This is a genomic window from Pedobacter nyackensis (genome assembly GCF_032678475.1).
GTDB classification, from domain to species: Bacteria; Bacteroidota; Bacteroidia; order Sphingobacteriales; family Sphingobacteriaceae; genus Pedobacter; species Pedobacter nyackensis_A.
In genome coordinates, this window is the sequence record NZ_JAVTSF010000003.1 from 461,372 (window position 1) to 519,042 (window position 57,671).

Sequence of the window (57,671 nt, forward strand, 5' to 3'; positions counted from 1 at the left end):
ATGATGAAATTACCCATGCCCAGGTGCGAACTCTCGAAATTATTTATTTCTAATCCGTCATTATCCACAATTACGCCGGTAATATTTTCCCCTAGTCCGGCAACATTCACGGCTTTTATAGCAATACGGTTTGGTAATGATTCAACAAAATTGCCTCCTTCCGCAAAAAACTGTACATCGATGTCGTTTGATGTGGCAGTTAAAGGAATGTTTTTGGTTATTTTTTCTTTATTGGCAAGCATTAACGTAGCGATGATATGACCAGATTTTGGTTGCCCCTGCTGATTATTTACAAAGCTGATGTTTATTTCACCTTCGGCATCTGTAGTTGCTTTGCCTTTGCTGATGTTCTTGGTATTTACCTGTACTTCATAAACAACCTCGCTATTTGGATAAGGTTTTCCGTCTTTATCGGTAAACTGGATTTTTGCAGTAACTTTTTCTCCGTTGTTTTCTTTGCTGTAGTTATAACTCGTTTTGGTAAACACTTTATTGGACCATGAATTTCCGATTTTTATGGTCTTATCAAAGAAGTACTCAGGACCTGCATTTCTCATCCATTGGGTATAGGCCCTTATGCGGTAGTTGCCTTCAGTTAGTGTATCCGGTAATTTAAAATCCCCCCAGGTAATACCCGATTGCATGGGTAGTTTTATTTGGGTTTTTATGGCGTTTTTTTCGTTGATCAGCTCAACATATAATGCATTGCTGATGTTGGAAGGTTCGTTGGTGTGGGTATTGATTACGTATGCTTTGAACCAGATGTCGTCGCCTACAGCATAATAGGGTTTATCCAGATGCAGGTGTACTTTTTCCTGTTCGTATTTTTTAGCGTATTCCTGCCAATGCTTAATCAGATCTGAGAAGGGGTCATCGGCCAGCTTATTAGCAAATGAAAAACAGATTCCAAGTAACAATAACACAGGAATAGCAAATTTAATTTTCATAGTGTGAGCATAAATAACAAAGCCTCAATATACAAATATTGAGGCTAATTATGAATTAAAAACTTACACTGTTCCTTTTAGAACTTATTCTTCCACATCATACTTTCAACCGGTTTGGTTGTTTTATTGTTGTATTTGGCGTTGCTTTTTGAATTGTACATGGTTTCTATATTACCTTCTACTACAAAGTAGATCAGTTGTCCGATTGGCATACCTGCGTAAACGCGAACTGGTTGTGCACAGGATATTTCTAGCGTCCAGGTATTGCAGAAACCAACATCACCTTTTCCGGCAGTTGCATGAATGTCGATGCCAAGACGGCCTGTGCTCGATTTTCCTTCCAGGAATGGAACGTGAGCATGAGTTTCGGTATATTCCAATGTTACCCCCAGGTATAAAGTGCCGGGTTGTAATACATAGCCTTCTTTTGGGATTTCGAAATGTTCGATTTTATTGTGTGCTTTCGCATCAAGTACCCTGTCTTTATAAGTGGCTAAATATTTACCCAGGTGTACATCGTAAGAGTTCGTGCCAAGGCTTTCGGGTTTAAAAGGCTCAATTATTATTGTGCCCTTTTCTATTTCTTCCAGAATTCGTTTATCAGACAGGATCATTTTCGCTAATCAGTATGGTTATTTAAAGACAATGGGGCCTGCAAAAATTGCTTATTGCTTATTTAAAAACAGGAAGATTTTACAGGTTTCTAGTATTTGGACGAAATTATGATTAATTTAAGATACTTTTGCATTGTTTTCTAAAATAGAGATGCCTGTAGTTTTTAATAAAAATATTGACGACGAGACCATATTAGCCGTATGGAAAATCGAAGAAACCGAAGCTGAACTGCTTTCTGGCTTGCAGTTGAAACAGCACGAACTTGATGTAATTTCGTCTTTAAATAATGGCAAACGCCTGCTGCATTGGTTGAGTACGCGAGTATTGTTAAGAACCATGCTGAATACCTCGGAATATATTGATTGCAGGATGGATGAGCATGGAAAGCCTTATCTTCCTGATCTGGATTATCATATTTCTTTAAGCCATTCGTATGATTACGCTTCGGTTATTATTGGTAAGACCAAAAAGGTTGGCGTTGATATTGAATTGATTAAACACAAGATTAAAAGTATAAAACATAAGTTCCTGACGGATATTGAACTGGCGCAAAAGCAGGTAGGTGACAATATCGATGGCTTGTATGTTTGCTGGTGTGCAAAGGAGGCTATCTATAAGTGGAACGGCAGGAGAGGGTTGGAATTTAAACAGGATATTCATATTAAGCCTTTTAAATTAAGAAATGAAGGACAGTTGAATGCCCTGGTGAATTTGCCTGAGGGGACCCGCGAACTGACCGTTCAGTATTTTAAAACTCAGGATGGTTACATGCTGGGTTATGTAGTAGCCTAATTTTTGCAACATGAACAAGAAAGTTGAATTTATAGATTGGGGGCTTACTGATTACCAGGAGGCATGGAGCAAACAAGAGGTTATTTTTGATCAAACGGTTGCTTTAAAGATCCAGAACAGAACTAATAATACAGCACTGGAGACCCCGAATTATCTTATTTTTTGTGAACATCCACATGTTTATACGCTCGGTAAAAGTGGTAAGCCAGAGAATCTGCTGTTAGATGAGCAGGGGTTAGTGGAGAAAGAAGCTACTTATTATAAGATAAACAGGGGCGGTGATATTACTTACCATGGTCCGGGACAAATTGTAGGTTATCCGATATTGGATCTGGATAATTTCTTCACAGATATCCATTTGTATTTAAGAACATTGGAAGAAGCGGTTATTTTAACACTGGCGGATTATGGTATCGAAGCAGGCAGATACGAAGGGTTTACCGGGGTATGGCTGGATGCTGATAATGAAAAAGCCCGTAAAATCTGCGCGATGGGCGTGAGGTGTAGCCGCTGGGTAACCATGCATGGTTTTGCTTTTAATGTAAATGTAGCGCTCGACTATTTTAAAAACATTGTTCCTTGTGGTATTGATGATAAGGATGTTACCTCTATGCAGCGTGAACTGGGTTATGCACTGGATATGGAAGAGGTGAAGGGTAGACTGAAAAATCATATTGCCCGTCTTTTTGAAATGGAGCTGAGCTAAACCATTAAAAATATTAACATAGTTTTGATTATTTAGAACAAATCTTATCTTTACTAGATAACTACTTAAAACAACAAACTATGGATTACAACTCAGAGTACTCAGCAGCCGGAGCGGGCATTGGCGCTGGAATGATCATTTTCTGCCTCGCAATCGTCGTGCTGATCTATGCCGGATTATGGAAAATTTTTGTAAAAGCAGGCAAGCCAGGATGGGCAGCGATAGTCCCTATTTATAACATGATTGTCTTGATCGAAATTGTAGGGAAACCAATGATTTGGATACTATGGTTAATAATTCCATGTGTGAATATTGTATTTAGTGTTTGGCTTTATAACCTGCTGAGCAAAAGTTTTGGAAAAACGGAAGGCTATACTGTCGGTATGCTTTTGCTACCCATGATATTTGTTCCACTGCTTGGTTTTGGAGATGCAAAATATTTAGGCCCATCAGCTGCTGAAGCTCAAAATGGATTTAACAATCCGAATAATCCTTTTGGTGGAAACAATCCATTCGGTGCGAAGGATCCGTTTAATCAACCTCCAACAACCCCTAACGCTTAATTTCTGGTGTTAAACATAAACATATTATCCGTCTGGTCTTATTTATTAGGTCAGGCGGATAATTTTTTTCTACCCTGTCCATTTAAGGTTCTAACCGGATTGGATTGTCCTGGGTGTGGTTTCCAGCGTTCCTTTGTAGCCTTGCTGAAAGGTCAATGGCAGGAAAGTTTTCATTTATATCCAGCAACAGTGCCATTGTTACTCACTTTCATAATTGTTTTGCCAGCAAATTATTTTACCAGAAAAGATCTTTCATTGCTGATAAAAGTATTGTATTTAATTACGGGAACCATTATTTTAACGAGTTATCTGTATAAGATGTTCTACGGGGATATTCACTAAAACCACTTCCACGTCGTACCGACCCATGCCGGTATCTCTCATTGTAATGGATAGCTCGTGTGGGTTACTGGCCTGCGCCCTATGACGATGGTAAAAAAACTGTTTGTGTTTTTATTGCGTAGGTGCAATTATGAGAATCTCTACTATAATTCTTTCAATAGTTGTAATATTGGGCTGCGAAAAAAATAGTTTAACTGTTATGAACGACCCTAAGACTCCTCCAGCAATTAATCCCGGCCATAAAATCACTTATCTTGCTTTAGGCGACTCTTATACGATAGGAGAATCTTTGCCGGTGGAAAATAATTTTCCTAGTTTGCTAACTGCCAGTTTAAGGACTGAGGGTTTAGATGTGGCCGCGCCGAATATCATTGCAACAACAGGCTGGACAACCAGTGAATTACAGGCAGCTATAAAAAAAGAAGCATTGACACAGAAGTTTGGTCTGGTAACTTTATTGATTGGGGTAAATAATCAATACAGGGGAGAGTCCCTTATTACTTACCGGAAGGAATTTAAAGAATTGTTACAGACAGCTCTTGATTTCGCTGATGGAAATAAGAATCATGTTTTTGTTTTGTCCATTCCTGATTGGGGTGTTACACCTTATGGTGCCGGAAGTGGAAGGGATCAACAAAATATCTCCAATGAGATCAATGCTTTCAATTTAATTAATAAAGAAGAAACGCTTGCATTGGGGTTAAGTTATACGGATATAACCCCTGGATCACGTAAAGTAGCATCAGGCCTTGATCTCGTGGCTTCAGATGGATTACATTACTCTGCCAAAATGCATGCTGAATGGGTAGCGAGTTTAAAGCCAGCAGTAATGAAGGTTCTGAAGTAATTACTGCGCAATTGCCGTTTGGTAGTTGTAATCTTTAATCACCGTTTTTAAAAACTCCATTTCATTCATGCCCTCAGGTACGGTTATAACTAATAGCTTGGAAACCTTTTCTGACATAGTATAGATCAGTTCCGTATTGTGCGTTTTATAATAGGTAGAAATAACTTCATGTATCAGTTCTATATCTCTGTCGTTAAGTATAGTGACATTGTTAAATACAGGAACGTATTCTTCTTCAACAGGGTGAAAAGCTATATGGCCAAATTCGGTGTTTGGAACTGTTTTTATTACCGTAGTACCAGCAACAATGTCACCAATTCTTTGCTTCTTTTCAGATATGGCAACGCAGATTAATCCTCCAACCTGGGCGGTTAAGGCAAAATCAACCAGACGGAAAAGCCAGCGTATAAAATATTGACCTATGGTTGGCTGACTGCCGTCAAGACTGATTACTTTTATTTTCATTAGGCGTTTACCAACGCATTGTCCATTCATGAATATCTCGCAAACCAGGTTGTAGAAAATATAACCTGCAGCATAAATTCCAATTATTATCGGAATCAGGTATGTGGAGCCATCCACTAAGCCTGAAAGTCCCGCTGCAGCAACAAAAAGGATAAAAATCACATACAAAGCCAGGAATATACCAAGGTCGATAAGTCGGGCTGAAATACGCTCGCCCAAGCCCGCAACAGGATAATCAATGTCTACATGTTGACTGGTATTTACCTTTATTGTTTCCATAGATATTCAAATATAATATTGATGTTGAATTAATTGTTGTAAAATGTTTTTTTGTGGTTATTTTAACAGAAAATTACATTCTTATCCATATCTATGAGAGAGGCATTGTTTGTTAAACAAAATTCAGGGAAATGGAAGTCCTATGAAAAGTTGCAGACGAACAATCCTGATGAGATTGCAGAACGTTTTATTGATATTACCAATGATCTGGCTTATGCCAAGACATTTTACCCTAAGTCGAAAACTACTGCCTATCTAAACGGACTGGCATCCATACTTCACCAGTCTATTTATAAGAATAAAAAAGAGGATGCCAATCGATTCATTGCCTTCTGGAAATACGAATTGCCGGTATTGTTTTATACTTATCGCAGACAATTGCTGTATTCATTTATCTTTTTTGTATTGTCGGCGGCCATAGGGGTGCTTTCAGCAAAATATGACGATGCTTTTGTAAGGTTGATCATGGGCGATAGTTATGTGAACATGACCAATGAGAACATAGCTAAAGGCGATCCTTTCGGTGTGTATAAGCAGCAAGGGCCTGTTATGATGTTCATTCAAATCGCTGCTAACAACATTTATGTTTCTTTGTTGATGTTTACCAGTGGCATATTCGTCTGTATTGGGCCTGTATTTATGTTATTAAGGAATGGCATTATGCTCGGCTCATTTCAGTATTACTTTTTTAGCAAAGGCCTGGGGGCTGCCTCTGTATTGGTGATCTGGATTCATGGTACTTTAGAAATCGCTTCCATTATTATTGCGGGGGCTGCAGGACTTGTTCTCGGTCATGGTTTACTTTTCCCAAAAACTTACACCCGTTTGCAGGCTTTTAGGAATAGTGCAAAGGATGGGACTAAGATTGCACTCGGTATTGTCCCGATTTTTATTGTAGCCGCTTTTTTTGAAGGCTTTGTTACCCGTTATACCAATATGCCCCTGTGGTTAAGCATAAGTATTTTAGGTGGGTCACTGCTGTTTATCGTTTGGTATGTAGTGATTTATCCTTCACAATTAAATAAACGTAATCAAAATAATTAGTATGTCCAGAGAAATTGAATTTAAAAAGGTTAGAGATTTTGGGGAAATCATAAATGATACTTTCCTTTTTATAAGGCAGAATGTTAAACCACTATTAAGCGTTTTCTTTTATTTATGTGGTTTTTTTATCCTGGCAGGAACAGTCGCCTCTATAATGCATGAGATGTCCATGCAAAATGCTCCTGAATTGCAAAGTGGCCCCTTTTCATCCAGAAATTTTTCAGATATTCTAAATTGGAATTATTTTGTGGTGGTCTTTATTTCATTGGGAAGTTATGCGGCAATTACGGTTTCAGTATTAAGTTTTATTGCCTTATATATTCAAAAAGGTAAAGTAGCCCCAAGCGTGGAAGAAGTATGGGCATATTTTAAATATTATTATTTCAGGACATTTTTTAGTAGCATCGCAGTTGGCATATTTATTTGTATAGCCTTTGTGTGCTGTATCTTCCCAGGATTTTATGTTTGGCCTGCCATGTGTTTATTCTATCCAATTATGATTCTGGAGAATGCCAATTTTGATTATTCATTTAGCCGTTCGTTTAAACTGCTAAAAGATCGATGGTGGACTACAGCCGCAGTTATACTTGTTATCTATGTCATTACCTATTCCTGCATGATGATTCCAGTTATTCCCGGATTGCTCTTTACCATGATGGGCACTTTTTTTCCAGAGGCTAAAGAATGGAATATTCTGGGGATTGTTATTGGTGCTATCCTTGCCAACTTTACATACGTATTTATGATAATTCCGGTGGTGGGAATTACATTGTGTTATTTTAACCTGGTTGAAGTGCAGGAAAGTGCAGGTCTGATGGACCGGATTAATCAGTTTGGTGAAGAAAAAAACGAAAAGACCGGCTTAGAAGAGTATTAGCATGCAAAAAGCGCTCCTTAAAAATGATAGCTCAGCAGTTGTGCCGAGGAATTTTGATCTGCAAAAAATAGAGGGCTATAGTACGCAAAAAGAGTTTCAGTATGAGGAGCAACAGCTGATAGATACAAGTTGGTGGGACCGGTTCTGGAGATGGATATGGGATTTGATTAATACAGCCTTCGAAAACAGGTATTCAGGTAATTTTATAAAATACCTGGTCATCGCAATTGTAGTGGCGTTGGTTATTTTTGCTGTAATTAAGATACTCGGCCTAGATCTGAAAATCTTCGCAGGTAAATCTAAGGCTGTTGACGTTCCTTACGATGAATCCCTGGAGAATATTCATGAAATTAACTTTAATGAAGAAATTGACAAGGCTGTCGGTAACGGTAATTACCGTCTTGCGGTTCGTTTGCTTTATTTGCGCTCGTTGAAGTTGCTGAGCGATAGAGAGCTGATCCACTGGCAACCTGAAAAAACTAACCAGGCGTATGTAGATGAGCTTGCTGACCAGGATGGAAAAGAGCAGTTTAAGGTGCTCACCTTACAATTTGAATACATCTGGTATGGGGATTTCGCGATAGATAAGGACGGGTTTAAAGGTATAAAAGGGAATTTCGAACGGTTTAATGTGAAGACGCTATGAGAGGGTTAAGATTATATCTGATCGGAAGTGCTGTGGTTATGCTGTTGTATTTAATAGCGCAGTATTATAAGCCAAAACCGACCAACTGGAACGCAACTTATTTAAAGGAAGATAAGATTCCTTTCGGCACTTATATTTTATACCAGGAATTGGCAAGTTTGTTCCCTAAGGCTTTGATTACGCCATCAAGATTGCCTGTTTACAATACGCTAAAGGATAAAGGGTTTAAGCGTAGCAATTATCTGTTGATTGCAGGTGAGGTTAGGATGGACGAGTATGATTATAAGGAGCTGGTTAAGTATATGGAAGCGGGGAATAATGTTTTTATTGCTGCCTATCAATTGAGTGCGCTTTTGAGTGATACCTTGAACCTGACGATGAACTCTGTGTTTAAGAAAGAGAAAGGTACCCGCATTAATTTTGTAAATCCGGCCGTAAGGGACAAAAAAGGATATCTTTTTAATAAGGGCTTAGGTGACCAGTATTTTAGTAAGGTGGATACTTTACGTGCCAGGGCTTTAGGAAGAAATGATGATGGGGAAGTTAATTATGTAAAATATAATTATGGAAAAGGTGCTTTGTACATTTTGCCAAGTCCGCAATTATTGAGCAACTATAACCTGTTGAATGCTGCTGGCGCTAAATATATTGCGACAGTACTTTCATTTTTACCTCCTGCTGAAAAAATCATCTGGGATGAGAACAATACGAAGGGGAATGCCGACGAGGAATCAATTCTTCGGGTATTACTTAAGCATGATCAGTTGCGCTGGGCTTATTACCTTGCGCTGGTTGGGTTGCTGATTTTCGTGTTTTTTGAAATGAAGCGCCGGCAACGTATTATTCCCGTTATTGAGCCCTTAAAGAATACATCGGTTGATTTTGTTAAGGTCGTAGGCAAGGTTTATTATCAGCAGCGCGATAACCGCGACATTGTACAAAAGAAGATCATTTATTTTTTAGCACATGTACGGACTGATTATCAATTGAAAACAACAAAGCTGGATGAAGATTTTGTCGTAGATCTTATCCATAAATCTGGTGTGAATGAGGATGTTGTCAGGGAGCTAATAGGCACGATAAACAGGTTTAATGGCACCGATATGGTTACCGATGGGGAGTTGATTAACCTGAATAAAATAATAGAGAAATTTTATAAACAAGCCCAATAAATTATGGAAGAGGAAATGTTTGACCAAAGAACCGACCTTACACAGCTAAATACTTCCGTTGCGCAGATCAGGCAGACGTTGGGCAATATTATTGTTGGTCAGAAGGATACCATTGATTTTTTAATTGCCGGTTTACTGGCCGATGGACATCTGCTGCTGGAAGGTGTGCCTGGTGTTGCCAAGACTTTAAGTGCTAAACTGGTTGCAAAAAGTATTCATGCTACTTTTTCGCGCATTCAGTTTACACCAGATCTGATGCCTTCGGATGTGATCGGAACATCTGTCTTTGACCCTCGTTCTGCTACTTTTGAATACCGTAAAGGGCCGATATTTGGTCATATCGTATTGGTTGATGAGATTAACCGTGCACCTGCAAAGACGCAATCGGCTCTATTCGAAGTAATGGAGGAACGTCAGATTACTGTCGATGGCCACACATATCTTATGGATGAGCCTTTTATGGTGCTGGCTACGCAAAACCCAATTGAGCAGGAGGGAACCTACAGACTGCCGGAAGCCCAGTTAGACAGGTTTTTGTTTAAGATAGAAGTTAAATACCCTACGCTTGAGGAGGAGACAGCTATTTTGATGAATCAGCATCAGCGTAAACTTGACGATGAATTGAAAGCGGTTAAGGCCATTTTGACCATTGATCAGATTAAGGCTTGCAGGGGAATTATCAAAGGTTTGCATGTAGAGCCTAAGCTGGTTGAGTATGTGGCGAAGATCACTCACGAAACGCGTAATAATAAATCACTTTATCTGGGGGCATCACCACGTGCTTCGCTGGCTATGATAAATGGAGCCAAAGCTTTTGCCGCGATGCAGGGGCGTGATTTTGTAACACCGGAAGATATTATAAAGGTAGCTCCACCGGTGTTGTCGCACAGAATTATGCTTACACCGGATAAGGAAATGGAGGGGTTGACAGCTGGTGATATTGTTGCACAGATTATTCAGAAAATAGAAGTTCCGAGATAAAAGACAGAAATATTGAAAGCATTCTTTATCAAATACTACAAAGACCTGTTTCTGGGCAAAAGATTTTTTGCCGGGATGGGGCTATGTGTAAGTTTATTTCTTTTTTCTTTCTTTTTACCCTGGCTGGGTGATTTACCCTATGTCGTATTTTGGGTTTTTGTATTGCTGGTATTGATTGATGGTGTTTTGTTGTATCGCGCAAAGCGAGATGTTTTTTTGCGCAGAGATGTGCCTGAACGCTTAAGCAATGGAGACGAAAATGAACTGAAGATTTATGTAGAGAATTTTTATGCTTTTGGCATTCATATAGGCATTATTGATGAAATTCCTTTTCAGTTTCAAAAGCGGGATCTTTGGTTTAAAAGCAACTTGAAAGCAGGGGAGCGTAAGACCATAACTTATACCTTGAGGCCGACTAAAAGAGGTGAGTATGTTTTCGGGAAGATCCGTTTATACGTGCAGTCGCCATTAAGACTGATTACCCGAAGGTTTAATTTTGCTGATGAGGTTACGGTTCCGGTTTATCCTTCTTTTTTACAGCTGCGTAAGTATGAACTGATGGCCATATCAAACAGATTGAGTGAGTTTGGTATTAAAAAAATCAGGCGTATCGGGCATAGTATGGAATTTGACCAGGTAAAAAGCTATGTGCAGGGGGATGATTACCGTACTGTAAACTGGAAGGCAACCGCTCGCAAAAGTGAGCTGATGGTAAACTCTTTTACAGATGAAAAGTCGCAGCATGTGTATTGCATCATTGATAAGTCGAGGTCAATGAAAATGCCTTTTGAAGGTTTGAGTTTATTGGATTATGCGATTAATGCCAGTCTGGTTCTTTCCAACGTGGCACTGGTAAAACAGGATAAAGCTGGTTTGATGACTATAGCGGAGCAGATTGGGACAATTGTGCCTGCAGACCGGAGGCCTACACAGCTGGGCAGGATAATGGAAGTGTTATACAAGGAAAAGACGCGTTATCTGGAGCTGAATATGGAGGCCTTGTATACCAATGTTCGCGGAACATTAAGACAGCGCAGCCTTGTGGTATTGTTTACCAATTTTGAAAGTATGTCGGCCTTGAACAGGCAGTTGCCATTTTTAAAGCGTATGGCCAAGTTCCATTTATTGCTGGTCGTATTTTTTGAGAATACGGAGCTTAAGGCTATTACTGAAAAACCGGTTCAGGACGTTGAAGATATTTACATTCAAACGATTGCCACTAAGTTTGCTTACGAGAAGAAATTGATGGTTAGGGAGCTGGCAAAGCATGGTATTCTGAGCATACTTACCCCTCCCGATAAATTAACTATAAATGTGGTGAACAGGTACCTGGCACTTAAAGCACAACAAAAAATCTAATTCTTCATATCTTAGATTAGTTATCAGTTGTGGGTTCAGTTGTTATGGCTACTATGCTGGAATTAACATTCTGGCAAGCTGATCGGTATATTGGTTGCTAAACCGCCATCAGATGTTTCTTTGTATTTAGAGTTCATGTCGAGTGCAGTTTCCCACATGGTATTTACTACAGCATCCAGACTTACTTTTGCTTTATCAGGATTACTTTGCAGGGCGAGCTGACTTGCGGTTATCGCCTTGATAGCTCCCATGGTATTCCTTTCGATGCATGGTATTTGAACCAGGCCGCCTATCGGGTCGCAGGTTAAACCCAAATGGTGTTCCATGGCAATTTCTGCAGCCATCAATACTTGTCGCTGTGAGCCGCCTAAACACTCTGTTAAAGCTGCTGCGGCCATTGCTGAGGAAACACCGATTTCTGCCTGACATCCACCCATTGCGGCCGATATCGTGGCCCCTTTTTTAAAGATGCTTCCTATTTCTGATGCACATGCGATGAACTGGGTAATCTTTTCATCTGTATAGCCGTCACAGAAGGTAATATAATATTGTAAAACTGCAGGTATAACACCTGCGGCACCATTGGTAGGAGCGGTGACCACTCGTCCGAACGAGGCGTTCTCTTCATTTACGGCAAGTGCAAAGCAGCTTACCCAATCTAATATATAGTTAAAACCATTCCCGCCACTTCTGATGGCCATGATCCAGCTGTTGTAATCTGTATAGACATTGCTGCCGATTAACCTTTTATTTAAGGCTGCAGCTCTTCTACCCACATTTAATCCGCCTGGTAAATATCCGGAGGTATGACAACCTCTGTAGGTGCAGTCTTTCATGACTGTGAAATGTTGCATGATCCCTTTCCTGGTTTCTGTTTCTGTACGCCAGGATAGCTCATTTTCCATTACGATTTCTGAGACTTTAAGTCCGGTCGACAAGCACCAGTGTAGCAGTTCACTCGCTTTTTCTACAGGGAAGGGGAGATCTACCTGTTCTTTCTCGTTTCCAGTTTCTCCTTCTTTTACCACAAAGCCTCCACCTATAGAATAGTAGGTTTCAGAAAAGGCTTTTCCATTGTTTAGGAAGGCCTGAAAGGTAACTGCATTGGGGTGAAATGGCAGGCTTTCGAAGAAAAGGAAAACCATGTCATCGCTGTAATTGAACGATAACAATTGTTCGCCTGCCAGGGTTAGCAGTTGATCTTGTTTAATTGTAGCAATGGTACTATCAATTGCATTCACATCAAATGTAACAGGATCGGCACCGGTAAGACCTAAAAGAATGGCAACGTCAGTTCCGTGACCGACACCGGTTTTGGCTAGTGAACCATACAACAAAACCTTTATTTGTTCAACCTGGTTCAGTAATCCCTGCTGTTTAAGCGATGCTGTAAATTGTTGCGCTGCTCTCCATGGCCCTAATGTGTGTGAGCTTGATGGGCCAATACCTATCTTAAAAATGTCGAATACCGAGATCTGTTCCCTTTGCATAATAATACAAAGCTACTATAGTTTGATGAGATTGTTAATACGTTATAGTAATGATACGGTTAAAAATCGAAGGCAATGATGTTTTTATCCTGAAGCATCCTGTCTACAAATGTTTTATGATTTTTAGGGCTCCCGATGGCAATCCATGTTCCACTAATGATACCATTAGCCAGTTCCTGTTTACCTCTGGATAGCTTCAATTTTGAGGTTTTTATGTCTTGTTCATATTTTTCGAGGCTTTCCCCTTCATAGCGTTTTACGATGCGGTATATTCTTTTGGTAAAACGGCGTTCTGCCATTTCTTCCAGAAAAGGAAAGACGAGGAGGGCCAGTAATACAACAACAGTTACACCTATGGCTTGTTCAAAGTAACCTGAGCCAATGGCCATACCTATGGCTGCTACAATCCAGATTACACAGGCTGTGGTGAGGCCTTTAACCTGGTTGTCTTCTTTGAAAATTACACCTGCTCCGAGGAATCCAATTCCGGTAACAATGTTGGAAGCAATGCGGTCGTGACTGCTGACGCCTATTTTAACAGAAAGGATGGTGAAAAGGGTAGAACCAAGACCAATCATAATCATGGTTTTTAATCCCGCCTGTTTACTCCTGAACTCCCTTTCGGCACCAATTAAGCCGCAAAGTAAAGTTGCCATTAAAAACTTGTTCACCTCACTCTGTGTAAGGAAGTGATTGTTGTCGAGAATGTGTTCCATATCTGTTTAAATGATCTAATATAAGGAAGATTTTCTTCGTATTGTTATAACATCATTAATAGAAATCGTAACACCTTAAGCCATTGAACTTGTTGTATCCGGAGCTGTTGGGAAAGTATTTCTCATAACCGATGCTACCTTCGGTTGTGCCGCTGGTATTCGTATAGTTGATTTTTGAAGTGGTTGCATCATGACTGATCCCAAGCCTGAGTTTTTCGCCATTTCTATTTCCTTTTAACAAATCAAATATCAATGAAACGACAATAGCATCAGGACCATTTTGATTGCCGGTCCGGTACCATAAGCCTGCGTTTAACCCTTTAAATTTAAATTGTGCTCCAGCACTTAGAGAGGTAGAGCTGGCTTGTTTGTAATAAACTACGGATGGGATAAGAAAAGGACTTTCGTCCTGATTGGAGTAATAACCGTAGCTTAAAGGTATTCTGAAACTTGCATTTGCAGTGATGCGCATAGGCAATTTTGCTACTGTACCACTAAATGATTCGTCGGGTTTGTTGATATGGTGTACAGCGACTCCGGCCATTAAATTCCTGAATACGATGTTTGTTCCTGCTGCAGCATCAAAAAAGATTTTGCTGTCTACATCTGGTGGTTGCGCCGAGGATACACTTCCGGGGATATATCCGAGACGCATATCAATCTGATCAGAGAATACCAGTTTGCTCCAGTCTATTTGCCTGTTTGTAAAGCCGGCCTGTATACCAAATGAGGCGACAAAATCATCGCCACCAACGCTGTAGGCATAAGTTGCTGCTGCGTTATTTTTTACGAGGAAGGCGGTTCCTTCGCTGCTGCGGTTAAACATTAGTCCAACGCCCCCTGCAAATTTCGAAATATTTAAATCAGCGGACGCGGTGATGTATGATAGGTCTCCGCTAAGTCCCGACCATTGGTTTCTGTAGATGACGTTCATTCTGATGTCACCTTCAAATTGTCCGGTTAAGGAGGGGTTAAGGTAAATGGGCGCATTAAAAAACTGAGAATAAATATGATCCTGTGCAATGGCCTGCAGGCTTGTTGCAAACATGAATAGTGCTATTGTATATTTTAATCTCCCGCTCATCCTTTATCTGATTAAATGTATTGCACCTGTTCGTTTAGGTGCAGATTTGTCGTAAGTCATACCTTTCCATTCGGATCCATTGACCATCTGTACATCGATTTTCCAGTAGTAAACACCTTGTGGGAGAGCTTGGCCTTTAAAAGTCCCATCCCATCCTTCTGTTGGCCTGCCTTCCGTCAGGTTAGTTGTTTCCCATAATATTTGTCCCCATTTATTGAATACACTGAAGCGCCAGGTTTGAATGCCCGATCCTTTGGCTCTGAATTCCCTGAGTTCTGGTTGTGTACTTCCCGGAACAAATGAGTTGGGTACAAATAGGTATCCCGGCACGCCTTTAATGGTTACCTTTTTAGAGGTTGTGGTAAAACAACCTTGCTGGTTTTCGACTCTCAAGGTTACATTGTACGTCCCTGTGTCAAGATAGGTGTGGCTTGGATTTTTTAATTCAGAGGTTATACCATCTCCAAAATCCCAATGCCAAATGGTAGGATTGTTAGTGCTTTCATCCTTGAAGTTAAATGTATAATCAGGGATGCTGATTAAGGTTGAGGGGTTGACATGGAAGGCTACTTGTGGTGGTGGTACTACGTGAATTATTAATGTTTGCGTCTTTGGGCAGCCTAATGTATTCGTTGCGGTTAGTGATACGGTGTAGTATTCTTTATCTCCGGAGAAAATATGTATAGGGGGTTCAAATCCGAGGAAGGTACTGCCATCTCCGAAATCCCATAGATAGCTGGTAATATCGTTGCCTTGAGTTGTATTTTTAAATGTAACAGGTAGGTTGGGGCAACCTAAGGTAACATCGGCTTCAAACATAGGTTTTGGCTGTGCATGCACTATGATTTTTTCATAAGTGGTGTCTGCTGAACAGTCATTTTTTGCAATTAACATTACATCATAAACGCCACCTTCCTTAAACTCATATTGAAATGTTTTTGGAGATGCAGCAAGTGATCTGAGACCAAAACCATCTTTAAAGTCGATCATATATTGAGTAGCACCTGTAGAATTGTTATCGAAATCTACTTTAAATGGAGCACAACCCATTTTTTGGGTTCCTGAAACTACAAGTTCTGCACTTACCGTCTTTGGTGAAACTACAATGTCATATATTCTACTTACATCAGTTCCACATTCACCTTTTGCGGTCATTTTTACGTGATAGGTTTCTATTTTTGTAGTAGCAAGATAAGTATGATTGATATCGTTTCTGTTGCTTACCCAGCCACTGTTCGTACCGTCACCATAGTCATAGAAATACTCTACCCCAGACTGATTTGGAGAATTATTGGTAAATACAACTGGCAAGGGGGAGCAACCGACAGTTTTACCTGGTGAAAATATAGCTCTTGGTTTAGCTTTTACTAATACATTAGCTTTAGCGGAATCACTGCCGCAGATTGTTTCAGAATAAAGCGTAACGGTGTAGGTTGTGTCCTTTCCTGTAGGATCCGGCTGGAAGGTATGAGCTGGAGGATTTGCATTTGTTGAAATCTGGGTATTACCAACTTTCCATTTGAATGTTGCTCCGGCTCCTTGTGGCGACGTGTTATTGAATGCAACTAGTTTTGGGCCACAAATCGTAGTCTCACTAAGGGTAAATGAGGCAGGGACAGCCTGATTTGTACTAAATGTCCAGGTGAACTCTGCAGGATTACATCCAATCTTAGGTGTGACAACTAGCTTGATAATGACCTGCTCATTGCTATTTGTAATAGTATAACCGGGGAAAGTAACTCCAGTTCCAATTGTAGTTGTTTCGGTATTAGTTAAAGCATACCAAGAATAGGTTGCATTTTCATTAGGATGATCTTCTGCTATCACGTTTGATGCAGTGATCTCGAATGGAGCACAGCCCTTGTCTTTAGTAAAAGTGAATTTTGCGATCGCATCAGGTTTTAAAGTGATGATGATTATATTACTTGTGCTTTTTTGAGCTCCATTACAAGTTGTGGTACTTACTACACGTCTATATTGAGTTGTTCTGGTTAATGCCCTAGGTTGGAAATCGGACTGAAATGTATTGGTGCTGCTCCAGGTTGTGCCTCCATCAACGCTTAGCTCCCATTCATAATTAAAGCTACCGCCTCCTCCTTGTGGAGGTGTTCCTGTTAATGCTATAGGAATTTCATTGGTACAGACAGCTTGATTGGCTGATATAATGTTATTTCCTATTGGAGGTAACGCATCAACGTTAAATGCAGGGCTGGTATGTGAACATGATCCACTTGTTACTGTTCTTCTAAATAAGGTGGGAACGGTTATTGTGAAGTCTAGATTAGGAGTGTCTCCTCCCTCGGTTGTCCAGGTAGCCCCAGCATCTATGCTTGTTTCCCATAGATAGTGATAAGTTCCATCACCACCAATTGGGGTACTTCCTGTAAGCTGAATTTGTTGACCTGAGCAAACCAACGTGCTAGTGCTACTGATGGTATTTTTATCAATTACAGGAAGTAGTTTAATATCAACATTGGAACTGCTAGGTCCGCATGCTGAAGATCCGGTTATAGTCCAGGTAAACCTATAAGTTTGTCCGGCCACTAAATTTTGTACCTCAGTTTTAGGATCTGTAGCATCGACAAAATTAGCTGTGGGGTACCCCGGTGCCACTGTCCATAAGCCAGTTTCCTGATTGTTTGGCTTAACTATATTACCATCCAGCTTTACAGTAGTTCCACCGCATATAGTTTGAGGTAATCCCGCATTTGCTTGGGTATCCGCAGGAGTAACGGTGATTACGGTGATGTTTGTGGTTTTCTCCTCACAACCCGGATTTTGTACAACGGCGCGGTAACTGGTTGTTGTTGTAAGCCCATTGTAATTTAATGCAGTTGTTGTATTTGCTATAGGCTGCCATACTGCTCCTCCGTCTATCGATTTTTCCCAGCGAATTACATTACCTATGTTGCCCGTTAAGTTTATGGTTCCGCTGTTACTAACCGCACATACTGTAGTTGCTCCGTCTATTGTTCCTGCTATAGTAGGAGGAAAGACTGTTATGGTGACAGATGATGTGGTTGCCTCACATGCTCCTGGCGCTGAAATGGTCCATCTGAATGTATAAGCTTGTCCAGCAACTAATCCAATAGCTACTGCATCGGGAAGATGATTGTCTGAAAATGATACTCCAGTTTGTCCTGACGTAAGTTCCCAGGTTCCCGTCTCATTTGATTTTGGTGGATTTCCGTTTAAAGTGTAGGTTGTCGCATTGCATATGCCCAGATCAGTGCCGGTAGTTGCTTGGGTAACCTCTGGATCAACATTTATAGTGACGTTAACAGGTTCTCCGGGACAACCCGTTGAAGAATATGGTGTAATGACATAAGTGACAGTGCCTTGTGATGTACCTGTATTGGTTAATATATCATTTATGGCTGAAGCTGGTGCCAGAATAGAATTTTGACTATTTCCCGAAACCCCATTTGTTGTTGAACTTGTCCATGTATATCTTGTTGTAGCTGGAGTATTTGTGGTTGAAAGCGTAATTGCCGAAGATTTTCCGCTACAAATGGTTGAAGCCGTAGGTGTAGCAGTTAATATAGGTTTAGGTGTAACCGTGACGATTAGCGTAAAACTAACTCCTGGGCATCCATCATTGTTAGGTGTTATTACATAGGTAACTGTTGCATTATTAATGGGATCACTGTTTGATAGTTGATCCGCAATAAATACACCTGGTATTGATGAATCTGCATAACCACTTGCAGATGCTGAACCTGTCGCAGTCCAGGTGTAAGATGTATTCGCAATATTGGATGTTGGCGCATAGTTTACCTTGTCATTTGTACAGATACTTTTTAGCGGACTACTTGTAATTAGAATCTCTTCTTTTATGGTAATTCTGATCTGATCTGAAACGGTAGAACAAGGATCTTCCAGATCTGTATCCGCTGTAAAATTTAGTAAAACTAGTCCATCATTCCTTTCTGTAGCAGTTGGAATATAAGTAGCATTTGGATTGGTCCGGTCTGAAAATGTACCTAATCCACCTACCCATCTTTGATTACGTATTATCCCGGTATTTGTTGCATTTAACTGCACTGAATTTTGTGTATAGCAAATACTTATGTCACTTCCGGCGTTGATCTGTGGGGCCGCAAAAAATTCGAGTATTTGACTGTCTGTTACTCCCAAAGGTGTACAGGTGTTTTTATGGGTGAGGGTGATTTTATAAAGAATATTTCTTAAAAAATTAATAGCAGGATATTTACTATTCGGTCCTGTGTTATCTACAAAGATATAGTCGGAAGCTGATAATGGAACGTCATTAATATCCGTAACTGTCCAGGTATATGTATCCGAAAGAGTTACCTGGGTTCCAGAAATGATCGTTGTAGTGGGGGTGTTTGGTGTGTCATCAAATTTGTAAACCCCTAGATTACATAGCTTTTTGTCACTTGATAGAGTCGCAACAGCGGGGCCATTTATAATAATTATTGGATCAGGTGAAACAGTTCTGAATATTCCACATGACCCAGAATTAATCTCAAGAGCAATTGTATACACACCTGGTTCTGTAAGGTTAAATGTAGGGTTAGGAACTCCATTTATAAAGTTTGTAAACCGAACTCCATTTGCGTTTGTTACAACCCAGTTATAGGTGTGGTTAGTCGGCGGTGTGCAGCTGGGATCAATAATTGATTTATCCTGAACTTTTACTATAAATGGTGCGCATCCTGTCGTCGCCCCAATAATATCAAAGGCTGGTTGAGGAGGTTCTTGTATACAGATAGTAGCCGTGGCTTCACTTGGTAAACAAACGCCTACCCCATTAGATGCTACTAGTTTTACAGTGTGCGGACCTTTAGTTGTAAAAATGTAATCTAATGGATCTGTATTGGATGTTTCTTTAACTTTAACGCCGTCTACATACCATGTATAGTCCATTATTGGGGAGCAATTGGCTCTAGTACCACCGATTGAAGCATTCGTAAATCTTATGACTGTATTGATACAACCAATAGATATTCCCGGAGTTATTCGTGCAATTGGATTTGTAAATACCTGAGCGTATGCCGTTGCTGGTCTGCTGAAATTACAAATTTGACTAATTGCGTTTATCGTCGCTTTGAAAGAATTTAATATGGGTGGATTTCCGGGAATATCGGGTTCACCACAAGAACTTCTGTTGTATTCATGAGATATCCTTGATGAATTATTGACTATTTCATAGAGTGTAGATTCACTCGTTGTTCCATCTCCCCAATCAACTCTGTAGATTGTTCCAGGGTAGTTGTTGTCAATTCCGCCAGTTAAGCCTAATTCAAATGAAACTCTTGCTGTTTGTCCAGGCCCATTAATACATCCCATATTTTGTCCGCTATCTTGAATATTGACAAGTAAAGGGGAGTTATGTAAGAAATATGATCTGACAGATTTGATGTTTACCCCACCAATATTAGTTGTTGAAGTAACCGTTACTAAATATGAGCCGAGATTTATGCCTGTAAGATCGACCCCCGTTCCTATAAGTTCATTAAAATTGATAGACGTACCGGTTTTAAGGTTTTTTAAATTGATAACAACTGTACTTGGGTTTGTCGCATTACTTTTTACCATCATGCTTTGACCATTGACGGCTTCTGCAGGACACCATCCGAGATTGTCTATTCCTAGATTTCTACTTTGAAGACTTGGAGTAATAGTTATTGGATTTGCTGTTACATTGCGGATGTCGAGTGTACCTGGTACGTCTATAGTTTGATTGGGATTACTTGCGACAATCCTTAATTTGTAGCCAGTACCTGGAGCTAATCCAGCTAAACTGCCATTTATAAATGGCGTGTAAAAACCAGTATAGGTGCCAATTTGCGTTCCATTGCCGGAAAAATTTCCTGCAGCATCAGAAATATATAATGTGAATACATTTCCTATGTTAAATTCTGATTGATTGTTAGGGAAGTTTATTGGGACTGTAATTGTACTTCCGCTCCCATAAGGCCCAGCGTCAACTGTACCGATGGTAATCTGAGAAAAAGCCTCAGAAACCTGAAAAAAAAAGAGAGCAAGTGTAAAAAAGAGTAAACGTTTTACCATATATACAGGATGCTGTATAAAAGTAATTATTTTTTTGTTTCAATTAACATTTTTGGACTGAAATGAGATTAAATAAAAAAAACCACAGGAATTTTCCTGTGGCTTTTCGTTATATTCAATGAAGGGATATGGATTACATCATGCCACCCATGCCGCCGCCACCCATTGGAGGCATACCGCCACCAGCAGGAGCTTCTTCAGGATCGTCAGCCAATACAACTTCTGTTGTTAACAACATAGCTGCAATTGAAGCTGCGTTCTCTAATGCTACACGACCAACTTTAGTTGGATCGATAACACCAGCTGCAATTAAATTCTCATAAACATCAGTACGGGCATTGTAACCGAAGTCAGCTTTACCTTCTTTAACTTTTTGAACCACGATAGATCCTTCGATACCAGCATTCTGGCAGATCTGACGTAGAGGCTCTTCGATAGCGCGACGGATAATCTGGATACCAGTAGTCTCGTCATCGTTAGATCCTTTCATACCTTCTAATGCTTCGATAGCACGGATGAAAGCAACACCACCACCTGCAACGATACCTTCTTCAACAGCTGCACGAGTTGCATGTAAAGCATCATCAACACGGTCTTTTTTCTCTTTCATCTCTACTTCAGAAGCAGCACCAACGTAAAGAACTGCAACACCGCCAGCTAATTTAGCTAAACGCTCTTGTAATTTTTCTTTATCGTAATCAGATGTAGTAGTCTCAATTTGAGCTTTGATCTGGTTAACGCGTGCTTTGATGTCTTCAGACTGACCAGCACCATTGATGATAGTAGTATTGTCTTTATCAACAACAACTTTCTCAGCAGTACCTAAATAAGTAAGGTCAGCATTCTCTAATTTATAACCTCTTTCTTCAGAAATTACAGTACCACCAGTTAAGATAGCGATGTCTTCTAACATTGCTTTACGACGGTCACCAAAACCTGGAGCTTTAACAGCAACAACTTTCAGTGAGCCACGGATTTTGTTAACTACTAAAGTAGCTAATGCTTCACCGTCTAAATCTTCAGCAATGATCAATAAAGGCTTACCAGTTTGAACTTGTTTTTCCAAAACAGGTAATAATTCTTTCATGTTGCTGATCTTTTTGTCATAGATCAAAATGTAAGGGTTTTCTAATTCCGCTTCCATTTTATCAGCATTGGTTACAAAGTATGGAGATAAGTAACCACGGTCAAATTGCATACCTTCAACTGTTTTAACTTCAGTTTCAGTACCTTTTGCTTCTTCAACAGTAATTACACCATCTTTACCAACTTTACCCATTGCTTCTGCAATTAAAGCACCAATAACCTCGTCATTGTTAGCTGAAATAGAAGCTACCTGTTTGATTTTGTTATTGTCTTCACCTACAGTTTGTGATTGAGCTCTTAAGTTTTCAACGATTGCAGTAACAGCTTTGTCGATACCGCGTTTCAAATCCATTGGATTTGCACCAGCAGCAACGTTTTTAATACCAGCAGTAACAATTGCCTGAGCCAATACAGTTGCAGTTGTAGTTCCGTCTCCTGCGATATCTGCAGTTTTAGAAGCTACTTCTTTAACCATTTGAGCACCCATGTTCTCAATTGGGTCTTTCAACTCAATTTCTTTAGCTACAGTTACACCATCTTTAGTAATTGCTGGTGAACCAAATTTCTTGTCGATAATTACGTTACGTCCTTTTGGACCTAAAGTTACTTTTACTGCATTAGCCAAAGTATCAACACCTCTTTTCAGGGCGTCACGGGCTTCTACATTATATTTTACTTGTTTTGCCATTGTTTTTTAATAGTAAGTATCTGTTGATATACGTCAGAAACTGAAGGCATATCTTACCGATACTGTGGTTTACTGATTAATTTATTTTGTTTTTTTAGCTGAATGACCCGATAGGATCACGTCAATCATTTAATATCTGTGTACTAAGAAAGTACAGCGTAGATATCGCTTTCGCGCATGATCAAATAGTCTTTACCATCAATAGGAAGCTCTGTGCCACCATATTTACCATAAAGAACAACATCGCCTACTTTAACTGTTGGTTTTTTACCTTCTGAATCTTCGTCTGAAACGGATACAACAGTTCCTTTGGATGGTTTTTCTTTTGCAGTGTCAGGAATATAGATTCCAGATGCCGTCTTTTCTTCTGCCGCAGCAGGCTCAACAATAACTCTGTTTGCAGAACCTGAAATGGGTTTAAGGTTTAAAGCCATAACTTGATATTAATTTATTTTTTTAGTTAAAATTTAAAATCGTATTTATCTACGCGTACTTTTTATATCAGTTTTTATGCCAATGCTTGTATGCTTGACAAATTTGCACAGGCTTGTCAGCTATACGTTTTTAAGAAGTGTTTTCGTGTCAGAGTGGCAGAAACAAAAAAGCCTGATATGATTTCATACCAGGCTTTATAAATTGAACTTGCGTCCTTATTTCTTTGTTGTGTCCGTTGCTGCTGGAGCTGGAGCAGCCGGAGCTGTGTTACCACCAATTGGAGACGGAGTAGGAGTTTTGTCTAAATGCTCCTGAATTTTTGAAGCCTCACCAGCAGAAGAACCACCAGATTTAGCAATGGTTGTGATAGATAAAGTAAGCACTACTACCAGTGTTAACAATACCCAGGTGCCTTTTTCAAGAACATCGCCTGTGCGTTGAACGCCGAACATATTGCTGCCAGAACCACCAGTAGCTAAACCACCACCTTTAGGGTTTTGTATCAAAACAAACAGGCCTAAAGCAACGCAAACAATGATCAATAAAATAATTAAAAAAAGCATAGTATGTTATATTATTAAATTTTCTTTTCTATAGATTGGATAAGGTCGGCAAAGTAACGGCTTTTTTCTGGAAACTTCAAACTTAATTTTTCATAAGTCTCTATAGCCTTGTCGTAAAGCATTTGCTCGATGTAAATTTTAGCTAAGGTTTCAGAGACAAGATCATTGTGATCTTCCGCACTCTTCTTCGCCTTATTCTCGTTGTCTATCTGCTCAGGCTTTGGCGGACTGATCTGTGGATCTTTCTTAATGAAGTTCTCTATGATCTCGTCGCCCTTAGTCGGGTTTCTGAAGCTTTCTGTAGTATACCCTTCTTCCTCATCACCATTAAAAGGACTCTGTAAGTGGAATATATGCTCTACATACTGATGCTGTAACTCGCCAGGCCGCTGTGTAACATTAGTTTTAGGGGCTTCTTGCTGAGCAGTTCTTTTTGGCGCAGCATAAGGCTGGAATATTTGTTGATGTTCTTTCCTTGTCTTAGCCAGCCACCATAAAAAAGTATAAGGAAGCTGGTCGTCATCATATTTACTGATAACAATGGGCTCTTCCTGTTTTTTTGGCGGTTCCGGGGCGGGAGAGGGGATAAAATCAGGCTGTTCCTGATCTGGAATCACCGTCTCTGCAATAAAGCTATCCTGGAAGGCAAAGAAATCGGCAGATACGATGCTCTCTCTAACCATTTCATCAACCTCTTCATCTGGAGATAAAGTTTCAGGATCGTTAATGCGCTCCTCAGACCTGTAACTATTGATATCAACTTCCGCAATTTCTTCGAAAACCTCCTGTTCATCATTGTCGGCCAGTTTTTCTGACAATGGCTCAGCCGGAACTTCATCTATTGTTGCTACTTCAATAGGATCTGGCTGATGGTTGGTTTGTACAGCTGAAAGGTGAATAACGTTAAATTCTGTTTTAACCTGGTCATCTTCCTGATGCAGAAAATGATGAAGCAGTTGCCCATTGGTATGTAATGCAGCAGTTGCCAGGTTGTTATTTTGCTCGGGCGACTCTAGCGTTGCTTTGGCAATTAAAAGGTGTAATGGCTGAAAATAAGGATAAAGCAAAGCTAAATCTTTTAACACAGGAGCATTTTCCTTGGTTACACTTTCAGGCTTTGAAAGCCATCCCGCCAGTTGTTGTTTTATGTCTAGTTCCTGCTCCACGGTGCTAAGTTAATAATTGATCTCTACTTTAGCCTACCATTGTGCAAAAGCTCTGTTAAAAATATCTTCTGTAAGCTGTGCAGTAACATCTTTAATCAACCCTTGCTCCATCGCTTGTACACTACCAGTTAGCTTAAACACTTTATAACGTGAAAAGGATTCTTCAAAATCCTGCTTTGGGTTCAGGGTGTTCGTATATTTTACTCTGATAGAAATGGTCAGTCTGTTGGCTCCGGCAATAGGATTCCTGTTGTCCTCTATGGCTTCAGGGGTAATGCTGTAACCGGTAATATTTCCAGAAAAAACACCTTGAGGGTCATTTTGCGTAATCGCAAGGCTCGTCTGGTTTCTGATCCTTGTCTTTAGCTCTTCTGTAAATTGGGAACTTAAGTAAGGTACTACCAGGGGTGCATTGTTTTCAAAGACCTGTACATTCACGGTCTTCATCTCAGGAGGGATAGAAGCACCATTTAAGGCGATTTTACACCCGCTCAGCGTAAAAAACAAAACACACAGTATAGATAGCTTTTTCATTTTTAATTTAAGTTCAGTTCTTTAATCTTTCTGTAAAGGGTCCTTTCCGAAATGCCCAATTCCTGAGCCGCAAATTTACGTTTGCCTTTGTGCTTTTTTAAAGCTTTTTTAATCAGGTCAGACTCTTTATCCACCAGTGAAAGTGATTCTTCAATTTCCTCCGCATCCTGCGTGTAATTGTAATCAACAGGTGAATTTTGAGACGGATTTTTAATGGTCAGTGTAGCGTCGTTTCCCATTGGCAGATCTACATCCTGATAAAGTTGGTTGATATAATGCGGATTATCTGCCATAATATGAGCGGTGTTGCCCCCACTCTGAATAATTTCAGCAACCAGTTTTTTTAACTCCATCATGTCCTTTTTCATATCAAAAAGAACTTTATAGAGGATATCACGTTCCGTAAAATCTTCTTTATTGGAACCATTAATCGCCATAGGCAAATTGCTGGCACTTTCGTTCGGAATATAATTCAGTAATGCCGTGGCACTAACATTTCTTTCTTTTTCCAGCACACATATCTGCTCAGCAATATTTTTTAACTGCCTCACATTTCCAGGCCAGCTGTAATTGCTCAGGATCTGTATCGCATCAGGTTCTAATTGTATACCCGGACTTCTGTATTTATCGCTAAAGTCGGCAGAGAATTTTCTGAACAACAGGTAAATATCTTCTTTGCGCTCATGAAGTGCCGGGATGCGCAAAGGCACAGTGTTTAATCTGTAGTAAAGGTCTTCACGGAATTTGCCCGATTTTACCCTGTTGTATACGTCAACATTGGTTGCCGCAATAATCCTTACATCTGTTTTCTGAACTTTTGAAGATCCTACGCGCAGGTATTCACCACTTTCCAGTATCCTTAGTAAGCGGGCCTGTGTACCTAAAGGTAGTTCAGCTACTTCATCTAAAAATATAGTACCCCCATTTGCTACTTCAAAATAACCTTTACGGGCTTCATGTGCACCTGTAAACGAGCCTTTCTCATGTCCGAATAATTCTGAATCAATTGTGCCTTCCGGAATTGCACCACAGTTTACCGCAATAAATGCACCATGTTTGCGGGTACTCATTTGATGAATAATGTGTGAGAAAACTTCTTTACCACTACCACTTTCACCGGTAATTAATACGGACATATCGGTTGGTGCAACCTGTCTGGCTATATCTATCGCACGGTTTAGTAGCGGAGAGCCTCCTATAATTCCAAAGCGGTTTTTAATATCTTGTATATCCATTTATGTCTCTTCGTCTAGAATTTTAATTCTGCATCGTTGACTACCTTTCCAATTAAAGTGGCCGATGTACAATTTTCTATATAAACATACGCGTAGTCTCCTGGTTTTACATGATCTGTAACGGGGAAAACTACCATTGCATTTTCATCGTTCCGGCCTCGGTATTCTTTGTCGGATTTTTTAGAATAACCTTCAATTAATACTTTAACGGTTTTTCCTACAAATTCTTCTAAGCAAGCTAAAGAATCTTCCTGCTGTTTTTTGAATATTTCAGCCAGGCGACGTGCTTTGACATCTTCTGGTACGTCATCTTTATATTTACGGGCTGCCAGTGTACCTGGACGTTCGGAATAAGAGAATGTGTAAGCAAAATTGTATCTCGCATAATCCATAATACTCAAAGTGTCCTGGTGCTCTTCTTCAGTTTCTGTACAGAAGCCAGCGATGATATCAGCAGAGATGGCACAGCCGGGAATGATCCGTCGAACAGCATCAATCCTTTCCATATACCACTCACGTGTATAGGTACGGTTCATTAACGCAAGAATCCTTGAATTGCCTGATTGTACAGGCAGGTGGATGTAATTGCAAATGTTATCGTATTTCTTTATCGTATACAATACCTCATCTGTGATGTCTTTCGGATGTGATGTAGAAAAGCGTATCCTTAATTCCGGGCTGATTTCAGCCACCATCGATAAGAGTTTTGAAAAGTTTACGTCTGCATTTCCCAACCCGGCTTTTAAACGATGCGCAGGCAATTCGCTTTCTTTGCTTAAAGCATCCAGTAACGCGTCACCTGTAAGGGTATTCATGTCATCGGTCAGGTCATTATTTTTTGGACTGTCGCCTTTTGAATGACTCCATTGATAAGAATCAACATTTTGGCCCAGCAAGGTTACTTCTCTGTAGCCTCTGTCAAACAGATCTTTTGCTTCAGCAAGTATAGAGAACGGGTCGCGGCTTCTTTCACGGCCCCTTGTAAAAGGTACTACGCAGAAAGAGCACATGTTGTCGCAGCCCCTCATGATAGAAATGAAAGCTGTAATACCGTTTCCATTTAATCGGACCGGACTAATATCTGCGTAAGTTTCTTCGCGCGACAACAATACATTGATAGCTTTTTGTCCACTTTCTACTTCGCTTATCAATTGCGGAAGTTCACGGTAAGCATCTGGTCCTACAACTACATCAACCAATTTCTCTTCTTCAAGGAATTTTGATTTCAGACGTTCAGCCATGCAGCCAAGAACCCCTACAATTAATTTAGGGTTTCTGCGTTTTTCTACACCAAATTGTGATAATCTGTTTCTTACTCGCTGTTCCGCATTTTCACGGATAGAGCAGGTGTTTATAAATACCACATCAGCTTCTTTGTAATCGCCGGTAGTTTCAAAACCCTGGTCAAGTAAAATAGAAGCAACAATTTCGCTATCTGCGAAGTTCATCTGGCAACCATAGCTTTCAATATACAGTTTCCGTCCATTACGCACTAAAGGTGCATCAATAACCAAAGCCTCTCCCTGGCGCTCTTCATCGTGTGTTTTATCTGTCAGCTGTAAATCAATCATAAATGGTTAACATTATTATGGGCACCAAAAATACGGAATTTAATTTACAAATGACAGATTGGCAGAAAACGAAATGAAGTTCTTGTGACAATATTCAAATGTGGCGTTGAAATTGTTAGGGATATTGATATGCAGATGTTTGTTTACAAGAATGAATCAGGCAAGTATAGGCTCAGAAAATGGGTGATTGCTCTTTTAATGCTCTTAATTATTGGTATTACAGGTGTTTTGGTGCTTATGGCAAGATGGAAGCCCATAATCTCCAAAAAACTGAAAGATGGGGTATATAATCGCTCTTTCCAATTATATAAACTTGATTTTAGCGATATGAGCGTTAATCTTTTAACAGGAAGTATCGCCCTGCATGAGGTGTCTTTAATTCCAGACACTGCGGTTTACAATAATCTAAAAACCTTAAGAGTTGCACCCGCAAATATCTTCGGAGTAAAATTAAAGAAACTAGAACTAAATAGGGTTGCGTTACTGAGGGCTTATTTTAAAAGAGAAATAGAAGCCAAGTCGATCATTTTAGATAATCCATCGATCAATATGACCCATTACACGGTTAAGAAACTTCCGAAGGAAATGATGGAAGACAAAACTTTGTACCAACTGATTTCTAATCGGATCGGGTCTATTGATATTAAAACCATTAAAATTATTGATGCTGATTTTGATTATATCAACGGGGATAATTCAAGAAAACTACATGCAATAAAGCATTTGAGTATCAATGTGAACGATTTTCTGATGGATTCAGTTTCGCAATTCGATACTACAAGATATTATTATGCCAGGGATATAGGGTTTGAATTGACCGGTTATAAGTCCGTTAGTAAGGATAAAATGTATACCATGAAAGTGGATACGATAAAAGGTTCGGCCCTGGGTAAATCGATAGACATTACCGGGCTACAAATGATTCCGATGTATCCTGATCTGGAATTTTCTCGTAAGCATACTTACGGAAAGGACCGGTACGACCTTAAATTTAACCGTATTAGTTTGTCTGGTGTAGATTTTGCCTTGTTTGATGCAAAAGGGGAATTGTATGCTAATGCCTTAACATTAGGCCCGGCAAAAGTAAATATCTTTGTAAACAGGGAACTTCCACCTCCACCTAATTTCGATAAAGTAAGGAATTTTCCGCATGTTGCTTTAAAGCGGCTGGAGATACCCGCTATAGTTGATACCGTGAAATTAAATAATATTGATGTGGCCTATACGGAGTATAATCCGATTAGCCAGAAAAGAGGTACAGTTTATTTTCAAAACTTAAGTGGAAACATCCTTAATGTAACTAATGATTCCACACAACTTGCAAAAAATAACCATGCTGTAGCTAACCTTTCGGCGTTGGTGATGAAAACCAGTCGTATCAATGTGCAAATAGATTTTAACCTTACGGATAAAAACGCCGCTTTCAGTTATAATGGAAATGTAGCACCAATGAACATGCAGGTTTTAAATCCTATGGCCAAAAATATGGGACTTGTGGAAATTGAAAGTGGTCAAATGCAGAAAGCAACGTTCAATATCAACGCTAACGCCAAAGGTTCGCAGGGCTCTGTTCATTTTTACTATACTGATCTTAAAATCAAATTACTGAAGGAAGGGGAAGAGGGCATGGCACCCAAAAAGAAAGGGTTTTTGTCTTTCCTAGCAAATAAGCTGTTAATTGAGGATGCCAATCCAACGAAAGGGAAACCTGCCAGATCTGCAAATGTGACTTTTGAAAGGACACCGGCGGCATCATTCTTTAGCCTGATGTGGAAGAGCGTGTTTATTGGTATGCGCGAAACTGTGGGACTTGGTGCTGTGCCAGTGAAAACTCCGGAAGAGGCCATGGAAAAAGTAAAGAGTAAGAAAGAAGAACGGCAACAGAAACGCGAGGACAGGAAGAAAGAACAGGAAAAGGAACAAGGATAATCCTTGCTCCTTATTCCATTATGTGTATATTAGGCTAAACTACATTATAGCCTATGGCGGTGGAAGCTGGGAAAAAATACATGATTTTAAAATGGTTTGGAGCAGGCTTGTTGTTTGTAGCACTACTATTGACCGGATTAACCTTGTACCTGGGCACTAAGCTTAAACCCATTGTTAGAAAAGAACTACAGGAGTTTGTTTTAAAAACCACAGATAGTCTGTATCATATAGAATTCTCTTCAGTTAGCGTCAATGTACTTACCGGTATCTCTTCTTTAAGTGATGTTAGCATTGTCCCGGATACGATGGTCTATAACCGAATGATTGTCACTAAACATGCGCCTAATAACCTGTATCATATTAAGCTTAAAAAATTGGCTATCCGGCATTTTCATCCCTGGCGTTTATGGCGCCATAAACGGTTAAATGTTGAGCTCCTGTTATTTGATAACCCTTGTGTTGTAATGACTAACAGACAGTTTGATTTTAACGATGTGCAGCAACCTAATCCTAAAAAATCTCCCTATGATTACATTTCAAAATTCCTTAAAGAACTACGTATTCACACGATAGATTTTAAAAATGTCAGCTTTAAATATATCAACAACAATAATCCTGGAAAGCCGGATATTGACTCTATTGCTAATTTAAATATAACACTTAAAGATTGGCTCATTGATTCGCAATCGGACACTGATAGCAGCAGGATTTATCTGTTAAAGGATGTGGTGATTAACCTCAATAATTATAATTACGCAACTTCAGATAGCTTATATAACATCAGGCTTAATCAACTTGATTTCGCAGCGTCGTCTGGAAAATTAAATATCAAAAGCTTTAACGTGGAGCCACGGTATAGCGAGCGTGAGTTTGGTAATATTTTGGGCTATGCTAAAGACAGATATAGCATACAAATGAGTGATATTGACCTTACAGGTATCAATTTGCGATTGTATATCTTAAAAAAGGAGCTGTTTGCCAAAGAAATGAATATTGCTAACGGATCCTTAGCCGTTGTAAACAACAATACCCTTCCTAAAAAGATCGAAAACAAAACCGGGCAATATCCTCATCAACAGCTTCAAAATGCAAAAAATAAACTGAGTATAGAAAAGCTCAATTTAAAAAATATTGACATTAGTTATGCCGAATTTGATAAGGAAGGGAAGCATAAGGGGATCATTACATTTGAACGCACTTTTGGAACAATTTCTAATGTGACCAATGTGGAGAAGGCTAAGGCCAAGAATCATTTTATGGAGGCTGATCTAACCTCTTATGTAATGGGCTCCGGTAAGCTGGATGTGGACTTTAAATTTGATCTTAGGGCTAAGGATGGTGCTTTTTCTTATTCCGGTGCATTGGTTGATATGGAAGGAAGAGCATTGAATCGCATTACGAAGCCTTTGGGGATGGTAAAAGTGAACAGTGGACATTTTGATAAGCTGGCATTTGATATTCAGGCTAATGATCGTCTGGCTACTGGTAAAGTGAGTTTTGCATATAGGGATCTTTCGGTGGCGCTGATGAAAAAAATGAAAGGTGAAGATCGTCTGGTAAAGCAAGGCTTGATTTCCTTTTTAGCTAATGCATTGATTATTAATTCCGATAATCCAAATGCCCAGGGTGTATTTATTACTGCACCTGTCGCGCGTAAACGCGTAGAAACTGCCTCGTTTTTTAATTTTATATGGAAAACGCTATTTGATGGGGTAAAATACAGCGTAGGATTAACTCCTCAGAAAGAAAGGGAGATAAAAGCAAAGATTGCTAAGTTTGAAAGGTTAAAGGCAGACCGGCAGGAACGGATTAAACGAAGAGAAAAACGCTCTATGAGCAGACATTAAAGAGCAAGGATAAGGGAGTAAAGACCAGACGCCTAATGTCTTTACTCCCTTATCCTTGCTCTTTAATCCTTACTGTTATTTATTTACCTTTAACAAGGCTCCGGCGATATCTTCCCAACGATAAAGCTGAAAGGTTTTATCGTCACTCATAGCCACAAAAATACCATGTTTGAAATCACCGTTAAGGGCTTTTGAATGGATGTCAGAACCATCACTGTTGTTTGTAGAAACAGGGATACTGGTGATTAGCTTGTGTTGGTGTGGGTTTTGGTTAGTGCCTTCGCGACTAAATACCTGGAACTGATTGGCTGACTGATCTGAGACCAGTATATAGCCTGTGCTATCAGATGTTTTGTAGATGCTGATTCCTTCATTATCTTCTTTAAACCCTGGGGTTTCAAACAAAGCCAGTTCCTGATTTCCCTTTGCCGGATCGGCATAATACTTCCTTACACCAAACTGTTCGTCAGAATAATAAATATAACCCAGTTCATTATCTACCGCTATGGCCTCGATTTCTTTTTTACCACTGTACTTGCCAAACTTTCTTACCAAAGTAGCTTTAAGTTTTCCAGTACCATCATCTTCCAGTAAGTATTGCCATAAATAACTACCGTCTGTAGGCCCTGTCTTACGACCGGCAATGGCATAGATCTGGCCTTGTGGGGCTGTATATAAGGCTACGCCCATCAGGTCCCTGTACATTTCTCCGCGCTCTCCTTCAAAAACCGGCAAACCTCCATTGTCAATGGGCTGCATGTCTGGTATGGAGAATACCCTAAGCTTGTGCGTCATCCGTTCGGTAGCTACAGCAATATCAACCTTTTGGCCACCAAGTTTAAGACCATAAGCAATGTCTACATTGTTTGGACGTTTTAGTCCTTTAACTGTTTTTTCTTTGATGATTTTTCCCTGTAAGTCAAAAACGTATAGTCCACCGTTTTCATCTTTGTCGGTTCCGATGATTAATGATTTAGAGCTATCGGCAGGATTTACCCAGATGGCAGGATCATCAGAGTCAAATTGTACAGGTTCGGAAACATAAAGCGGTTTAACCGGGGCTGTATTTGTAGTTTGTTTTTGGCTGCAAGCCGCGACTAAGAATAATATAGACGACGCAAGGTAAAACGTTGAGATGGTTTTATTCATTGATATTGATTTTGTGGGTTGCTGATCAACCTGTTGTTGAAGCAACCTGATAATTGATTTTTGTTTAGTTGCCAGTGCCGAAAGCGCCGATATAGCTTGATGGATCTGGTGATTTATAAGTAATTCCGTTAAGGACCAGTCCCGCAGTATGTAGTGGTTTAATGTCCGTTTTACCCTTTCCAATTGCAGGAGAACCGGATTGCAAATGGAAATCCCAGGTTGTGTTGAATATGGCGTTGTTGACGTCTGTATTGGTCGGGTAGTTTACGAACTTAGGCTCATTCTCGCCTGCAGTCTTGCCGATGATATCGTTTGTGCCGGCTATCACTTCTGCAGTTGGCTGAAACTGGTTTACAGTAGTTTGATTATATCCATAATAGTAATTGTTGCTGAATATAGATCTGGCATCTTCCTTGGCTTTGGTATCACGCTTGATGCCAAATCGGGTGTTGACGAACATATTGTTAAATATGCTGACTCTCACTGTGGCTTCAACCCATATCGATCCTCCTTTTGCAGTTGGCCTGCGCCATCCGGTGTTGACAAATGTATTATTATAGGCTATAATGTAGGCTTGAGGATCTCTGTCACCACTATTAGATAGTTTTAATGCATTGGTATTTGTGCTGTATACTAAATTATTGGCTACATCGGCAAGACATCCTGACTTGAAGTTAATGGCTTCGCCACCGGTTAAACCTGTAGTATAAAACTGGTTATTGGAGAAGATAATCTTTCCACCTTCAATATAGGTACAGTCTTCCTGTAAGTTCCTGAAAATGCTGTTCGTTACAACCAGCTTCCCTTTTACGTTGGCAAACCATAATGCGGGGAGGTTTTCGCCTGCTTTTCCTTTGTACAATTTTTGTTTTACAGATGTCGAGGCATCGGAAGTTGTTGCTCCGGCATACTCAATAATGGTATGGTTAAGCAACAGTTCATTACAGCTTGGGGCAGCTAAAATCCCGCCCCATAAACGTCCGAATTTGTTTTCCTCAGTTCTTAGGCTTTCGTCAACGGTGAATTTGATAGGGAATGCAGGGCTTCCTTCGGCATAAAGGTTTCCTTTTACAACAATTTCTGGTTTAGCTACCGCATCCATAATCACGGTTACGCCTTCTTCAATGGTCAGCGATTGTCCTTCAGGAATGATGATGTCTCCATTAATGTGCTGCACACTTCCTCTTTTCCATATTCCTGAAACTTCGCCTATAGCAGATCCGTTGCCTGTATCTGGATCGACATCTATATTTGCCTTTTCACAGCTGATAAGAACAGCCATGAATAGGACAAGGCAGGTAAACATTTGTTTTGCTTTCATTTTTTGTCTTTTATGATGAATGATCAAAATGGTTTATAGTTTATAGCGTACGCCTAATAAATAGGTTTGTTTATAGTAGTCGTTGCGGACCAGGGTTTTGTTATCAAATTGTGTCGCATTGGCATCATTAGGATTCGTTCCTTTGATGAACAGCTTTAATGGCGTGTTCAGGAGGTTTCCTCCTTTAATAAAAATGCTGAGGTTATTTTTGAACCTCTTTTCTGCGGATACATCCATCTGAACGAACCCCTGCTGCCATAAATCGTTGTCCAGGAACTGGGATATGGTATTGATACGAGGCCCTGTGTAAGCTGCGGCGAGTTGGGCATCAAAGCCTTTTTTCCCACCTTCTTTGTAAAGTATTGAGATGTTTCCAATATGTTCAGATTGTCCATATAGTGGTCTGCTTTGCTCAACAGACATGGGTTTTAAATCTCCGTTGCTATCTCTGTACCTTGAGCTTTTTGTTGTGGTGATCCTGGAGTGTGTATAGGTGTAGTTGGCTTTAATTCCAAACTTGTGTATGAACTTGATGTAATCAATTTCCAATCCGTAGTTGCGTGCATTTCCGAAGTTACCTGGTAAGTAGTAAGTATCCTGCGGACGTGTTGGATCGGCCTGAATACTGTATTCGATAGGGTTCTTTATTTTTTTATAAAAAGCACCTGCAAGTAGCTGATCATTTCCATCAGGAAATAGTTCATAGCGCAGGTCAAAGTTGTCGGCCGTGGCACGTTTTAAATCCGGGTTCCCTTTTTCCTTGTAGTCATCCTGGATTAAGCCTGTTCCTGGAATGATTTCGTAAAAACCCGGACGGTTTAGGGAGCGGTAGTAAGACGCGCGTAATTGTTGCTTATCTGCCAGTTTATACTTCAGGTTTAAGCTGGGCAGGTAGTCTGTGTAAACCTGAGATCCTACAGGGCGCAGTTCTGCTGCAGGGAAAAGCATTTTGTAACGCTGGTCAGTATGTTCTATACGAAGACCTCCCACCACCTGGAAGTTTTCTGCATTTAAAGTCACCATGCCATATCCGGCAGCCATTTTCTCTGATGCATCGTAGGTTAAAGCATTGTCAACTGATCCGGTAGGGTTTTTTATGGTCCAGTTAATTTCTGTATACTTGTTGAAATCCCTGCCATATAATGCCTCTGGATTGCTGGAAGTCAGTACATATTGGTTGTAAAAGCTGCTGCGTTGCTTATCGCGGTATAAACCACCTGCATTAAATTCAACTTTTGCACCTGAAATCATCGTATTGTAGCTAAGGTCTACATAGCCGGCTTTGTCTTCCTCTGTATTGCGCTCCCAGCGGCGTGTGTAGGCATCTCCGATGGCTGGGGCATATGTACGACGATCCATGAAGTTTTCGCGCACGCCCAGAATATTGATATTGTTCTGGTCAGGTACGTCGTTTTTTGCTGAGGAGTAAACCGCTGACCATTGAAGTTTTAATTTTTCAGGAATTAACTGGTGATTTCCCTGCAAGGTGCTGTTGTAGATCTGTTGTTCTGTTAAACGTGTGCGGGTGGCATAATTGAGTTTGGCATTCCCTTGTTCAGGCTCGTACTCGCTTGTGAAATCAACTAATTTTGAATCACGGAGTTGCAGACTGTTTAAATCGACGTATACATTATATAAACTCAGCTTGTGATTTTTATTAAATACGTAGTCTAATTTCGCATGGGCACCGTAGCGTTTTAGCTGCTCAGAATATTGTCTTTCATCCTCCTTTATTACCGAACTAACTTTATCTGTTGATACAACCTGAGTGGTGTAAAAAGTACTGTTACTTCCTCTGTAGTTGTTCTGGTAGCTTCCGGCAATCAGAACTCCTAATTTATCATTGAAATAACGGTTGCCTATTGAGATTCCACCTACTAGGTTTGGTGCCGGATGTTTTGTCGTATAATCTACCGTTCCTTTAGTGAAATCTGAGGTGGTCGCATTGTAATTCTTACCATTGATTTCATAAGGAGATTTGTGATTGATACCGGAGGCATCAAAACTCATGAAATCCCTATCTATAAATAGCTGACTGTAACCGGCTGCCAGGTTTGCATTAATCTGCAACTTTTCAGGGGCATCTTTCATCACCATATTCACTACTCCGCCAATTGCGTCACCTTCCATGTTTGGTGTTAGCGTTTTGTAGACTTCCAGTCTTTCTAACAATTCGGAAGGGAAGATATCCAATGGAACATAGCGGTATTTGTTGTCTGGACTTGGTATTTTTACCCCGTTAACCAATGTGTAGTTGTACCTTTTATCCATTCCCCGCATAATTGCATATTGCCCGTCGCCACTGCTGCTTCTTTCTATAGATATGCCCGAAACACGTTGGATAACGTTTGCAACAGTTAAGTCGGGAGATACTTCAATCGCACGGCCCGATACTACATTGACCAGCTGTAAAGACTTTTGTTCAATCCGCCGGGCTGCTTTTTCTGTAGATCCATCACCTTTGCTGGAGATGATGACTTCGCTGAGGTCTTTATCTTTGCTTTCCGATAAATAGACTTTTAAGGTAGGATTGTCTTCTTTTGAGATGATGATTTGTTGGGATAGCGCTTTGTACATTAAATAGGTGACTTTTAAGGTAAAAGATCCTGCAGGTGGATGCTTAATCTCAAAAGACCCATCCAACCCTGTTAATACAGCTTTGTCGGTTTGTTCCAAACGTACAGATGCGCCTGGAATGGCTTCACCTGTTTTCTGGTCGTAAACATAGCCCTTCAAGCTTGTTGCGCTTGCAGTGGTAATGCTTATTAATAGGCATAAAAGAACTTGTAAAGTTGACTTCATTTTGCGAATAATTTTGTTTGTGTTTTTAAACTATGCTGCAAATGTGTAAAGCTCAACATAGACCTCTAAATTTTGTCCGTGTACAAAATGTATACAGCGTTACAAAGGCTATATACAGAACGTATACAGCGTATACGGTTGTTGGCTATTCTATTGTTTTTTAGTGATTTATATGTAACTGAAATCGCCATTATCATTAGGTTAGCGTAATATTAACAATCTGTTAAGCATATGAAATCTGTACTTTTGGGCTTATAGAGTCTGGATGAATGTGCTAAGGTTTTCACCTTGTGGGATGTCTAATTTCTTTCTTAGCCGGTACCGTGCAACTCGTAAACTGTCCTGAGAAATGCCAAAAAGAGTAGCCATATCCTTTGAGTTTAAATTCATCTTAATAAGGGCAACCAGGCGCAGGTCGCTGGCCGTTAAATCCTCACTGTATTTTTTTAAGTTGTCAAAAAATGTATGATGGATCTGCTCAAATAAACTGCTAAATTCTTTCCAGTGTTTATCACGTCCGGTACTTTGGTTAATCTTAGTAACAAGTTGCTGTAGTTTTTTTTTGTGATCTCTCTTATCATCTTTGGCCATGTCTTCCAGCTCCGTCCGCAACTCTTCTAAAAATTGATTGTACTGTATAGCATGAAGCGTGTTGCTGGTTAATTCTTTGCTTTTGAGTTCAAGTTCGGCCTCTATAGCATCCTTTTGGGCAAGGAAAAGTGCATGGTTCTGCTCATTCAACTGCTGTTCATTTTTAATTTTAAGCCGTTGTCTGCTAATGATGCTGGCAGCCAGTAATGCCAATAAAATAACGATAAGTACTGTCGCAGAAATGATAAACTGGTTGGCTTTTTTCTCTTTTTCAAAGTCTGTAATAGCGCTGTCCTTTTGCTGTATTTCGAATAAGGTTTGCAATAAGGTCAGTTGCTTGTTGGTGTCTTCTGTGAAGATGCTTAAGAAGATATTTCGGCCCAGCTCACTATAATGATAGGCACTATCATACCTTTTCATCAGGTCAAAGTTTTTGGAAAGATCGCGGTACGCGCTACTCAGCTGATATTGGTCGTTCATTTCAAGCGCCATCTGTCCAGCTTTACGCGTATAATTTAGCGCTTCTTCATACTTCCCTGTTTTTCTGTAAACATCTCCGATGTTATTGATGATTTCTATTTGAGCAAGATCACTGGCATTTGCCTTGTTTAAGTTTAAGGCAAGCGTATAATATTTTAAGGCGGAGTCCATCTTTGAAACGTCTTCATAAATGCTGCCCAGGTTTTCATAGATCTTGGCAATGCCTGTTTTGTCCTTCATCTTATGAAATTCCCTGAGCGCGAGTTGCTGGTATTTCATTGCCTGCGGATATTTTCCGCTTTTCTCATGGGTTTGTCCAATCAGTCCGTATGACTTAGCAATGCCTTTGGGGTTACTAAGCCTTTTATATAATGCTAATGCTTCCTGGAACTTACTTAACGATATTGCGTACTGCTTACTATAATAAAAAGCCTCTCCGGTTTTATTCAAAGTGTTTGCCAGGTTCGCAAGATCATTACTTTTCCTAAAGATGTGATCCGCTTTGTAATAGTAATCAACCGCTTGAGGATAGGCTGCCTGACGATAAAATATGTCTGCCAGATACAGATAGTAGGTTGCAGCAGATATAGAATCATTTCTGGCGAGAACCTTGTTCAAGGAATTTTTAATCTTTATAAACGCAGTGTTGGGTTGCGTTTTGATTAATGAGTCTATCTCGCTTTTATCAATAATCTGCGCGTGTAAAACAGGGCAGCAACAAATGATATAAAGTAAGGATAGGGACATTCTTTTTAGAATGCGTTGCAGGTTTGTCTTTTTCACGCTTTAAAAGTAAAGCATGCAGTGTTATCAGGGTGTTAAATCAGGGGGAGGGGATTGGTAGGAGTAAAGAGCAAGGATGAAGACATTGGGCGTTAGTTTTTCATCCTTGCTCTATATTGCTACAGCAGTTCTGCAGGTGCTGGTTTATCCAGCAGGTTCTGGTAATAAAATCTAAAGCGTTCCGCTCTGTCATGAGGTGTTTTTACACCGCCCCAGCCATGTCGGCCGCCAGGATAAATCATCAGTTCAAAATGTTTGTTGGCGTCTTGAAGTTTGTCGACCAGCTGGATTGTATTCTGCATATGAACGTTGTCATCCATATCGCCATGCATAATGCGTAAAAGCCCTTTATAGTTGTTTACGTAAGTTAGTACTGATCCGGCTTTATAACCTTCAGGGTTTTCCTGGGGAGTATCCATAAAACGCTCTGTGTAATGCGTATCATATAATTCCCAGCTGGTAACCGGTGCACCAGCGTAGCCGAAGTCAAAGTCGTCCGCCCCCATGGTTAATGCCATGCAAGTCATGTAACCGCCATAGCTATGTCCGGTGATGAGCAGTTTTTTGTTATTTACCCATGGCTTGGCTTTTAACCATCGCGCGGCAGTAGTATAATCTTTCATTTCCCACTTGCCCAGGTTGCGGTGCATTAATGCCACGCCTGCCTTGCCAAATTGTCCTGATGAGCGGTGGTCTACGCTAATTTGGATAATGCCCTCATTCGCCCACCATTGGTTGCCTACACCTTTCCAGGTGTTGGTCACATTACCGGCATTGGGACCACCATAAATACTCATAACTACCGGATACTTTTTGTTTTGATCAAAGTTTGTCGGATAAGTAATTACTGCTGGCAGGTTATATCCATCGTCAGTAGGAATAGTGATCATTTCAGTTTTGCCAAAAGCATATTGATTAAAATCGGGTGATTTACTATCACCAAGTTCTTTGATGATTTTTCCCGTGCGGTCTAACAGAGTTTGTTTTTGTGGTGTAGAGACATTGGAATAGCTCGTAATAAAGTAAAGGGCATTTGGTGATAATTGTACCTGATGGGTATAATCACCAAAAGTTAGGCGTTTTAAATTCTTGCCATTGTAATCTACCCGGTAAAGGTCGGTACGGGTTGAAGCCTCTTTGCGCGCCATAAAATAGACAGTTTTGTTCTTTTCATCCACGTGCATGAGGTTCGTTACCTGCCAGTTGCCACTGGTTATTGGGTTGATTAGTTTCCCTTCTAAAGTATACAGGTAAAAATGTGCCCAGCCTGTTTTATCGCTTTTAAGGATATAATGCTTTTTGTCCTTTAGGTATTCAATTCGGCCATCGTAATCCAGATCGACCCATGAGGATTGTTTTTCATCGTAGATTTCTTTTTTACTGCCATTATTAGGGTTTACCGAATAAAATTTAAGGTTGTCTTGCCCGCGGTTCATCCATTGTACCATTAAATTGCTGCCGTCATAGCTCCAGTAAGGCGTTCCAAAGTATTGATCGTCCTTTTCATTAAAATCTGCCCATACTACCGGGCCTCCGCTCGTTTTTACAAAGCCGACTTTTACCTCGGGATTTGCATCCCCTGCTTTTGGGTAACGTGTTTTCTCAACATAACCATGCTGACCCGTTGAACCATTAATTGGGAACATTGGTACCTTTGTATCGTCAAAACGCATAAAAGCGAGGTGTTTACTATCTGGTGCCCACCAGAATGCGCGGTAATTGGTGGAGCGTCCTAAGATTTCTTCATAGTAAACCCATGATGACCATCCGTTGTAGATCACGTCTGTCGCATCATTGGTATATCTGATTTCTTTTCCACTTTCAGTATCCACTGCAAAAAGATCATTATTGCGGGTGAAAGCAACATATTTGCCATCTGGTGATAAGGTAGGGTTCTTCTCTTCGTCCTTGTTATTCGTTAAACGCTTAGGTTCATCTTTTCCATAGCGGATATAGATATCGTTCCCTTCTGTAAATACATTTACATTACTTTGTGGAGGAGGGGTATAAGCGGTTTTAGCTCCGGATTTTATATCTACAGCATACATTTTCCGGTCTTTGCTGTCCATTTCAATATAATGGTTGTCATCACTCCAGCCAGCAATCATGCTTATTGGCCTGGTTAATGAGGGCTGCCCTCTAAATATTTGTTGCTGGTTAAGCGTTTTAAGCTGTGCGTGTGATGGCATGCTGAAAAGCAATGCACCCGCCAGGCTCAGAATTAAGGTTGGTTTCATTGAAATAATGTGGTTAGTTTATGATTTTGCAATAAAAAGGCGCCCTTATTAAGGGGCGCCTATATGCAGTTTTTTAAAATTTATTATTTACAATACCCAGTTCCATTCAAACTCATCCGGAATTAGTCCGTAACGGATGTCGTTCAATGTTTTGGCTATACCTGCAGAAATTGTACGTGTTGCAGGATCTGTTAAGGTATATGTTTTACCCTGGTATCCGATTACTCCGATTGGTGTAACGGTTGCTGCGGTACCGGCTGCAAATGCATCGGTAAGGCTTCCATTTTCAATACCTTCGATGATTTCCTGTACACTGATGCGTCTTTCTTCAACTTCAATACCTGCTTTTTTAGCTAGCTGGATAATTGTATCACGGGTTACACCATCTAAAACCGTACTTCTTACTGAAGGTGTTACCAGTTTACCATTGATAACGAAGATTAAGTTGGCAGTTCCTGCTTCTTCAATATATTCATGCGTTGCAGCATCCGTCCAGATCAACTGATCAAAGCCTTCTTTTTGTGCTTCAGCGAATGGGAATAGAGAACGCGCATAGTTTCCAGCAGTTTTGGCATAACCAACACCTCCATCATCAGCACGTGTATATTCTGTTTCGATCTTAACTTTTAATGCTTTGCTGTAATAAGGACCGGTAGGTGTAGTCAATAAAGCAAAAATATATTTGTCAGACGGCTTAACACCCAGGTAAGGATCTGTTGCAAACATTACCGGACGGATGTATAAAGAATAATCCTCTTGTGCTGGTACCCATTTCTCGTCGATATCAATTAACGCAGCAATACCCTGCATAAAAATTTCTTTAGATATAGCTGGCATAGACATACGTGCTGCCGACTTATTGAAACGCTCAAAGTTTTTCTCTGGTCTGAATACACTGATTTTGCCGTTAGCCTGGCGATATGCTTTCATCCCCTCAAAAATAGCTTGTCCATAATGTAAAGCCGAAATTGCCGGGCTCATTGGAATCGGACCGTAAGGCAGGACCTGCAGGTTAGACCATTGGCCGTTATCATATTCCGCAATAAACATATGGTCAGAAAATACTTTCCCAAAAGGTAACTGAGAGAAATCAGTTACAGTAAGCCTGCTGTTTTCAGCTTTAGTGATTGTTATATCAAGTGTATCATTCATTGTAGTAGTAATTACTTACTGCAAATTTAACAAAAAATGCCTTTGCAGTGGTCTTTATTTTTGAGATAATTTATCTTTGAGCCTCATTTTTAAGTGTTTTCAGGAGGCTAGGCCATCTTTTTATGAAAAGCCTTGTTTGTTTGAGTTGAAGTTCGTGTATTACTTTGTCTTATATTTTTGTTCAATCCACTGGCAGAAGTTAAAATACTTCAGTAGTTGTTGTTCATATTTATCCGCCATTACTGCCGCTGTTTGTGGTTCTACTTTCTTCCACAGGAGTTTCTTTTTAACAGGGCTGCAGCGTTTGGGGTCTATTGCAATAAGGTTAAAAGTCAGTTTTTCAATCAGTAAGCTCTTGCCGTGTTTGCGGAAAGTACGCTTGTAGGCCCTGATCTCATAATTCAGATAATCTATATTATCCAATTCGAGATGAATGATAATGTGTAATAATCTGCAGGCCTTGTTTACTTCAAGCCCATTGATGTTTTTGCCCGCATCGATCGCATAGCCAATAAGTTTATTTGCCTTCTGATATTGTCCGGTATGAAAAAAGGCAATTCCCGCGAAAAATAATATTTCGATGTGCTTCTCATAGTTGGCAATGCCATCCTTTTGATTCAGATAAGGTTTTATGGTGTCGAAAAAATGTATGGCTTCCAGGTTTTGTCCTTTCCCAACAAGCATGTTTAACCGGTATAGATGCACAGTTTGTGTGGCTACGCTGTTAAAATGCTCCGGATAATTTCTTTCTGCCAGCTGCGCTGTTTTTTCAATGAAGTAATCCATCTCTTTAAAGTAGGCAATGTTACGCAGACTATCTAAAATCCCATCAAGAGCAGAAAGGTAATCATAGGGTGGGTAATCCCACATAGGTTCATTTGCCTGGATCAATGCATTCAGTTCCTTAAATACTTTTAAGGCTGATTTGTATTCACCTGTATGCATAAAAAAGAAGGACTGAAAAAGCAGGTGAAGTTTTTTAGGTTCAAAGTCCTGTTTGCCTCTGCGTGTGATGAGGCTGAGTTCACTTAACACAAGGTCATTCAGCTTTTTTTTGTCTTTTTCAGACAGGATGCCACTGGAGTAAGTTAAGCGATAGCTGAGCAGTTCGTATAGGGAATAATGTTCATGTATCTGGCGTAAATTAAGCAGGCTTTGCCTGGATTGCATTTGAAGTGTCACCAGGTCTTGTTCGCCAAGGCCCTGGAAGCCGGTATCTGCAATCTGGGTTAGTTTCATCCTTGCAGCGAGGTAATGCACCAGGTGATCCTGACTTTCTTCAGCTATTTTTTGAGTTTTTTTTAATTCTTTAAGTGCCTGTTCCGGTAGCGAACGTTCGAAACAAAGCCGGGCTTTCATTAAACTATAGTGTCTGGCAAACCATTTATCCTGGTCTACGCGTACCTGCAAAAGCATATCGGTAAGTACCTGATATAGGTACCGGACCGTGTTTTCATATGATTTTTCGGGATACTTTTTGTTAAAGGCCTCTTCGGGCGACATTTTACTGGAGATGGTATGATTACTAATGAGCTCGAACAAGATGAGGTAATCGCTGGCACTGCCGTGTTTGTTGCAGTAAGACCTGAAACTTTTTTTCTCGGATGCCGATAAAGACTTCACCAGTTTCTCCAATTCGTGCTTTAACATGTCTGTGTTTGGTTAATTTTTATTGAAAATAATTTTATTTTATAATGTTGATTTAAAGGTTGTTATGGTAATTTATTTTCAATGTATGGTTTGTTGGGATTCATAAAACTAAAAAAAAGTGGTCAATTATCAATATACAATCGTATTATCTTAGAATTAATAAAACAAAACCAAATATTTTAACCATTAATAATGACAGGGAAAATTATTGTAACAGGCAGTATGAATATGGATATGGTTGTAAAAACCAGCCATATTCCCCAGCCGGGAGAAACTGTATTAGGCGGAACATTTTTCATGAATCCGGGGGGCAAGGGTGCTAATCAAGCTGTGGCCGTGGCGCGTTTAGGCGGAGAAGTAGCTTTTATAGGTAAGATTGGTGATGATATTTTTGGTAAACAGTCTTCACAACTTTTTGATGAAGAAGGTGTAGACACCTTAGGTATATTATCTGATGCGGAGAACCCTTCTGGAATTGCGCTGATCACTGTAGATCAGTTGGGAGAGAATAGTATAGTAGTTGCACCGGGCGCTAACGCCAATCTTGAACCCGACGATGTGGAGCAGGCGTTTAGCTTATATCCTGATGGGAAGATCTTATTGATCCAGCTGGAGATTCCCATGCGTACTGTAGAATTTGCAGCGCGTTATGCGCAGGGCAAAGGTATGACAGTGATCCTTAATCCTGCTCCGGCAAATGATTTGATCCCTGAGTTATTCAGCCTGATAGATATTATTACACCGAATGTAAATGAGGCTGAGGTACTGTCGGGTGTAAAAATTACGGATATCACAAGTGCAAAAGAGGCGGCGGAAAGCCTGCATAAACAAGGCGTGAAAAATGTGATTATTACCCTTGGAAAACTTGGTGCGGCGTTATTGGAAGAAGGGGTTTTTTATCATATTCCTGCACCAGAAGTTGAAACCGTAGATACTACCGCGGCAGGTGACGTTTTTAATGGGGCACTGGCGGTGGCGGTGGCTGAAGGGCGATCGTTAAAAGACGCTGCATCATTTGCTTGTAGAGCTGCAGCAATAGCAGTAACCAGGCTTGGCGCACAATCATCCATCCCGTATCGCAATGAAGTGCTGTTTAGCAGCATGGCCTAAAAAGCAAATAAAAGTTAAAACCAAATATATACTAAACCTTACTTATTATGTTCATCGTAGAAAACTATGCAGTGGCCGTTGCCTGCTGCTTCATTACCATGCTTTGCTGGGGCTCCTGGGCCAATACGCAAAAGCTGGTACAAAAAGAATGGCGTTTTGAACTTTTTTACTGGGATTATGTGTTAGGCATTTTTCTGTTTGCCCTGCTGGGGGCATTTACCATGGGAAGCTTTGGTGAATCTGGAAGGCCTTTTATGGAAGACCTGATGCAAACAGATGGTAAAAACTTACTCAGTGCATTTATTGGTGGTATTGTTTTTAACCTCGCTAACATTTTACTCACAGCTGCTATTGCAGGTGCAGGTATGGCAGTTGCATTTCCTGTTGGAATCGGGCTCGCATTAGTGATTGGGGTGTTAATCAATTATATGATGCTCAGCAAAGGCGATCCGGTGCTGTTATTTGCAGGGGTTTTCTTAGTAACGATCGCTATCATCATCAATGCAATCGCCTATAAAAAACATGCGGGTACAACCAGCAAAAAAGGTGTGGGTAAGTGGATTGTGGTATCTATCGTAGCTGGTATCCTGATGTCTACTTTTTATCCTTTTATCGCTGCAGGTATGGATCTGGAGAATTTTGTAACTCCTGCAAGTGGTAAAATGACACCTTATACAGCTTTCGTCATCTTCGCCGCAGGTATTGTAGTCAGCAACCTGGTATTTAATACTGTGTTGATGAAAAGACCGCTTGAGGGGAGCCCGCTTAAATACTCCGAGTACTTCAGTGGCCGGTCCGGACTCCACATTGTTGGTGTACTTGGCGGCTGTATATGGGGACTTGGAAACCTGTTTAATCTACTTGCTGCAGGCAAAGCCGGGCCGGCTATATCTTATGGCCTTGGACAAGGTGCCACACTGATCGCGGCACTATGGGGCGTCCTGATATGGAAAGAATTCAAAGGAAGTTCAACCAGTGTGGGCTATCTGATTGTGACCATGTTCCTGCTTTTTGTAGCGGGACTCGGGTTGGTCATTGCTGCCGGAAACTAAACTGCTCTACAATATTGACATGCTAAAATTATTGTAAACCAAAAAACCAATAAGATGAATAAATTATTAACCTGCTTTCTTTTTGCTGTGATGGCTTCCTGCATATTGGTTGCCTGCAAAAAGGAGGAAACAAATTTAGTCACTCCCATTCCACCTATTTTAAAAGAAATATTTTTTCCGGAGGAAAAAGATGCTATTCCTGGTAAGGATGTTCTTATTAAAGGAAAAGGCTTTTCGAAAGCGGATGTGGTGTTCTTACAGACTACCGGTACTGAGGTACAGGTACCTGTTAAAGAAGCTACGAACACCTATATCAAATTTACCTTACCTAAGGAAGCTGGAGGGCTTTACAAAGTAACCATTGAAAGGGACGGACAAAAAACTACGCTGGATGGTACGCTTTCAGTTCCATTTGTGGTCCCGCTTGATGATGTTGTTCTGCCGGGCAGTAATGTGCAACAGTTGGCTGATGTAGCTATAGGAGGTAAGGGTTTTGAAGCAGGGGATATCGTACAATTGTCGGCTGATTTTTATCCGGCAGGTAAAGTGTTCAGTATCCCTGTCACAGTTACAGCTGAAGGAATCAGTTTTGAACTTCCACAGGGGTGTTATGGTGCCAACACAGTAGTTGTAACAAGGGGAAACCGTAAAACAAATCTCGGAATAGTCAATATTGAAGTGAATGTGGGTGATGTGATAGGGGGTGGTGTAGTATTCTGGACCGATGTGGCCAAGGTACACGGGTTAATTGCCAGCAAAACAAATGTGGGGACGCCTGTTGAACAGTTTGGTCCCGGTCTGGCTCTTTCAGGTGCTGCTGGTACCAGTAAAGCGATGCAAACCGGAAAGGAAAATACAGCAAAACTACTGGTTAAAATGGCTGCTTTCAGATCTGGCAATGCAAGCTGGAACACTAAAAAAACTGCGGCGGAGTTGTGTGATGAACTGGTTATTACAGATGGATCGGACAGTTATGGAGATTGGTTCCTTCCTGCGCAGGAAGAACTGATCACTTTGTTTAAAGCGAAAGCGCTGATGGCGACAAAAGGGGCTGAAGTTCCACCCAATAATTACTGGTCATCCAGTGAAGGCGATGGAGATGCAGCAGGCTGGTCGGCATTTTATGTGAATTTCTATGAAGCTACAAATGTCGTGTCAGCAAATTCAGATAAAGAAGGTTGGAGGATTGGTGTTCGTGCGGTTAGAGCTTTTTAAACCCATTAGAAATTAACATTAACGAATTAAGTTATGGAAAAGAAAATATTTTTATTGTTGCTCAGTGTATTCTTTTCGGGGATGCTCAGTGCACAGGTAAACATCAGCGGATTGATTACTGATGATGATAATATTCCATTGTCTGGTGCGGCAGTAATGCTAAAAGGTACGAAAACAGGTGCCAGTACGGATGCTGATGGAAAATATACTATTACTGCAAAGAAAGGTGATGTACTGGAATTCTCCTTTATAGGAATGATTAAAAAGAGTATTACTGTTGGAGACGAAAAGGTGATCAACGTGAGGCTTGCCTCAAGTGCGGTTAATCTGGATGAAGTTGTCGCAATTGGTTACGGTACCCTGAAGAAAAGTGATCTTACCGGAGCGGTGACCTCTATTAAGCCTGAAAGCTTAGCGAATGCCAAGGTCGGTACGGCGGGAAGTGCACTGCAAGGATTAGCCGCGGGTGTATTTGTGACTACCGGCTCTGTGAAGCCGGGAGGAGATGCAAGTATTATTATCCGTGGCCAGGGATCCCTGAGAGCAGGAAACGCACCACTTTATATTGTGGATGGTATGCCTGTTGAAGGTGGGCTACAGGATCTTTCACCCAGCGATATTGAATCCATCGAGATCCTCAAAGATGCCTCTTCGGCTTCTATTTATGGTTCACGTGGTTCGAACGGGGTAATCCTGGTGACTACAAAAAAGGGGACAAAAGGAAAAGGTAAAGTTACGTTTAATGCTACCGGAGGTACCCAGCGGATGTTGAATAAGCAAGACCTGATGAATGCACAACAGTATTACGATCTTTCTTCAACAGTGTTCCCTGATTACAAGTGGACCTCGGAGGAACTACGTTTGTTAAGTAAAGGACAAACTACAGATTGGCAGGATGCCATAACGGAAGATGGTAGCTATCGAAACTATAACCTTTCGGTAAGTGGCGGTAATGAAAAGGCTGCACACTATTTAGGCGTTGATTGGTACGACCAGAAAGGAACCATCAGGAATTCTTCCTTCAATAAGGCTACTGTAAGGTATAACCTGGATGCGCAGACTACCGACTGGTTAAAATCTGGTGTCAGATTTAACGTTAGCGAGTCAAGTCTTAAAAACATCAACGAAGAAGCTGATTCTGGTTATGGTACCATGTTTAGTGCAATCAGCTCACAACCTACTGCTCCTATTTTTACAGATGAAGGAGAGTATTTTGACGGGTTTTTAAATACCAAAGCCAATCCTGTAGCGATAGTAGATCTGTTAGACAGAACTACACAGAAAACACGTGCTGTAGGATCTGTGTATTTTGAAATTCAACCTATAAAAAACCTTAAGATCAGATCCGAGAATGGAGCGGAACTGGAGTTTTTTAATGTGAACTCCTATGAAGATGGGAGAATGGGACAGCATTATGCTGCAGGTGGGCATGCGACAAAATTTGCAGGTAAAAAAAGGTATTTACAAACTGAAAATACTGCAACCTATACTTTTGAGTTTGGTGAACACAAGCTGTCGGCCATGGGCGGCTTCTCTGCTTCAAAAACCGAATATGAAAACGTGACTGCAGATTCAAAAAACCTTTCTCCGATATTAAAATACAACAACCTTGGTGGGGCTAAAGATCATGGGCCAAACGGTTCCTACGCAGTGGCCTCTACCTTAACGTCATTTTATAGCAGGATCAATTACAGCCTTAGCGAACGTTATCTGGCTACGTTAACTATGCGCGCGGATGGATCTTCTCGCTTTGCACCGGGTAAACAATGGGGTTTCTTTCCTTCAGCTGCCGTGGCATGGCGTATTTCTGAAGAAGAGTTTATTAAATCAGTGCCTGCCATCAGCAACCTTAAACTTCGTGTAAGTGCAGGTATGCTGGGTAACCAGAACATTGGTGATTATGCTTATGCATCTACCATCAGTCAGGGTGGTGAATGGGCAGACTATGTGTTTGGCGGTGAGCTGGCTACAGGATCTGTACAAAATACCATTAGTAACCCGGACCTTACCTGGGAAAAAGCACAACAGTTTGATATCGGCCTGGACTTCGGCTTCCTTGATAACCGCATTGCAGGTTCCATTGATGTTTACAATAAAAAGAATAAAGACTTGCTTTGGTTAGTGCCACTTCCAAAAGAATCAGGGTTTGATAGTTCACTAACCAATGTTGGCCAGATTGACAATAAAGGGATAGAGTTTACCATTAATACCGTCAATGTTACGGGTAAGGACTTTCTTTGGACAACCGGATTTAATTTCTCTTATAACAAGAACAAGATTACAGAATTGTATGGCGGTAAAATGGATGTGAACAAGTCGCTTTTTGTTGGACATCCGATCAATGAATATTATTTACTTAAATCTCAAGGCATCTGGCAGCAAAATGAAGCTGCTGAGGCCGCAAGATATAATGCGCAGCCAGGCGATAGAAAGGTATATGATATGGGCAATGATGGTGTGATTAATGGTGAAGACCGGAATTTTGCTGGTGTAAGTACGCCTAAGTTCTATGGTAGCTTTACCAATACACTAAAATATAAAGGCTTTGATTTTATCACCTTCTTTACTTATGCAGGTGGTCACCTGATCAACAATTCATTAAATCAGTACCTGAATGCTTACAATACCTGGGGCAATATGAGTAAGGATTATTATTGGAACTACTGGACACCGGACAAACCGAGTAATGTGTATCCGGCACCACGTGTAGGCAGTCCGTATGCTAATGGTGATGGTACAGATGCCAATTTGCAGAAAGGGGATTACATCAGGTTAAGGAATATAGAACTGGGATATACCCTGGCACCGGATAGTTTTATCAAAAAGATCAGGTCTACCAATATCAGGGTGTTTTTCTCTGTGCAAAACCTGTTTACAGCAACGGATTTCACAGGGTATGATGTAGAGTCCAGTGACAGGACAAACCCTTATCCCAATGCACGCAGCTTTATCGGTGGAATTTCTATGAACTTTTAATAATTGAACCATGAAAAAATATACATTAATCCTATTGGCCCTTTGCCTGGGAGTAAGCAGCTGTAAGAAGTTTCTTACCGAAGAGCCTAAAAGTATACTGACCCCGGAGAATGCGTTCAAAACTCCTGAGGATTGGCAAAAAACATTAAACGCAGCATATGCCATGTTACAAAAGGTATACGTTGGAAAATGGACGATTACACTCGCCGAGTTTGGTACCGATGAAGTGGAGCCATATGACGTAGGTTGGGCTGCTTATGCCGAATTAAAATACTACACGTTTTCAGATGGCCATCCCTTCTTTTCAGATCATTACCGGGTGAGTTACGAAGGCGTAAAACGATGCAATGCCGTTATTGATATGCCCGCAGGTGTGGTACCTGATGATATACGTAATTCAATGATTGCACAGGCGAAATTTTTACGGGCAATCTATTACTTTGACCTGGTGCGTATGTATGGTGGCGTTCCATTGTGGGTAAAATCGTCTATTGACAGAAATGAAATCATGAAGCCCAGGGCTACTGCTGATGAGGTTTATCAGTTAATTGTTCAGGACCTTAAAGATGCGGAACCTGTACTACCTGAAATATGGAATAATGCGACAGATAAGGGCCGGGCGACAACTTATGCTGCGCAAGCCATATTGGCACGCGTGCTTTTACAATGGGGTAAACCTGCTGAGGCATTGGTTTATTGTAATAAGCTGGATGGCAAGTTTCATTTGTATCCGAACCTTAAAGATATTTTTGATGCTAAGAACAAGAATGCCGGATACGAGAATATATTTGAAATTCAGTTCCGCCATTCCGGTGCCTGGAACCAGGAAGGAAGTATCCAGCATAGCTACTGGGGCCCTCGTGGCGTAGGAGGCCCAACATCATTTGGAGGTTGGGGTGGTTTTGGCCCGACTGACTATGTGTATAACAGCTATGACAATACGGATAAGCGGAAGAAAGCCTTCTTTTTAACTGAATTTAAAGGGGTTCAGCAGTCACCAGCCTGTAACAATAAGTTCTTCGACCCTGTCTATGGAAACGTGATCGAAGATGATGAATTGAACTTTATATTGATCCGTTACGCAGACGTGTTGTTGATGAAGGCGGAGGCATTAAATTCCTCAGATGCTGCAGGTGATGAGAAATATAATGCTTTAAATGAAGTAAGAGGACGTGCAGGGTTACTTCCAATAAAGGCAACCGATAACCTGACTAAGGAACAGTTTGCAACGGTGCTGTTAAAAGAAAGATTGCATGAACTTTGTTTTGAACACATGAGAAGGTGGGATTTGATCCGCTTTGGAAAGCTCGAAGAATACCTGAAAAATAATGTAGGTATTACTATTCAGAAGCACCATAACCTGTACCCGATTCCTAAAGATGCGATGGATGCAAATGATGCATTGACCTCGAATAACCCAGGCTATTAGCAGGTTAAATAAACATAAACGTGTATAGATCAATTAAAAAATAAGAGTTATGAAGATCGTGAATTATTGTTTGGTGACCTGCGGACTGGCAATAGGCCTGATGCTGACATCATGTGAAAAGAAAGGGGATGAGGGACTTCGTGAGCATCCTAATAAAGGAAGTGTAGTCGTTGAAAATGGAAAGGTTACAATCCAGCCAGCAGAATATCCCGGCGCTATCCGAAATCCAATGATGGGTTTCCGTGAGTTTATTGGTCCTGGTATTGATCCCAAAAGAGCAGAATATCCATTCCCTTATGGTACACTTACTAAGGAGTATATGCAATGGGATATGCTGGAAGACAATGCTGGTGATGGGGTGGCGAAAATTATCGCATACAGCAATCACCGATGGGCTGGAGTAGAGGATATAAATATGAAGGTAATCCCTCGTATTTATATTGTATGGATGGAGCCTTGGCATGGTGGTGTAGCCAAAAATGTTTATACCAACCATCCGGATGACCTTAATGGATGGCATTGGCCAAGTGATATTCCGGGACAGGTGAGAGTAAATGACAATGTAACCCCAATTACAGGTGGGTATTTTGATCCTACATTTCAGGACAGGGTAAAGGCGCTGGTGGCTAAAGCTGGTGAAGCATGGGACAATGATCCAAGGGTGGCCTATGTGGAAATGGGAATTATAGGGGAATTTGGCGAGCACCATGATCCGGACATCACAACCTACTGGGCACCACATGATGAGCCACAGCATGTACCGAACCGTACCTGGATTCCTGGAATTGAAAAGACGCTTGGTGATGCTTTTAAAGGCGCATTCAAAAATAAGAAGGTAATGGTCCGTTATGCCTATGAATTTAAAGATTATGAATTCGGAATTTATTGGGATTCCTGGTCTCAGCCGCAGGAAAAAGTAAGAGGTTATGATGAAATGAAAAAGCTGGGCGATCGTTGGAAAAAGCAACCTATAGGTGGCGAGATCACCTGGAACTGGGGCGACCTTTCGAAATTCAATTCCTTTGAGGCGGTGGTTGCCGATAAAGAAACCAGGGAATATACGATTGAACAAATCAGAAACCTGCACTGTAATCACCTGGGTGGTATTACCTGGGCTAATTTTAATGATCCTAATTTCGCTCCCAATGCGGAGATATTGCAGAAAGCAATGGGATACCGTTATCTGGTGTCTGATTTTAGCTATCCGACAAAGATTGTTGCCAATACACCTTTTAACGTTTCCTTCAAAGTAACGAATACCGGTTCTTCTCCTTTTTATTACAACTGGCCGGTAGAAATTTCCCTGCTGGATAAGATCACTCACGAAAAGGTTTGGAGTAAGGTGCTCACAGGCGTAAATGTATCTGAATGGATGCCGGGTGACAATTGGAACGTCAATACCAATAAATACACGACTCCGCCAATTGCAAACAGTGTGGATAAGCAGATAACCCTGGATCAAAACCTGCCTGACGGGGAATATATCATTGCTATATCTGTACTTGATCCTGCAGGAATGTTGCCGTCATTACGCTTTGCTGTTAATAATTATTTTGAAGGGGGTAGACATCCAATGGGTTACATTGGTGTGAATAAGGATATTACTGCCTATGAGATCAGCAGCAAAGAGTTTACGGATATGAAGAACGATAAAACGCTGAAGTATAAACTAAATAAATAGAGATGGTATTTAGAAGCTTAGTCCTATGTGCTTTTCTGATTTCGTCACTAACCGGAGCGCGCGCCCAGAAGGGGCGTGTAGTGATCTATCCTGAAATCTATGAGCAGGCGATCAGGAATCCATTAATGGGCTTCAGGGAGTTTTTTTCACCCGGTGTAGATAAAAAGCGGGCTGAATATCCATATCCCTACGGTACAATGGTAAAAGAGTATATGCAGTGGAATATGCTGGAAGACCGGGCTGGTGACGGGCTGGATAAAATCATTGCTTACAGTAATCATCGCTGGAAAGGGGTTGAGGATATGAATGTGAAGGTGATCCCAAGGGTGTACCTGGTGTGGGTAGAGCCCTGGCATGGGGGGAAACCTAAAGATCCCAACAATAGCGACGACATGAACGGCTGGCATTGGCCTTCAGATATCTCCGGACAAAAAAGCCCGTACTATCAAATACCCGGATCAGTAGGTGCTGCGGTGGCGCCCGCAGATAAAAATACGCCTATTACTGGTGGCTATTTTGATCCCGCATTTGCCGATAGGGTTAAAATGCTGGTTGAAAAAATTGGAAAGGCATGGGATAATGACCCGAGGGTTGCCTATGTGGAAATGGGAATCGTAGGCGAGTGGGGTGAACATCATGATCCCGACTTGTCGACCTATTGGCCTCCGCATGATGAGCCAGATCATGTGGTTAACCGTACCTGGGTGCCTGGTTTAGAAAAAGTACTCGGTGATGCCTTTACCGCCGCGTTTAAAAATAAAAAGGTGATGGTACGTTATGCCTACGAGTTTAAAGACTATGAATTTGGAATTTACTGGGACTCCTGGTCGCAAAAGGACGAAAATGTACGGGGATATGAGGAAATGCTAAAGCTGGGCGACCGCTGGAAAAAGCAGCCCATCGGCGGAGAGATCACCTGGAACTGGGGAAGCCTCGGTAAGTTTAAGAACTTTGAGGCCGTAGTGGCTGATCCGGAGTTTCATGACCTGACTGTAGAGCAAATTCGTAATCTGCACTGCAATCACCTTGGCGGCATTACCTGGGCGAACTTCAAAGATCCTGTTTTTAAGAAAAATGCAGAAATATTGCAGCGTAGTATGGGCTATCGTTATGTGCTTTCCGAATTCAATTACCCTCAAAATATACAGAAAGATAAACCATTCAAAATTGCTTTTAAGCTAACCAATGAAGGCTCCTCACCATTTTATTATAACTGGCCGGTGGAGATCTCCTTGCTGAATGCGAAAACAAAAGAAAAAGTCTGGAGTAAGCAACTGAGCAAGGTAAACATAGCCGACTGGATGCCTGGAGAAAACTGGAGTGTTGCAGAGCAACGTTACCTGGTAAAACCACCAGTTTATAATATAGAAGCGGAATTAACAATGGATAGGTCAATCCCTAAGGGGAAGTATATCATTGCAATTTCTGTTCTTGACCCTGCAGGACTTAAACCGTCACTAAGGTTTTCCAATAAAAACTATTTTAATGGAGGGATGCATCCAATGGGCTATATTGGACTGGGTGAAAAAGTAAAGGCTTTTACACTTGATACCTCAGAATTTAACGATATACAAGCTGATACTTCACTTAAATACGAGGCTAAATAATTTAGATATGAAGAAATTGAAAATGATACCATTGATGGCTCTCGCAGTTGCTTTGTGCACTCAAGGCGTTGCACAGCGCGCGAATGTGCCGACTCCTGTAATTCTTGATACAGATGTAGGGAACGACATCGATGATGTACTGGCGCTTCAGATGCTGTTCAATTACGAGAAATCCGCGAAAATTAACCTGTTGGGGATTACCATCAGTAAATCTAATCCGCGGGTAATTGAATACGTTGATGGTTATTGCCGCTTTAATAAACGGGGTAATATCCCTTTGGGTTATGCCTATAATGGCGTAAACCCTGAGCCTTTCAGATATGTGCCCAAAACACTGGATACATTAATTGATGGGAAGAAAATCCTTTTTCCTAAGCGCAGTATCAAAAGTGGTTTACCTGAGGGGTTCAAGTTGTTGCGTAAACTGCTGGCTAATCAAAAGGACCATTCAGTGGTAATGATTGTAGTTGGTCCGGAAACCAATATAGCCAACCTTTTAAACTCCGGGGCTGACGAATACAGCAAATTAAACGGTGTAGACCTGGTTAAGAAAAAAGTGAAACTTTTATCTGTTATGGGTGGGGTGTATAGTAATGAATTTGATTTTGCGGAATGGAACATTGAGCAGGACCTCAAAGCTTCGGCAGTCGTATTTGATAAATGGCCAACAGCACTTGTTGCCAGTGGCTTTGAGCTGGGCAGTAAATTGCTTTATCCACATCAAAGTATTCTTAATGATTTTAAGGATGGTTATAAACATCCTTTATGTGTGTCCTATAAAGTTTATGATAAAATGCCTTACGACAGGCAAACCTGGGACCTGACTTCTGTACTATATGCTTTGGAACCCGATAAAAATTATTTTGACCTTTCTCCGAAAGGAACTATTGAAATTGACAGTAAGGGAAAAAGTATTTTTACCCCATCAGAAAATGGTAAGCATACTTACCTGAAAATAAAAGATACCGAGGTAAAACGCACCTTACAAGCCCTGGTTGATCAGGTTGTAGGTAAGTAACAAAAGGCCCGTACATTTTGTGATGTACGGGCCTTTAATTATTTAAAGATTAGTCTTTAAAGCTTTTTAATACGTTAATAACCCATCCTTTGCCCCATTCTTCCATTTGCTCTTCTGTCCATAAGAAAGGGTAGAAGATTCTTTTCTGGAAACGCGGAGGCAGGTATTTCTGCCAGTTGGTACCTCCGGTTGCAGCAATGTCTACCGGATCACGTTCCAGGTATCTTACGGCAGATTTATAGTGAGATAATGGCCATTCAACGTTTACATACAAGTCGAGCTTCCTTAATTCTTCAGCCAGTCCGGTAACGTCATGGCCTTCGTTTGCCAGTTTATGATATAAAGCACTGAAGTTTGTTTCCTGTCTGTCTTTTACCAGTTGTAAAAATTGGGCAGCATATTTACTGATAAATTGTTTTAGTGTAAGTGTCTGTTTTCCACTGGCCAGTTCTGTTGCACCAAATTTCCAGTAGATATGCTCAAATTGCTCTTCAAGTGTAGCATTCGCCAGCTCTTCACGCTTACTTTTATCAACAAGCTGGTTAAAGTTAGTTGCACAAATTTCAATCATGCGGTATTGACCAGATTGAAAACCGCTGGCAGGCAATAACGACATCCTGAATTTCAAAAACTGATCCTTCTCCATACCGTTCACCATCACCTCAAAAGAAGTAGTTAAGGCATTGAAGTAAGCATTAATCCGTTTAACTCTTTCTGTAAAGAAGGTTACTGTTAAATCAGGATGTTCTGCAATCTGTTTGCACTCATGTAGTGAAAGCTTAAAATAAAGCTCTGTAATCTGGTGGTACATGATGAAGATTTCCTCATCAGGAAAAGGAGTCTTTGGGCTTTGTAAACTCAACAAAGTATCCAGGTGAATATAATCCCAATACGTTAAGAAATCTGCATACAACAAGCCGTCCAGATAAGCCGCCATATCCTGCCCCATAGCAGCATACTTTTCCTGTAGCTTATCCAGCTTCTCTTTGATTTGTGGTGTAAGTTCCATTTAATAAGTTAGTTTACCACAAATGTAATGAAAGCAGCGGTTACTGTTAATACAATACTCTGAATTTTATAGTATGCTCGATCTTCTTTAGAAATTTAAACAGTTGTTTGTCGTACTGTGCATTGATATCTGTAATTACATAACCAATGCTCGAGTTGGTCATCAGAAACTGTCCAACAATGTTGATGTCGTGATACGCAAAAGCGGTATTGATCTTTGCCATAATTCCAGGAACGTTTTTATGGATATGGATCAAGCGGTGAGACTTTTCAATCCTTGGTAACTGCAGGTTAGGAAAGTTGGTACTCAGGTGTGTGGTGCCGGTATTCATGAAGTCGATCATCCTTTTAGGGATGAAATTGTTGTTACGCGGATTCGCTTTTGTATCGTC

Annotated in this window: 44 protein-coding genes (2 of these 44 running past the window's edge); 21 read left to right on the forward strand and 23 right to left on the reverse strand. The window is 40.6% G+C overall.

Annotated elements, in window-relative coordinates; genetic code table 11:
• Both R2Q84_RS13005 and dcd read right to left on the reverse strand, forming a co-directional pair.
• On the reverse strand, nt 1-947 hold the 5' portion of the coding sequence (locus tag R2Q84_RS13005) for a carboxypeptidase-like regulatory domain-containing protein (RefSeq protein ID WP_316816981.1). Its footprint begins 1,744 nt before the window's first position; the window shows 947 of its 2,691 coding nt (coding positions 1-947); the start codon lies at nt 945-947; its stop codon lies off the left edge, out of view.
• Nucleotides 948-1,024: 77 nt separating this feature from the next.
• A complete protein-coding gene (gene dcd, locus R2Q84_RS13010) occupies nt 1,025-1,561 on the reverse strand; it encodes a dCTP deaminase (protein WP_316816982.1) in 537 nt (178 codons plus the stop codon).
• Nucleotides 1,562-1,712: 151 nt separating this feature from the next.
• On the opposite strand from dcd, the gene R2Q84_RS13015 reads away from it, so the two are divergent.
• The 5 genes from R2Q84_RS13015 to R2Q84_RS13035 all read left to right on the forward strand — a co-directional run bounded on the left by R2Q84_RS13015 (nt 1,713) and on the right by R2Q84_RS13035 (nt 4,812).
• The gene (locus R2Q84_RS13015; protein WP_316816983.1) at nt 1,713-2,354 is read left to right on the forward strand and encodes a 4'-phosphopantetheinyl transferase family protein; all 642 of its coding nucleotides are present in this window, start codon (nt 1,713-1,715) and stop codon (nt 2,352-2,354) included.
• A gap of 10 nt (nt 2,355-2,364) precedes the next feature.
• Nucleotides 2,365-3,060 (forward strand): lipoyl(octanoyl) transferase LipB, encoded by a 696-nt coding sequence (lipB, locus tag R2Q84_RS13020; RefSeq protein WP_316816984.1) that lies wholly within the window; start codon nt 2,365-2,367, stop codon nt 3,058-3,060.
• Between the two features lie 80 nt (nt 3,061-3,140).
• Complete coding sequence (locus tag R2Q84_RS13025) at nt 3,141-3,623, forward strand: DUF5684 domain-containing protein (RefSeq protein WP_316816985.1); 483 nt, start codon at nt 3,141-3,143, stop codon at nt 3,621-3,623.
• Between the two features lie 6 nt (nt 3,624-3,629).
• Nucleotides 3,630-3,965 carry a DUF2752 domain-containing protein gene (locus R2Q84_RS13030; protein WP_316816986.1) on the forward strand — a complete coding sequence of 112 codons (336 nt, stop codon included), beginning with the start codon at nt 3,630-3,632 and terminating at the stop codon, nt 3,963-3,965.
• A gap of 199 nt (nt 3,966-4,164) precedes the next feature.
• Nucleotides 4,165-4,812 carry an SGNH/GDSL hydrolase family protein gene (locus tag R2Q84_RS13035; RefSeq protein WP_316816987.1) on the forward strand — a complete coding sequence of 216 codons (648 nt, stop codon included), beginning with the start codon at nt 4,165-4,167 and terminating at the stop codon, nt 4,810-4,812.
• On the opposite strand, the gene R2Q84_RS13040 is transcribed toward R2Q84_RS13035, so the two are convergent.
• Nucleotides 4,813-5,556, reverse strand: coding sequence for an RDD family protein (locus tag R2Q84_RS13040; protein ID WP_316816988.1), 744 nt, complete (start codon nt 5,554-5,556; stop codon nt 4,813-4,815).
• Between the two features lie 93 nt (nt 5,557-5,649).
• On the opposite strand from R2Q84_RS13040, the gene R2Q84_RS13045 reads away from it, so the two are divergent.
• The 6 genes from R2Q84_RS13045 (at nt 5,650) to R2Q84_RS13070 (ending at nt 11,635) form a co-directional block, all read left to right on the forward strand.
• Nucleotides 5,650-6,600: a stage II sporulation protein M gene (locus R2Q84_RS13045; RefSeq protein ID WP_316816989.1), complete on the forward strand. Its 951-nt coding sequence runs from the start codon at nt 5,650-5,652 to the stop codon at nt 6,598-6,600.
• A 1-nt stretch (nt 6,601) separates the two neighbouring features.
• Nucleotides 6,602-7,477 (forward strand): hypothetical protein, encoded by an 876-nt coding sequence (locus R2Q84_RS13050; RefSeq protein ID WP_316816990.1) that lies wholly within the window; start codon nt 6,602-6,604, stop codon nt 7,475-7,477.
• A 1-nt stretch (nt 7,478) separates the two neighbouring features.
• Nucleotides 7,479-8,123, forward strand: coding sequence for a DUF4129 domain-containing protein (locus R2Q84_RS13055; protein ID WP_316816991.1), 645 nt, complete (start codon nt 7,479-7,481; stop codon nt 8,121-8,123).
• Nucleotides 8,120-9,295 (forward strand): DUF4350 domain-containing protein, encoded by a 1,176-nt coding sequence (locus R2Q84_RS13060; protein ID WP_316816992.1) that lies wholly within the window; start codon nt 8,120-8,122, stop codon nt 9,293-9,295. The genes R2Q84_RS13055 and R2Q84_RS13060 overlap by 4 nt, the downstream gene beginning before the upstream one ends.
• Nucleotides 9,296-9,298: 3 nt before the next feature.
• A complete protein-coding gene (locus R2Q84_RS13065) occupies nt 9,299-10,276 on the forward strand; it encodes a MoxR family ATPase (RefSeq protein WP_316816993.1) in 978 nt (325 codons plus the stop codon).
• A gap of 75 nt (nt 10,277-10,351) precedes the next feature.
• The gene (locus R2Q84_RS13070; RefSeq protein WP_410478424.1) at nt 10,352-11,635 is read left to right on the forward strand and encodes a DUF58 domain-containing protein; all 1,284 of its coding nucleotides are present in this window, start codon (nt 10,352-10,354) and stop codon (nt 11,633-11,635) included.
• Nucleotides 11,636-11,697: 62 nt separating this feature from the next.
• On the opposite strand, the gene R2Q84_RS13075 is transcribed toward R2Q84_RS13070, so the two are convergent.
• The 11 genes from R2Q84_RS13075 to R2Q84_RS13125 form a co-directional block, all read right to left on the reverse strand.
• Nucleotides 11,698-13,125, reverse strand: a complete 1,428-nt coding sequence (locus R2Q84_RS13075; protein WP_316816995.1) for an L-serine ammonia-lyase — start codon at nt 13,123-13,125, stop codon at nt 11,698-11,700.
• Nucleotides 13,126-13,184: 59 nt separating this feature from the next.
• Nucleotides 13,185-13,841 carry an MgtC/SapB family protein gene (locus tag R2Q84_RS13080; RefSeq protein WP_316816996.1) on the reverse strand — a complete coding sequence of 219 codons (657 nt, stop codon included), beginning with the start codon at nt 13,839-13,841 and terminating at the stop codon, nt 13,185-13,187.
• A 55-nt stretch (nt 13,842-13,896) separates the two neighbouring features.
• Nucleotides 13,897-14,925: a PorP/SprF family type IX secretion system membrane protein gene (locus R2Q84_RS13085; protein ID WP_316816997.1), complete on the reverse strand. Its 1,029-nt coding sequence runs from the start codon at nt 14,923-14,925 to the stop codon at nt 13,897-13,899.
• 3 nt (nt 14,926-14,928) lie between these two features.
• Nucleotides 14,929-20,964, reverse strand: a complete 6,036-nt coding sequence (locus R2Q84_RS13090) for a PKD domain-containing protein (protein WP_316816998.1) — start codon at nt 20,962-20,964, stop codon at nt 14,929-14,931.
• Nucleotides 20,965-21,097: 133 nt separating this feature from the next.
• On the reverse strand, nt 21,098-22,738 hold the full coding sequence (groL, locus tag R2Q84_RS13095) for a chaperonin GroEL (RefSeq protein WP_316816999.1): 1,641 nt from the start codon (nt 22,736-22,738) through the stop codon (nt 21,098-21,100).
• Between the two features lie 143 nt (nt 22,739-22,881).
• The gene (gene groES, locus R2Q84_RS13100) at nt 22,882-23,172 is read right to left on the reverse strand and encodes a co-chaperone GroES (RefSeq protein WP_121269654.1); all 291 of its coding nucleotides are present in this window, start codon (nt 23,170-23,172) and stop codon (nt 22,882-22,884) included.
• 216 nt (nt 23,173-23,388) lie between these two features.
• On the reverse strand, nt 23,389-23,736 hold the full coding sequence (gene secG / locus R2Q84_RS13105; protein WP_316817000.1) for a preprotein translocase subunit SecG: 348 nt from the start codon (nt 23,734-23,736) through the stop codon (nt 23,389-23,391).
• Nucleotides 23,737-23,750: 14 nt separating this feature from the next.
• Nucleotides 23,751-24,902, reverse strand: coding sequence for a hypothetical protein (locus R2Q84_RS13110; RefSeq protein WP_316817001.1), 1,152 nt, complete (start codon nt 24,900-24,902; stop codon nt 23,751-23,753).
• Between the two features lie 33 nt (nt 24,903-24,935).
• Nucleotides 24,936-25,436: an LptE family protein gene (locus tag R2Q84_RS13115; RefSeq protein ID WP_316817002.1), complete on the reverse strand. Its 501-nt coding sequence runs from the start codon at nt 25,434-25,436 to the stop codon at nt 24,936-24,938.
• A gap of 2 nt (nt 25,437-25,438) precedes the next feature.
• Nucleotides 25,439-26,671 (reverse strand): sigma-54 dependent transcriptional regulator, encoded by a 1,233-nt coding sequence (locus tag R2Q84_RS13120; RefSeq protein ID WP_316817003.1) that lies wholly within the window; start codon nt 26,669-26,671, stop codon nt 25,439-25,441.
• Nucleotides 26,672-26,685: 14 nt separating this feature from the next.
• A complete protein-coding gene (locus R2Q84_RS13125) occupies nt 26,686-28,242 on the reverse strand; it encodes a MiaB/RimO family radical SAM methylthiotransferase (protein WP_316817004.1) in 1,557 nt (518 codons plus the stop codon).
• Nucleotides 28,243-28,326: 84 nt separating this feature from the next.
• Between R2Q84_RS13125 and R2Q84_RS13130 the strand changes: the two genes are divergently transcribed.
• Both R2Q84_RS13130 and R2Q84_RS13135 read left to right on the forward strand, forming a co-directional pair.
• Complete coding sequence (locus R2Q84_RS13130) at nt 28,327-30,171, forward strand: hypothetical protein (RefSeq protein WP_316817005.1); 1,845 nt, start codon at nt 28,327-28,329, stop codon at nt 30,169-30,171.
• Nucleotides 30,172-30,224: 53 nt separating this feature from the next.
• Nucleotides 30,225-32,018 carry a hypothetical protein gene (locus tag R2Q84_RS13135; RefSeq protein WP_316817006.1) on the forward strand — a complete coding sequence of 598 codons (1,794 nt, stop codon included), beginning with the start codon at nt 30,225-30,227 and terminating at the stop codon, nt 32,016-32,018.
• Between the two features lie 75 nt (nt 32,019-32,093).
• On the opposite strand, the gene R2Q84_RS13140 is transcribed toward R2Q84_RS13135, so the two are convergent.
• The 7 genes from R2Q84_RS13140 to R2Q84_RS13170 form a co-directional block, all read right to left on the reverse strand.
• A complete protein-coding gene (locus tag R2Q84_RS13140; protein ID WP_316817007.1) occupies nt 32,094-33,167 on the reverse strand; it encodes a phytase in 1,074 nt (357 codons plus the stop codon).
• Nucleotides 33,168-33,231: 64 nt separating this feature from the next.
• Nucleotides 33,232-34,488, reverse strand: coding sequence for a right-handed parallel beta-helix repeat-containing protein (locus R2Q84_RS13145; RefSeq protein WP_316817008.1), 1,257 nt, complete (start codon nt 34,486-34,488; stop codon nt 33,232-33,234).
• Between the two features lie 33 nt (nt 34,489-34,521).
• Nucleotides 34,522-37,290 (reverse strand): TonB-dependent receptor, encoded by a 2,769-nt coding sequence (locus tag R2Q84_RS13150; protein WP_316817009.1) that lies wholly within the window; start codon nt 37,288-37,290, stop codon nt 34,522-34,524.
• A gap of 252 nt (nt 37,291-37,542) precedes the next feature.
• Nucleotides 37,543-38,979 (reverse strand): tetratricopeptide repeat protein, encoded by a 1,437-nt coding sequence (locus R2Q84_RS13155; RefSeq protein WP_316817010.1) that lies wholly within the window; start codon nt 38,977-38,979, stop codon nt 37,543-37,545.
• 284 nt (nt 38,980-39,263) lie between these two features.
• Nucleotides 39,264-41,381 (reverse strand): DPP IV N-terminal domain-containing protein, encoded by a 2,118-nt coding sequence (locus R2Q84_RS13160; protein WP_316817011.1) that lies wholly within the window; start codon nt 41,379-41,381, stop codon nt 39,264-39,266.
• A gap of 87 nt (nt 41,382-41,468) precedes the next feature.
• Nucleotides 41,469-42,533, reverse strand: coding sequence for a branched-chain amino acid aminotransferase (locus tag R2Q84_RS13165; RefSeq protein ID WP_316817012.1), 1,065 nt, complete (start codon nt 42,531-42,533; stop codon nt 41,469-41,471).
• A gap of 159 nt (nt 42,534-42,692) precedes the next feature.
• On the reverse strand, nt 42,693-44,183 hold the full coding sequence (locus R2Q84_RS13170) for a hypothetical protein (protein ID WP_316817013.1): 1,491 nt from the start codon (nt 44,181-44,183) through the stop codon (nt 42,693-42,695).
• 192 nt (nt 44,184-44,375) lie between these two features.
• Here R2Q84_RS13170 and rbsK point away from each other — a divergent pair, with 192 nt between their 5' ends.
• From rbsK to R2Q84_RS13210, 8 genes are read left to right on the forward strand one after another with little or no spacing between them, the layout of a single operon-like run.
• The gene (gene rbsK, locus R2Q84_RS13175; protein WP_316817014.1) at nt 44,376-45,293 is read left to right on the forward strand and encodes a ribokinase; all 918 of its coding nucleotides are present in this window, start codon (nt 44,376-44,378) and stop codon (nt 45,291-45,293) included.
• Between the two features lie 47 nt (nt 45,294-45,340).
• Nucleotides 45,341-46,345: a GRP family sugar transporter gene (locus R2Q84_RS13180; RefSeq protein WP_316817015.1), complete on the forward strand. Its 1,005-nt coding sequence runs from the start codon at nt 45,341-45,343 to the stop codon at nt 46,343-46,345.
• 54 nt (nt 46,346-46,399) lie between these two features.
• Complete coding sequence (locus R2Q84_RS13185; RefSeq protein WP_316817016.1) at nt 46,400-47,560, forward strand: IPT/TIG domain-containing protein; 1,161 nt, start codon at nt 46,400-46,402, stop codon at nt 47,558-47,560.
• A gap of 33 nt (nt 47,561-47,593) precedes the next feature.
• Nucleotides 47,594-50,536 (forward strand): TonB-dependent receptor, encoded by a 2,943-nt coding sequence (locus tag R2Q84_RS13190; protein WP_316817017.1) that lies wholly within the window; start codon nt 47,594-47,596, stop codon nt 50,534-50,536.
• A gap of 10 nt (nt 50,537-50,546) precedes the next feature.
• Nucleotides 50,547-51,965 (forward strand): RagB/SusD family nutrient uptake outer membrane protein, encoded by a 1,419-nt coding sequence (locus R2Q84_RS13195; protein ID WP_316817018.1) that lies wholly within the window; start codon nt 50,547-50,549, stop codon nt 51,963-51,965.
• 49 nt (nt 51,966-52,014) lie between these two features.
• The gene (locus tag R2Q84_RS13200; RefSeq protein ID WP_316817019.1) at nt 52,015-53,646 is read left to right on the forward strand and encodes a DUF4832 domain-containing protein; all 1,632 of its coding nucleotides are present in this window, start codon (nt 52,015-52,017) and stop codon (nt 53,644-53,646) included.
• 2 nt (nt 53,647-53,648) lie between these two features.
• Entirely contained in the window at nt 53,649-55,253 is a 1,605-nt protein-coding gene (locus R2Q84_RS13205) for a DUF4832 domain-containing protein (RefSeq protein ID WP_316817020.1), read from the forward strand.
• A 7-nt stretch (nt 55,254-55,260) separates the two neighbouring features.
• Nucleotides 55,261-56,271, forward strand: coding sequence for a nucleoside hydrolase (locus tag R2Q84_RS13210; RefSeq protein ID WP_316817021.1), 1,011 nt, complete (start codon nt 55,261-55,263; stop codon nt 56,269-56,271).
• Between the two features lie 49 nt (nt 56,272-56,320).
• On the opposite strand, the gene R2Q84_RS13215 is transcribed toward R2Q84_RS13210, so the two are convergent.
• Both R2Q84_RS13215 and R2Q84_RS13220 read right to left on the reverse strand, forming a co-directional pair.
• Nucleotides 56,321-57,280: a tryptophan 2,3-dioxygenase family protein gene (locus tag R2Q84_RS13215; protein WP_316817022.1), complete on the reverse strand. Its 960-nt coding sequence runs from the start codon at nt 57,278-57,280 to the stop codon at nt 56,321-56,323.
• A gap of 46 nt (nt 57,281-57,326) precedes the next feature.
• Nucleotides 57,327-57,671, reverse strand: partial view of an HAD-IB family phosphatase gene (locus R2Q84_RS13220; protein ID WP_316817023.1) — the end only. 954 nt of this gene lie beyond the right edge of the window; the window shows 345 of its 1,299 coding nt (coding positions 955-1,299); its start codon lies beyond the right edge, outside the window; its stop codon occupies nt 57,327-57,329.

Excerpts from the sequence above, each read along its gene's own strand:
- dcd (WP_316816982.1), bottom strand. The coding sequence starts at position 1,561 with ATGATCCTGTCTGATAAACGAATTCTGGAAGAAATAGAAAAGGGCACA.
- R2Q84_RS13015 (WP_316816983.1), top strand. The coding sequence starts at position 1,713 with ATGCCTGTAGTTTTTAATAAAAATATTGACGACGAGACCATATTAGCC.
- lipB (WP_316816984.1), top strand. The coding sequence starts at position 2,365 with ATGAACAAGAAAGTTGAATTTATAGATTGGGGGCTTACTGATTACCAG.
- R2Q84_RS13025 (WP_316816985.1), top strand. The coding sequence starts at position 3,141 with ATGGATTACAACTCAGAGTACTCAGCAGCCGGAGCGGGCATTGGCGCT.
- R2Q84_RS13035 (WP_316816987.1), top strand. The coding sequence starts at position 4,165 with ATGAACGACCCTAAGACTCCTCCAGCAATTAATCCCGGCCATAAAATC.
- R2Q84_RS13040 (WP_316816988.1), bottom strand. The coding sequence starts at position 5,556 with ATGGAAACAATAAAGGTAAATACCAGTCAACATGTAGACATTGATTAT.
- R2Q84_RS13045 (WP_316816989.1), top strand. The coding sequence starts at position 5,650 with ATGAGAGAGGCATTGTTTGTTAAACAAAATTCAGGGAAATGGAAGTCC.
- R2Q84_RS13050 (WP_316816990.1), top strand. The coding sequence starts at position 6,602 with ATGTCCAGAGAAATTGAATTTAAAAAGGTTAGAGATTTTGGGGAAATC.
- R2Q84_RS13055 (WP_316816991.1), top strand. The coding sequence starts at position 7,479 with ATGCAAAAAGCGCTCCTTAAAAATGATAGCTCAGCAGTTGTGCCGAGG.
- R2Q84_RS13060 (WP_316816992.1), top strand. The coding sequence starts at position 8,120 with ATGAGAGGGTTAAGATTATATCTGATCGGAAGTGCTGTGGTTATGCTG.
- R2Q84_RS13065 (WP_316816993.1), top strand. The coding sequence starts at position 9,299 with ATGGAAGAGGAAATGTTTGACCAAAGAACCGACCTTACACAGCTAAAT.
- R2Q84_RS13070 (WP_410478424.1), top strand. The coding sequence starts at position 10,352 with ATGGGGCTATGTGTAAGTTTATTTCTTTTTTCTTTCTTTTTACCCTGG.
- R2Q84_RS13075 (WP_316816995.1), bottom strand. The coding sequence starts at position 13,125 with ATGCAAAGGGAACAGATCTCGGTATTCGACATTTTTAAGATAGGTATT.
- R2Q84_RS13080 (WP_316816996.1), bottom strand. The coding sequence starts at position 13,841 with ATGGAACACATTCTCGACAACAATCACTTCCTTACACAGAGTGAGGTG.
- R2Q84_RS13085 (WP_316816997.1), bottom strand. The coding sequence starts at position 14,925 with ATGAGCGGGAGATTAAAATATACAATAGCACTATTCATGTTTGCAACA.
- R2Q84_RS13090 (WP_316816998.1), bottom strand. The coding sequence starts at position 20,964 with ATGGTAAAACGTTTACTCTTTTTTACACTTGCTCTCTTTTTTTTTCAG.
- groL (WP_316816999.1), bottom strand. The coding sequence starts at position 22,738 with ATGGCAAAACAAGTAAAATATAATGTAGAAGCCCGTGACGCCCTGAAA.
- groES (WP_121269654.1), bottom strand. The coding sequence starts at position 23,172 with ATGGCTTTAAACCTTAAACCCATTTCAGGTTCTGCAAACAGAGTTATT.
- secG (WP_316817000.1), bottom strand. The coding sequence starts at position 23,736 with ATGCTTTTTTTAATTATTTTATTGATCATTGTTTGCGTTGCTTTAGGC.
- R2Q84_RS13115 (WP_316817002.1), bottom strand. The coding sequence starts at position 25,436 with ATGAAAAAGCTATCTATACTGTGTGTTTTGTTTTTTACGCTGAGCGGG.
- R2Q84_RS13120 (WP_316817003.1), bottom strand. The coding sequence starts at position 26,671 with ATGGATATACAAGATATTAAAAACCGCTTTGGAATTATAGGAGGCTCT.
- R2Q84_RS13125 (WP_316817004.1), bottom strand. The coding sequence starts at position 28,242 with ATGATTGATTTACAGCTGACAGATAAAACACACGATGAAGAGCGCCAG.
- R2Q84_RS13135 (WP_316817006.1), top strand. The coding sequence starts at position 30,225 with ATGGCGGTGGAAGCTGGGAAAAAATACATGATTTTAAAATGGTTTGGA.
- R2Q84_RS13140 (WP_316817007.1), bottom strand. The coding sequence starts at position 33,167 with ATGAATAAAACCATCTCAACGTTTTACCTTGCGTCGTCTATATTATTC.
- R2Q84_RS13145 (WP_316817008.1), bottom strand. The coding sequence starts at position 34,488 with ATGAAAGCAAAACAAATGTTTACCTGCCTTGTCCTATTCATGGCTGTT.
- R2Q84_RS13150 (WP_316817009.1), bottom strand. The coding sequence starts at position 37,290 with ATGAAGTCAACTTTACAAGTTCTTTTATGCCTATTAATAAGCATTACC.
- R2Q84_RS13160 (WP_316817011.1), bottom strand. The coding sequence starts at position 41,381 with ATGAAACCAACCTTAATTCTGAGCCTGGCGGGTGCATTGCTTTTCAGC.
- R2Q84_RS13165 (WP_316817012.1), bottom strand. The coding sequence starts at position 42,533 with ATGAATGATACACTTGATATAACAATCACTAAAGCTGAAAACAGCAGG.
- R2Q84_RS13170 (WP_316817013.1), bottom strand. The coding sequence starts at position 44,183 with ATGTTAAAGCACGAATTGGAGAAACTGGTGAAGTCTTTATCGGCATCC.
- rbsK (WP_316817014.1), top strand. The coding sequence starts at position 44,376 with ATGACAGGGAAAATTATTGTAACAGGCAGTATGAATATGGATATGGTT.
- R2Q84_RS13180 (WP_316817015.1), top strand. The coding sequence starts at position 45,341 with ATGTTCATCGTAGAAAACTATGCAGTGGCCGTTGCCTGCTGCTTCATT.
- R2Q84_RS13185 (WP_316817016.1), top strand. The coding sequence starts at position 46,400 with ATGAATAAATTATTAACCTGCTTTCTTTTTGCTGTGATGGCTTCCTGC.
- R2Q84_RS13190 (WP_316817017.1), top strand. The coding sequence starts at position 47,594 with ATGGAAAAGAAAATATTTTTATTGTTGCTCAGTGTATTCTTTTCGGGG.
- R2Q84_RS13195 (WP_316817018.1), top strand. The coding sequence starts at position 50,547 with ATGAAAAAATATACATTAATCCTATTGGCCCTTTGCCTGGGAGTAAGC.
- R2Q84_RS13200 (WP_316817019.1), top strand. The coding sequence starts at position 52,015 with ATGAAGATCGTGAATTATTGTTTGGTGACCTGCGGACTGGCAATAGGC.
- R2Q84_RS13205 (WP_316817020.1), top strand. The coding sequence starts at position 53,649 with ATGGTATTTAGAAGCTTAGTCCTATGTGCTTTTCTGATTTCGTCACTA.
- R2Q84_RS13210 (WP_316817021.1), top strand. The coding sequence starts at position 55,261 with ATGAAGAAATTGAAAATGATACCATTGATGGCTCTCGCAGTTGCTTTG.
- R2Q84_RS13215 (WP_316817022.1), bottom strand. The coding sequence starts at position 57,280 with ATGGAACTTACACCACAAATCAAAGAGAAGCTGGATAAGCTACAGGAA.